The 57,671-nt window shown below is 32.0% G+C and carries 58 protein-coding genes (2 of these 58 cut by a window edge); 22 read left to right on the forward strand and 36 right to left on the reverse strand.

All coding sequences use genetic code 11. The annotated features are described in order from the left end of the window. Positions 1 to 190, reverse strand: partial view of a hypothetical protein gene (locus B3792_RS11320; protein ID WP_152606083.1) — the beginning only. It extends 368 nt beyond the left edge of the window; 190 of the gene's 558 nt are visible here — the first part of the coding sequence; the start codon lies at positions 188 to 190; the stop codon falls past the left edge of the window. Between the two features lie 39 nt (positions 191 to 229). Continuing rightward, entirely contained in the window at positions 230 to 1,903 is a 1,674-nt protein-coding gene (locus B3792_RS11325; protein ID WP_236688166.1) for an OstA-like protein, read from the reverse strand. Between the two features lie 244 nt (positions 1,904 to 2,147). On the opposite strand from B3792_RS11325, the gene B3792_RS11330 reads away from it, so the two are divergent. Next, positions 2,148 to 3,068: a Dyp-type peroxidase gene (locus B3792_RS11330; RefSeq protein ID WP_291069613.1), complete on the forward strand. Its 921-nt coding sequence runs from the start codon at positions 2,148 to 2,150 to the stop codon at positions 3,066 to 3,068. A 60-nt stretch (positions 3,069 to 3,128) separates the two neighbouring features. Here the strand turns inward: B3792_RS11330 and B3792_RS11335 are convergent, their stop codons facing one another. Continuing rightward, complete coding sequence (locus B3792_RS11335; RefSeq protein WP_038331681.1) at positions 3,129 to 3,581, reverse strand: Fur family transcriptional regulator; 453 nt, start codon at positions 3,579 to 3,581, stop codon at positions 3,129 to 3,131. A gap of 196 nt (positions 3,582 to 3,777) precedes the next feature. On the opposite strand from B3792_RS11335, the gene B3792_RS11340 reads away from it, so the two are divergent. Both B3792_RS11340 and B3792_RS11345 read left to right on the forward strand, forming a co-directional pair. Then, on the forward strand, positions 3,778 to 6,120 hold the full coding sequence (locus B3792_RS11340; protein WP_286494898.1) for an ATP-dependent helicase: 2,343 nt from the start codon (positions 3,778 to 3,780) through the stop codon (positions 6,118 to 6,120). A gap of 230 nt (positions 6,121 to 6,350) precedes the next feature. Further along, positions 6,351 to 7,814, forward strand: coding sequence for an alanine/glycine:cation symporter family protein (locus tag B3792_RS11345; RefSeq protein WP_221855076.1), 1,464 nt, complete (start codon positions 6,351 to 6,353; stop codon positions 7,812 to 7,814). Between the two features lie 53 nt (positions 7,815 to 7,867). Here the strand turns inward: B3792_RS11345 and B3792_RS11350 are convergent, their stop codons facing one another. The 11 genes from B3792_RS11350 to B3792_RS11400 all read right to left on the reverse strand — a co-directional run bounded on the left by B3792_RS11350 (position 7,868) and on the right by B3792_RS11400 (position 15,922). Further along, on the reverse strand, positions 7,868 to 8,386 hold the full coding sequence (locus B3792_RS11350) for a YceI family protein (protein ID WP_125350085.1): 519 nt from the start codon (positions 8,384 to 8,386) through the stop codon (positions 7,868 to 7,870). A gap of 38 nt (positions 8,387 to 8,424) precedes the next feature. Next, positions 8,425 to 9,243: a 4,5-DOPA dioxygenase extradiol gene (gene ygiD / locus B3792_RS11355; RefSeq protein WP_221855074.1), complete on the reverse strand. Its 819-nt coding sequence runs from the start codon at positions 9,241 to 9,243 to the stop codon at positions 8,425 to 8,427. Between the two features lie 27 nt (positions 9,244 to 9,270). After that, positions 9,271 to 9,843, reverse strand: coding sequence for a YceI family protein (locus tag B3792_RS11360; protein ID WP_221855071.1), 573 nt, complete (start codon positions 9,841 to 9,843; stop codon positions 9,271 to 9,273). A gap of 216 nt (positions 9,844 to 10,059) precedes the next feature. After that, entirely contained in the window at positions 10,060 to 10,359 is a 300-nt protein-coding gene (locus B3792_RS11365) for a hypothetical protein (RefSeq protein WP_125350083.1), read from the reverse strand. Positions 10,360 to 10,365: 6 nt separating this feature from the next. After that, the gene (gene map / locus B3792_RS11370; protein WP_291051740.1) at positions 10,366 to 11,127 is read right to left on the reverse strand and encodes a type I methionyl aminopeptidase; all 762 of its coding nucleotides are present in this window, start codon (positions 11,125 to 11,127) and stop codon (positions 10,366 to 10,368) included. Between the two features lie 136 nt (positions 11,128 to 11,263). Then, complete coding sequence (locus B3792_RS11375; RefSeq protein ID WP_221855067.1) at positions 11,264 to 11,521, reverse strand: Txe/YoeB family addiction module toxin; 258 nt, start codon at positions 11,519 to 11,521, stop codon at positions 11,264 to 11,266. Further along, positions 11,522 to 11,776 carry a type II toxin-antitoxin system Phd/YefM family antitoxin gene (locus tag B3792_RS11380; protein WP_221855065.1) on the reverse strand — a complete coding sequence of 85 codons (255 nt, stop codon included), beginning with the start codon at positions 11,774 to 11,776 and terminating at the stop codon, positions 11,522 to 11,524. 119 nt (positions 11,777 to 11,895) lie between these two features. Beyond that, complete coding sequence (locus B3792_RS11385; RefSeq protein ID WP_221855064.1) at positions 11,896 to 12,192, reverse strand: Dabb family protein; 297 nt, start codon at positions 12,190 to 12,192, stop codon at positions 11,896 to 11,898. A gap of 12 nt (positions 12,193 to 12,204) precedes the next feature. Further along, complete coding sequence (locus B3792_RS11390) at positions 12,205 to 13,512, reverse strand: DEAD/DEAH box helicase (protein ID WP_180906721.1); 1,308 nt, start codon at positions 13,510 to 13,512, stop codon at positions 12,205 to 12,207. A gap of 27 nt (positions 13,513 to 13,539) precedes the next feature. After that, complete coding sequence (locus B3792_RS11395) at positions 13,540 to 14,073, reverse strand: STM3941 family protein (RefSeq protein ID WP_221855062.1); 534 nt, start codon at positions 14,071 to 14,073, stop codon at positions 13,540 to 13,542. Positions 14,074 to 14,158: 85 nt separating this feature from the next. Continuing rightward, complete coding sequence (locus B3792_RS11400; protein WP_291069615.1) at positions 14,159 to 15,922, reverse strand: AMP-dependent synthetase/ligase; 1,764 nt, start codon at positions 15,920 to 15,922, stop codon at positions 14,159 to 14,161. Between the two features lie 121 nt (positions 15,923 to 16,043). Between B3792_RS11400 and B3792_RS11405 the strand changes: the two genes are divergently transcribed. After that, positions 16,044 to 16,430, forward strand: a complete 387-nt coding sequence (locus B3792_RS11405) for a hypothetical protein (RefSeq protein WP_038331649.1) — start codon at positions 16,044 to 16,046, stop codon at positions 16,428 to 16,430. A 36-nt stretch (positions 16,431 to 16,466) separates the two neighbouring features. Here B3792_RS11405 and B3792_RS11410 read toward each other — a convergent pair whose 3' ends face one another. From B3792_RS11410 to B3792_RS11420, 3 genes are all read right to left on the reverse strand, one after another. Beyond that, positions 16,467 to 18,242 carry an AMP-dependent synthetase/ligase gene (locus B3792_RS11410; RefSeq protein ID WP_291069618.1) on the reverse strand — a complete coding sequence of 592 codons (1,776 nt, stop codon included), beginning with the start codon at positions 18,240 to 18,242 and terminating at the stop codon, positions 16,467 to 16,469. Positions 18,243 to 18,373: 131 nt separating this feature from the next. Beyond that, positions 18,374 to 20,140 (reverse strand): AMP-dependent synthetase/ligase, encoded by a 1,767-nt coding sequence (locus B3792_RS11415; protein WP_291048521.1) that lies wholly within the window; start codon positions 20,138 to 20,140, stop codon positions 18,374 to 18,376. 105 nt (positions 20,141 to 20,245) lie between these two features. Continuing rightward, on the reverse strand, positions 20,246 to 20,899 hold the full coding sequence (locus tag B3792_RS11420; protein WP_221855054.1) for a class I SAM-dependent methyltransferase: 654 nt from the start codon (positions 20,897 to 20,899) through the stop codon (positions 20,246 to 20,248). A 107-nt stretch (positions 20,900 to 21,006) separates the two neighbouring features. Here B3792_RS11420 and B3792_RS11425 point away from each other — a divergent pair, with 107 nt between their 5' ends. Both B3792_RS11425 and B3792_RS11430 read left to right on the forward strand, forming a co-directional pair. Continuing rightward, positions 21,007 to 21,588, forward strand: a complete 582-nt coding sequence (locus tag B3792_RS11425) for a DUF6642 family protein (protein ID WP_219033962.1) — start codon at positions 21,007 to 21,009, stop codon at positions 21,586 to 21,588. A 64-nt stretch (positions 21,589 to 21,652) separates the two neighbouring features. Next, positions 21,653 to 23,053 carry an alkaline phosphatase gene (locus B3792_RS11430; RefSeq protein ID WP_219033963.1) on the forward strand — a complete coding sequence of 467 codons (1,401 nt, stop codon included), beginning with the start codon at positions 21,653 to 21,655 and terminating at the stop codon, positions 23,051 to 23,053. Positions 23,054 to 23,107: 54 nt separating this feature from the next. Here B3792_RS11430 and B3792_RS11435 read toward each other — a convergent pair whose 3' ends face one another. From B3792_RS11435 to B3792_RS11470, 8 genes are read right to left on the reverse strand one after another with little or no spacing between them, the layout of a single operon-like run. After that, positions 23,108 to 23,554: a VOC family protein gene (locus B3792_RS11435; protein ID WP_280050962.1), complete on the reverse strand. Its 447-nt coding sequence runs from the start codon at positions 23,552 to 23,554 to the stop codon at positions 23,108 to 23,110. Positions 23,555 to 23,582: 28 nt separating this feature from the next. Continuing rightward, positions 23,583 to 24,239, reverse strand: a complete 657-nt coding sequence (locus tag B3792_RS11440; protein WP_038330630.1) for a DUF2461 domain-containing protein — start codon at positions 24,237 to 24,239, stop codon at positions 23,583 to 23,585. Between the two features lie 3 nt (positions 24,240 to 24,242). After that, the gene (locus B3792_RS11445; protein ID WP_038330627.1) at positions 24,243 to 24,707 is read right to left on the reverse strand and encodes a DUF1801 domain-containing protein; all 465 of its coding nucleotides are present in this window, start codon (positions 24,705 to 24,707) and stop codon (positions 24,243 to 24,245) included. After that, the gene (locus B3792_RS11450; protein ID WP_291069620.1) at positions 24,707 to 25,687 is read right to left on the reverse strand and encodes a DUF1801 domain-containing protein; all 981 of its coding nucleotides are present in this window, start codon (positions 25,685 to 25,687) and stop codon (positions 24,707 to 24,709) included. Before B3792_RS11450 ends, B3792_RS11445 begins: the two co-directional genes overlap by 1 nt. Further along, on the reverse strand, positions 25,642 to 26,097 hold the full coding sequence (locus B3792_RS11455; protein ID WP_291069622.1) for a hypothetical protein: 456 nt from the start codon (positions 26,095 to 26,097) through the stop codon (positions 25,642 to 25,644). Before B3792_RS11455 ends, B3792_RS11450 begins: the two co-directional genes overlap by 46 nt. 3 nt (positions 26,098 to 26,100) lie before the next feature. Continuing rightward, positions 26,101 to 26,493, reverse strand: coding sequence for a VOC family protein (locus B3792_RS11460; protein WP_291069624.1), 393 nt, complete (start codon positions 26,491 to 26,493; stop codon positions 26,101 to 26,103). 12 nt (positions 26,494 to 26,505) lie between these two features. Then, a complete protein-coding gene (locus tag B3792_RS11465; protein ID WP_115000356.1) occupies positions 26,506 to 26,913 on the reverse strand; it encodes an SRPBCC family protein in 408 nt (135 codons plus the stop codon). A 22-nt stretch (positions 26,914 to 26,935) separates the two neighbouring features. Then, a complete protein-coding gene (locus B3792_RS11470) occupies positions 26,936 to 27,382 on the reverse strand; it encodes an SRPBCC domain-containing protein (protein ID WP_038330618.1) in 447 nt (148 codons plus the stop codon). Positions 27,383 to 27,555: 173 nt separating this feature from the next. On the opposite strand from B3792_RS11470, the gene B3792_RS11475 reads away from it, so the two are divergent. After that, entirely contained in the window at positions 27,556 to 29,406 is a 1,851-nt protein-coding gene (locus tag B3792_RS11475; protein ID WP_312068377.1) for a CocE/NonD family hydrolase, read from the forward strand. A gap of 56 nt (positions 29,407 to 29,462) precedes the next feature. Here the strand turns inward: B3792_RS11475 and B3792_RS11480 are convergent, their stop codons facing one another. Both B3792_RS11480 and B3792_RS11485 read right to left on the reverse strand, forming a co-directional pair. Further along, positions 29,463 to 29,876 carry an OsmC family peroxiredoxin gene (locus B3792_RS11480; protein ID WP_038330742.1) on the reverse strand — a complete coding sequence of 138 codons (414 nt, stop codon included), beginning with the start codon at positions 29,874 to 29,876 and terminating at the stop codon, positions 29,463 to 29,465. Positions 29,877 to 30,123: 247 nt separating this feature from the next. Beyond that, positions 30,124 to 31,140 (reverse strand): YCF48-related protein, encoded by a 1,017-nt coding sequence (locus B3792_RS11485; RefSeq protein ID WP_038330616.1) that lies wholly within the window; start codon positions 31,138 to 31,140, stop codon positions 30,124 to 30,126. Between the two features lie 97 nt (positions 31,141 to 31,237). Between B3792_RS11485 and glsA the strand changes: the two genes are divergently transcribed. The 5 genes from glsA (at position 31,238) to B3792_RS11510 (ending at position 36,638) form a co-directional block, all read left to right on the forward strand. After that, positions 31,238 to 32,266, forward strand: coding sequence for a glutaminase A (gene glsA, locus B3792_RS11490; protein ID WP_038330614.1), 1,029 nt, complete (start codon positions 31,238 to 31,240; stop codon positions 32,264 to 32,266). Between the two features lie 6 nt (positions 32,267 to 32,272). Beyond that, positions 32,273 to 33,166: a LysR family transcriptional regulator gene (locus tag B3792_RS11495; RefSeq protein ID WP_038330612.1), complete on the forward strand. Its 894-nt coding sequence runs from the start codon at positions 32,273 to 32,275 to the stop codon at positions 33,164 to 33,166. A 73-nt stretch (positions 33,167 to 33,239) separates the two neighbouring features. Continuing rightward, a complete protein-coding gene (locus B3792_RS11500) occupies positions 33,240 to 34,199 on the forward strand; it encodes a YeiH family protein (RefSeq protein WP_038330610.1) in 960 nt (319 codons plus the stop codon). Positions 34,200 to 34,251: 52 nt separating this feature from the next. Next, positions 34,252 to 34,959, forward strand: a complete 708-nt coding sequence (locus B3792_RS11505) for a peptidylprolyl isomerase (RefSeq protein ID WP_219033971.1) — start codon at positions 34,252 to 34,254, stop codon at positions 34,957 to 34,959. Positions 34,960 to 34,988: 29 nt separating this feature from the next. Next, on the forward strand, positions 34,989 to 36,638 hold the full coding sequence (locus tag B3792_RS11510) for a B12-binding domain-containing radical SAM protein (protein ID WP_219033972.1): 1,650 nt from the start codon (positions 34,989 to 34,991) through the stop codon (positions 36,636 to 36,638). Positions 36,639 to 36,695: 57 nt separating this feature from the next. On the opposite strand, the gene B3792_RS11515 is transcribed toward B3792_RS11510, so the two are convergent. The 5 genes from B3792_RS11515 to B3792_RS11535 form a co-directional block, all read right to left on the reverse strand. Next, entirely contained in the window at positions 36,696 to 38,102 is a 1,407-nt protein-coding gene (locus B3792_RS11515; RefSeq protein ID WP_219033973.1) for an efflux transporter outer membrane subunit, read from the reverse strand. A gap of 2 nt (positions 38,103 to 38,104) precedes the next feature. Continuing rightward, positions 38,105 to 41,260 carry an efflux RND transporter permease subunit gene (locus tag B3792_RS11520; RefSeq protein ID WP_291048550.1) on the reverse strand — a complete coding sequence of 1,052 codons (3,156 nt, stop codon included), beginning with the start codon at positions 41,258 to 41,260 and terminating at the stop codon, positions 38,105 to 38,107. A 13-nt stretch (positions 41,261 to 41,273) separates the two neighbouring features. Next, complete coding sequence (locus tag B3792_RS11525; protein WP_038330599.1) at positions 41,274 to 42,515, reverse strand: efflux RND transporter periplasmic adaptor subunit; 1,242 nt, start codon at positions 42,513 to 42,515, stop codon at positions 41,274 to 41,276. A 7-nt stretch (positions 42,516 to 42,522) separates the two neighbouring features. Continuing rightward, complete coding sequence (locus B3792_RS11530; RefSeq protein ID WP_038330593.1) at positions 42,523 to 43,017, reverse strand: GbsR/MarR family transcriptional regulator; 495 nt, start codon at positions 43,015 to 43,017, stop codon at positions 42,523 to 42,525. 229 nt (positions 43,018 to 43,246) lie between these two features. After that, the gene (locus tag B3792_RS11535) at positions 43,247 to 43,807 is read right to left on the reverse strand and encodes a hypothetical protein (RefSeq protein WP_291067680.1); all 561 of its coding nucleotides are present in this window, start codon (positions 43,805 to 43,807) and stop codon (positions 43,247 to 43,249) included. Positions 43,808 to 43,999: 192 nt separating this feature from the next. Here B3792_RS11535 and B3792_RS11540 point away from each other — a divergent pair, with 192 nt between their 5' ends. Both B3792_RS11540 and B3792_RS11545 read left to right on the forward strand, forming a co-directional pair. Then, entirely contained in the window at positions 44,000 to 44,533 is a 534-nt protein-coding gene (locus B3792_RS11540; RefSeq protein WP_115000382.1) for a hypothetical protein, read from the forward strand. Positions 44,534 to 44,589: 56 nt separating this feature from the next. Beyond that, positions 44,590 to 45,036 (forward strand): KTSC domain-containing protein, encoded by a 447-nt coding sequence (locus tag B3792_RS11545; RefSeq protein WP_038330588.1) that lies wholly within the window; start codon positions 44,590 to 44,592, stop codon positions 45,034 to 45,036. Positions 45,037 to 45,107: 71 nt separating this feature from the next. Here B3792_RS11545 and B3792_RS11550 read toward each other — a convergent pair whose 3' ends face one another. After that, entirely contained in the window at positions 45,108 to 46,082 is a 975-nt protein-coding gene (locus B3792_RS11550) for a deoxyhypusine synthase family protein (protein ID WP_038330586.1), read from the reverse strand. Between the two features lie 31 nt (positions 46,083 to 46,113). Continuing rightward, positions 46,114 to 47,496, reverse strand: a complete 1,383-nt coding sequence (locus B3792_RS11555) for an arginine decarboxylase (RefSeq protein WP_291069632.1) — start codon at positions 47,494 to 47,496, stop codon at positions 46,114 to 46,116. A 415-nt stretch (positions 47,497 to 47,911) separates the two neighbouring features. Here B3792_RS11555 and B3792_RS11560 point away from each other — a divergent pair, with 415 nt between their 5' ends. The 8 genes from B3792_RS11560 (at position 47,912) to B3792_RS11595 (ending at position 56,521) form a co-directional block, all read left to right on the forward strand. Beyond that, positions 47,912 to 48,685, forward strand: coding sequence for a ParA family protein (locus B3792_RS11560; protein ID WP_038330582.1), 774 nt, complete (start codon positions 47,912 to 47,914; stop codon positions 48,683 to 48,685). Between the two features lie 5 nt (positions 48,686 to 48,690). Next, positions 48,691 to 49,581 carry a ParB/RepB/Spo0J family partition protein gene (locus B3792_RS11565; protein WP_291069634.1) on the forward strand — a complete coding sequence of 297 codons (891 nt, stop codon included), beginning with the start codon at positions 48,691 to 48,693 and terminating at the stop codon, positions 49,579 to 49,581. Then, positions 49,571 to 50,149 (forward strand): DUF5683 domain-containing protein, encoded by a 579-nt coding sequence (locus B3792_RS11570; protein ID WP_291061701.1) that lies wholly within the window; start codon positions 49,571 to 49,573, stop codon positions 50,147 to 50,149. The genes B3792_RS11565 and B3792_RS11570 overlap by 11 nt, the downstream gene beginning before the upstream one ends. 9 nt (positions 50,150 to 50,158) lie before the next feature. Beyond that, positions 50,159 to 50,863, forward strand: coding sequence for a 4-hydroxy-tetrahydrodipicolinate reductase (gene dapB, locus B3792_RS11575; RefSeq protein ID WP_291061703.1), 705 nt, complete (start codon positions 50,159 to 50,161; stop codon positions 50,861 to 50,863). 26 nt (positions 50,864 to 50,889) lie between these two features. After that, on the forward strand, positions 50,890 to 52,452 hold the full coding sequence (gene lepB / locus B3792_RS11580; protein WP_219033981.1) for a signal peptidase I: 1,563 nt from the start codon (positions 50,890 to 50,892) through the stop codon (positions 52,450 to 52,452). A 100-nt stretch (positions 52,453 to 52,552) separates the two neighbouring features. Then, entirely contained in the window at positions 52,553 to 53,158 is a 606-nt protein-coding gene (locus tag B3792_RS11585) for a WbqC family protein (RefSeq protein WP_180904454.1), read from the forward strand. Positions 53,159 to 53,162: 4 nt separating this feature from the next. Further along, positions 53,163 to 54,764, forward strand: coding sequence for a S8 family serine peptidase (locus B3792_RS11590; protein WP_286494915.1), 1,602 nt, complete (start codon positions 53,163 to 53,165; stop codon positions 54,762 to 54,764). Between the two features lie 122 nt (positions 54,765 to 54,886). Next, complete coding sequence (locus B3792_RS11595) at positions 54,887 to 56,521, forward strand: S8 family peptidase (RefSeq protein WP_219033983.1); 1,635 nt, start codon at positions 54,887 to 54,889, stop codon at positions 56,519 to 56,521. Between the two features lie 169 nt (positions 56,522 to 56,690). On the opposite strand, the gene B3792_RS11600 is transcribed toward B3792_RS11595, so the two are convergent. Both B3792_RS11600 and B3792_RS11605 read right to left on the reverse strand, forming a co-directional pair. Next, the gene (locus B3792_RS11600; RefSeq protein WP_219033984.1) at positions 56,691 to 57,344 is read right to left on the reverse strand and encodes a dienelactone hydrolase family protein; all 654 of its coding nucleotides are present in this window, start codon (positions 57,342 to 57,344) and stop codon (positions 56,691 to 56,693) included. Between the two features lie 100 nt (positions 57,345 to 57,444). Beyond that, on the reverse strand, positions 57,445 to 57,671 hold the final stretch of the coding sequence (locus B3792_RS11605) for a beta-ketoacyl-ACP synthase III (RefSeq protein ID WP_291069636.1). 787 nt of this gene lie beyond the right edge of the window; 227 of the gene's 1,014 nt are visible here — the last part of the coding sequence; its start codon lies beyond the right edge, outside the window; the stop codon is at positions 57,445 to 57,447.

A 57,671-nucleotide genomic window follows, 5' to 3' on the forward strand; every position in this document is an offset into this window, starting at 1 on the left:
TCGGACTTTTGCGTTCTCTTCTCAATTCAGCAATATCAGCTCTAGAACGACTTCTTTCATTAGAGTTAGTCGTTTGATTTTGATTATTACCTTTAGACATTTCCAATGCATACTCCTCAGGATCAAAAGCTTTGTATGTATAACAACTAGACAATAGCAGAATAGATAATATGATAGATGTAGTTTTCATTTATAGTTTTAGAAATTAAACGATTAATTTATGAAAAGATTATTTCGAATCGATAAAAATATCTCGCCAAGTGTTTAATCGTTCAGAAATTCGCCATTTAAAATCGGGCAAATAACGCATTTCTTCTGGAAATTTTGACAATGGATACATTTTTCCGTCCGATTTTATACGACATGCAACCAATTCAACATCTTTTCCTACAACATCAACTTCTATAATTCCACAATACGAAATATTAACTCCATAACGTTCTTTCACTTTCGTTTTTTGATCCGTATCATCCATGTACGTCAACGCGACAGCATTTTCTTCTACATTTATAAAATCAATTTTATCGTCCTGAAAAAGAACAGTCAAATATTTTCCTTTAATTTGATGATATTCATTTTCCACAAGCGAATCCACTTTAGCAATCACAAAAGCATTATTGAACACTTTCATCGAGTCTAATTTTTCTGTTTTCGCATTTGTATACGCTTCGATATAATCGCCAGTCACTTGATTATCGCCAGAAAATAGAATTGGATCTTTGTAAAATTGCATCAATCCTTTAGTTTGATTGTACACCAAAGAATCTGCTTTTCCATTCGCATTCGATTTGTAAAAACGCGCTTTATGAAATGCTTTCACTAATGAAGTTGAATCTACATCGTGACGTTTTACCGCTAACAATGTATCTGCACTAATGTAAAGCGAATCTTTATCAAACGCTTTCACAGCATACGCATTCTTCGTTACAAAAGCCGAATCTAAGTATTTAAAAGCTTCTCCGTAATCTCCCTTCAAAAATCTTTTTTCTAAAGGATCATCTAAAAAAACATCACCTTCACCTTTACCAAAACCTGTTTTATCGTTGAAATAAAGTTTTTTAGCCGTCAACGTTTTGTTTTGATAATAAACTTTTGAATTTCCTCTTAACCAAGCTTCACCTGTTTTTTTATTAAAATCTCCATCAGAAGTAATAATATATTGCGATGGATCATTTCGACGTGTAATTTTAGAATAATCGCGGAAAGTTGTAATTCCCGTAATATCATTCGTCGTCATTTTTCTTGAATAAATCGTATAATCTTTATTCGTAATAAAAACTTCTGAACCAAAATTTGCCGATTTAGACTTTACATTATACACAACATTTCGTCCTTCGACTAAAGTTCCATCAGAACCAATTGTTTTGTAAGTATCATTTACAATAATATTTCCTGTCAATCGTTCGTAAATCATTTTCTCAGAACTTATTTGTTGCGTAGGTGTCTTCACTTCTACTTTCCCAATACCAGTCGCAATCTCGGTTGTACGATTATAATCCATATAATCTGCCGTAATACGAGAACTTGGATCAGTCAACACCACATCTTTGAAAGCTTTTGCAATTGTTGTGTTTCCGTCATACTCCATTTTATGCGCCGTAATTGTTTTGTCTTTACTCACCAAACGTGCATTCGACCAAACAACAGCCAAGTTTTTATCACGATATAAAACCGCACTATCAGCTGTAATTACATCACCTTTATATTCAATAACAACATTACCTGTTAAAATCTGATTCCCTTCAAAACGATCTGGATAACGCTCAACTAAATCAGCATTCTTCAACACAACTTTTTCTTTTTTAGGTTTCTGTTGCGCAAAAGCACTTATCGTCATAAAACATGAAAGTAAAAAAGCAACTTTCAAACCTGTTTTATTTTTATTTATATAATTAATTAACAATTACTTAATGTTTTTATTTAATCTCTATTTCACTTCAAAAAAGTGTTAGCCAAAATTAGTATTATTTTTTTAGTCCTAAAAATTAATTATTACGTTAAAACGTGCTTGAATACTTAAAATTTTCATAATGTTTTAATCAATATGATAGATTTTTAAGTCTTAATTTGATTAAAAAAATAACTATTATTCATAAAATTCAATTTTAAAATTCTTAACTTCATATTCAATTTTATAAATCTATTAAATGCCTCAATATCAAAATGTATTAGATAGTCCAAATACCAATACTATTTTTATGGTTTGGAATTTCAAGGAGAATACGACTTACAAAGACGCTTTCAAAAAGCTTTGCGCTTTGGTTATCAATCTTAATCATTCAGCAAATACACGTTTTCCGAAAACGCAATCGAGCGTTATTTTAGGAATTAGCTACGAAGCTTGGATAAAATTAGATTTACCTAAACCTTTACCGAAAGAATTAAAACCTTTTGTTGCTATTAAAGGAGAAAAGCATGAAGCTGTTTCTACAAAAGCTGATATTCATTTTCATATCCGTTCTACGCAACAAAGTTATTGCATTGATATTGTTTCTAATCTAACTGATTTATTAAATGATGTTGCGACTTGTCAAGAAGAAATTCATGGTTTTAGATATTGGGATGGTCGTAGTATTTTAGGTTTTGTCGACGGAACTGAAAATCCACAAGGTGACGAGAGAACAAATTTTGGTTTGATTGGCAATGAAGATTCTGCTTATACAAATGGAAGTTACTTATTTGTGCAAAAATACATTCATGATATGCAAGCTTGGAAAAATTTACCAATCTCTGAACAAGAAAAAGTAATTGGACGATCTAAAGTTGATGATATCGAAATGAATGATGATGAAAAACCTTCGAATTCACATTCTGCATTAGCAAATGTTGGAGATGACAAAAAAATTGTTCGTGATAATATGCCTTTTGGAAATATGTCGACAAATGAAATGGGAACCTATTTTATTGCTTATGCCAGAAAATTTAGCATTGTAGAAGAAATGTTAGAACGCATGTTTGTTGGTGAACCTGTCGGAAACTATGATCGAATATTAGATTTTAGTAAAGCCAAAACTGGAACTTTATTTTTTGTTCCTTCTTTTGATTTGTTAGACCAATTTTCTAATTAAAATAACAAAAAAGACCTTTTACGAAATTGTAAAAGGTCTTTTGGTTTTATAAAATCAAGGTTATTTATTCTTACGAGTTCCGTAAAAATACAATGAATGATTATCAATTTTGATATCAAAAATATCTTCTATCGTTTGTTTAATAGATTGAATTCTTGGATCACAAAACTCCAATACTTCTCCTGTATCAGACAAAATAATATGGTCATGATTTTTGTCGAAATATGATTTTTCGTAATGCGCTTGTTGATCTCCAAACTGATGTTTACGCACCAATTTAGCTTCCATCAAAAGCTCGATAGTATTGTATAAAGTAGCACGACTAACGCGGTATTTCTTATTTTTCATTTTGATATACAACATATCAATATCAAAATGATCATCTGTAAAATAAATTTCCTCTAAAATAGCATAACGTTCAGGTGTCTTACGATGTCCATTGTCTTCCAAGAAATTCGTAAACACTTGCTTTACTATTTCGTAATTACTTGATTTTACTGATTCGTCTGTCATATAAAAAATTTGTGTAAATATACAGAATATTTCCTTATCAATGTAACGAAACAGCTTTCAATTCGTACGTTTTTTTCTATCTCTTGATAATAAATCTTTATAGCAGCATATAATTAACAATACATCTATATAAGAAAATATATAATCTTTCAAAATTATTTTATCCTTTACACCACAAAGGTTAACTTTGCACACGATGGAAGAAAATTATTTAGAAAAACTGAACGAACCACAGCGTTTGGCTGTAGAAGCTACCGAAGGTCCAGTAATGGTGATTGCAGGTGCGGGTTCTGGAAAGACGAGAGTGTTAACTTATCGCATTGCTCATTTACTAAATAAAGGAGTTGATGCTTTCAATATATTGTCTTTAACATTTACCAATAAAGCTGCCCGAGAAATGAAAGAACGTATCGGACATGTAGTTGGTGAAGCGAATGCAAAAGCTCTTTGGATGGGTACCTTCCACTCTGTTTTTGCGCGCATTCTACGTGTTGAAGCTCCGCTTTTAGGTTATCCATCAGATTTTACAATTTACGATCAACAAGATGCAGTTTCGGTAATGACAAAGATTATTAACGAAATGCATTTGGATAAAGATATTTACAAAGCAAAACAAGTTTTGGGAAGAATTTCTCAATACAAAAATAACTTGATTACAGTTAGAGCTTATCATAACAATCAAGCTTTGATTGAAGCCGATAATGAAGCAATGCGACCTCGAATGGGCGATATTTACAGAGCTTATGTAGATCGTTGTTTCAAATCTGGCGCAATGGATTTTGATGATTTATTGTTACGTACCAATGAAATTTTGACGCGTTTTCCTGAGGTTTTAGCAAAATATCAAGAACGTTTCAAATACATTATGGTTGATGAGTACCAAGATACCAATCATTCGCAATATTTGATTGTAAAAGCATTGGCTTCTCGTTACGAAAACCTTTGTGTGGTTGGTGATGATGCGCAATCTATCTATGCTTTCCGTGGTGCAAATATTCGAAATATTTTATCATTCAAATCTGATTATCCTGATGCGAAATTGTATCCATTGGAACAAAATTACCGTTCGACGCAAATGATTGTGGAAGCTGCGAATCAGATTATCAAACAAAATCAAGATCAATTAGAAAAAAATGTTTGGACTGCGAATGAAACTGGTGAAAAAATAGCCGTTTATCGTGGACTTTCTGATGCTGATGAAGCGCGTTATATTGCAACGCAGATATGGGAAAGACAGATAAATGAACATCTTCAACCAAAAGATTTTGCTATTCTTTATCGTACCAATGCACAATCTCGTGCGTTAGAAGAAGCCTTGAGAAAAAGAGGAATTCAGTACCGTGTTTATGGCGGAACATCTTTCTATCAACGCAAAGAGATTAAGGATATGGTTGGTTATATGCGATTATTGATTAATCAAAATGATGAAGAAGCTTTATTGCGAACAATCAATTATCCGGCACGTGGAATTGGTCAAACGACTATTTCAAAACTTTTGGTTGCGGCAGATCAACATCAAATTAGTTTATTTTCTTTGATTGAAAATATTGCGATGTATGCTCCAACCATTGGAATAAATGCAGGAACATCAAACAAATTGAATGATTTTGTGTTGATGATTAAGCGTTTCCAAGTGATGCTAAAATCACATGATGTGTATGAAGTAACAATGGAAATGGCTAAAAGAACACAATTGTTGAATGCGTTGAAAGAAGATTCTACACCAGAAGGTGTTTCTCGCTTAGAGAACGTTCAAGAGTTGTTAAATTCGATCCAAGGTTATGTCGAAGAACAACAACAATTAGACGAAGGAGATGCTTCTTTAGGTGGTTTCTTAGAAAATATTGCTTTGGCAACTGATGCGGATAACGAAGAAGATGACGATAATAAGGTCAATTTGATGACGGTCCACTTAGCAAAAGGTTTAGAATTCCCTGTTGTATTTATTGCAGGTTTAGAAGAAAATCTTTTCCCTTCTATGATGAGTGTTAACACGCGCGCTGAATTAGAAGAAGAACGTCGCTTATTTTATGTTGCCTTAACACGCGCTGAGAAAGTGGCTTATATGACCTATTCTGTTTCACGTTTTCGTTGGGGAAAAATTATCGATTGTGAACCTTCTCGTTTCTTAGAAGAAATTGATGATAGTTTCTTAGAATGGAAAAATCTGAATATTTCTGCAAGAGCTTCTAATAATAGTGGATTATCGGCTGATTTATTTGGAGATGAACCAACACCACAAAACTATCAACAACGAGAAAAATCAGTTGCAAGACCAAATCCAAGAGCTCGTGTAGAACCAGCTCAACCAAGGTCAAATTTCAAACCAGTAAATCAAACAAAAAGTAACGCTTCATCAACAGCAAATGCACAAGGTTTGCAAGTTGGTCAAGTTGTTGTTCACGATCGTTTTGGACGAGGAATTGTGAAAGATTTGCAAGGAGAACCATCAGATATGAAAGCAATTATTCATTTTGATAATGCAGGAGAAAAAAAATTACTCTTAAATTTTGCAAAACTAAAAATCATTCGATCATAATAAAAAAACAGAAAAAGGTTACAGTAATTTGCAACCTTTTTTATTTGTATTTAACCAATTACACACCTTTTATCAAACTAAAGGTTTAAATAATATATCTTCAAAATTTAGAATAAAATTCTTGCTTGTATTTATTTTTTCGAATAAATAAACAGATTAAATCTTATAATTAAGATTTTTTTAGCATTTTAGCACCACAAATAAACACAAGAACAAAATTTTTTACTCAAATGGATGATATCATCAATCTAATAAGTAGCTACGTTTGGTCATATGCCTTGATTGGACTTTGCGCTTTAACAGGAATTTACTTCTCTATTCGCACCGGATTTTTACAAATAGTCTACATAAAAGACATGGTTCGCTTGCTATTTAGTGGCGAAAAATCGGACAAAGGAATCACTCCTTTCCAAGCTTTTTCTTTAGCAATTTCTGGTCGTGTCGGAACCGGAAACATTGTTGGTGTTGCAACCGCAATCGCAATGGGAGGCCCTGGAGCAATTTTTTGGATGTGGTTTATCGCATTTTTAGGAAGTGCATCTGCATTCATAGAATCTGCATTAGGACAGGTCTACAAGCAAGAAATCGATGGAGAATATCGTGGAGGTCCTTCATACTACATCGAAAAAGGTTTAGGAATCAAATGGTACGCGGTTTTGTTTGCAATCATTACAATTATGAGTTGTGGATTATTATTACCAGGCGTTCAGTCGAATAGTATTTCATCTGCTTTGAATAACGCGTTTGATATTCCTATTTATAATTTTGTAGGAATTCCAATCAACATTGTAGGATTCGTCATTATTGGATTATTAGCCTTGATTATTTTTGGAGGTGTAAAACGTTTGGGACAAGCTTCTGAATTTATCGTTCCTTTTATGGCAGGCGCTTACATCTTAATGGCAATCATTATTATTGGAATGAATATCCATCAAGTTCCATCAGTTTTACGATTAATTTTTTCATCAGCTTTCAATCAAGAATCACTTTATAGTGGTGTTTTTGGATCTGCAATTGCTTGGGGAATAAAACGTGGAATTTATTCTAACGAAGCTGGTCAAGGAACTGCTCCTCATGCGGCTGCGGCTGCGGAAGTAAACCATCCTGCACAACAAGGTTTGGTACAAGCTTTTTCTGTTTACATCGATACATTATTTGTGTGTACTGCAACTGCTTTTATGATTTTATTTACAGGAAAATACAATGTGAATCACCCAGAAAAAGCGGGAAGTTTCATTACTCAAAATCTTCCTGGAGTAGATTATACAGGTTTTACGCAAGCAGCTGTTTCAAGTCATTTTCCTTCATTCGGAAATAGTTTTGTTGCGATTGCTTTGTTTTTCTTTGCTTTTACAACGATTATGGCTTATTACTATTATGCTGAAACGAATATTACATACATTTTCAAGAAAGGAAATAGAAAAGTATATGTATGGATTTTACGTATTTGTTTTTTAGGTGCTACGTATTACGGAACAATCAAAACTGCTGAAACTGCTTGGGCAATTGGAGATATTGGTGTTGGTCTGATGGCTTGGGTAAATATTATTGCTATTTTATTATTAAGCGGAGTTGGGCTTAAGGTCTGGAAAGATTATAAAGACAAACGTAAAAAAGGAATTAAAAATCCTGATTTTAATCCTACAGAAATCGGAATTAAAAATGCTACTTTTTGGGAGAACAAAAATAAATAACACAAAAAAAACCACTTCGTTTGAAGTGGTTTTTTTGCTATTAAAAATTATGATTATTGGGCTTGAGTAAACTCTAAATTCACCAATAATTTTACTTTATCAGAAACCACTAATCCTCCAGCTTCTGTTACTTGGCTCCATCCTAATCCGTAATCTTTACGGTTGATTTCTCCTGAAAATTCGAATCCAGCTCTTTGTAATCCCCATGGATCAGTGATAACTCCACCAAAATCTGCATTTAATGTAATTGGCTGTTTTTCACCACGAATTTCTAAAGTTCCATTAATTTTTCCGTTTTGAATACCTGAAGTACTTTCAAATTTCATTTCTGGAAATTGCTCAGCAGCAAAGAAATCAGCTGATTTTAAATGTCCATCACGATCTGCATTTTTTGTATTGATTGAATCTACTTTTGCATCAAATTCAAATTTTGCATCAGAAAAATCATCTGAATTAGCTTCTACATCAGCATTGAAATGATCAAAATTTCCTGTTACTGTAGAAATTACCATGTGTTTTACTTTAAATTGGACTTCTGAATGAGAAGGGTCTAAATTCCATTTTGTTGCCATAATGTTTTGTTTTTATTTGTTATTTAAATTGATTTTATTTATCCTATTTTGAATGATAACATTCCTAATGATCCATAAATTAGTTTATCATTAAAAAGTGTTAGCTCCTCTTCTTTTCCTTGTAATGCTAATGCGTAAATAGCTGGCAAATAATGTTCCATAGATGGGACAGCAAGATTAAATGCGCTACCTTTTTGTACAAAATTGAACAATTCGTCGTGATTACCTGTTTGAACAATATTCTTGAATGTATCATTCACTTCATAAGCCCAATCATAACCAGCATTTGGCTCGCTCCAATTTAATGCTCTCAAATTGTGTACAACATTCCCACTTCCTACTATTAATATCCCTTTACTACGCAAAGCGTCTAATTCCTTCGCTAATTCGTAATGCTCTTTTGGCGTTTTATAAACATCCAAACTCAGTTCTATCATCGGAACATCTGCTTCTGGATACAAAAATTTAATCACACTCCAAGAGCCGTGGTCAAATCCCCACATTTTGTCTAAATCAACCTCTGTTGTTTTAATTAAATTTTTGACCTCTGTTGCTAATTCTGGACTTCCTGGCGCTGGATATTCAACATCGAATAAAGCTTGCGGAAAACCATAAAAATCGTGAATCGTTTTGGGTTGTTCTAAAGCCGTAACTTTAGTTCCTTTCGTTTCCCAATGTGCCGAAATACAAATAATCGCATTTGGTTTTGGGATTGTTTTTCCAATCTTCTTCCATCCTTCTACAAAAATATTTTCTTCGATTGCGTTCATCGGAGAGCCATGTCCTAAAAATAAAACTGGCATTTTATCAGTTGTAGAAAAACTTGAAGTAATTGATTTTAACGTATTGAAATCCACGATTTTTATAATATATTTTATTTATTATTATTTAGCTTTTGAAGCTGAAAATTCTAAGTTTGATGTTAATGTAACAACATCACCTACAACAGCTTCTGGGAAATTACCACCGATGTTAAAATCACTTCTTTTTACATTTCCTTTTACTGTAAATCCGTACGTTTTAACTCCGTTATTGTTGATGCTTCCGTTGTAAACTAATTTTAATGCAACTGGTTTAGTTACTCCGTTTAATGTTAAATCACCAACCATTTTAAATTGATTTCCTTTAACACGTGTAATTCCTTTTGAAGAGAATTCTAGTTTTGAATTTTTTGCTGCATTGAAAAAATCTGCTGATTTTAAATGATTATCACGTGCCTCAACTCCTGTATTGATTGAATTGATATCTGCAACTACATGAAATTTTGCATCGCTTAAATCTTCTTTTGTAAAGTTTAAATGAACATCAAAATTTTGGAATTGTCCTTCAACATCAGAAATTGTCATGTGAGAAACAGAAAAGCCTAATTTTGAGTGCGCTTTATCATTTGTATAATTTTGAGCAAATGCAGACATTGAAGCTGCTGATAACATTAACGTGAATAATAATTTTTTCATAACGAATGATTATTTGATTGTTTTTAATTAATTATTTATTTTGATAGGACAAATTTAGCTCAGTCATCAGCGAGATTTCATTGACATAAGATAAGAAATTAAAAAGCTTGATTTTTCATCTAATAAACGATCAAATTGTATCAATTAATATTCCAAAAAGTAAAGATTTTGAATTTGTTAGCAATAAAAAAAACACTTCAATAGAAGTGTTTAATATTATTTTACTGGACTAAAATACCAGTAGGTAGATGTTTTTTTATTCTCGATTTCCAAATATTCTGGAAATGCTTGCGGTAATAAATGTAATTCTTCCGATTTTTTCAAATCTGTTAGAATCTGACGCAAAGGATATCCTTTTTTACGGTCGTGAGGAAAATATCCTTTTTCAATTAAGAAAGGCATCATATCCTTAGTTTTTACACGTTCCAACTTATTTTCTGTTAAATAAGCCTGAATATCTTCGCTCATTTTTTTGACCACTTCGCGGTCTACTTTAATATATTCGTTTCTCTTCATATAATTTTACCAATTACCATTCATGTGCGTTAAAATCATAGGACCTTCAGAAGTAACCAAAACAGTATGTTCGTGTTGTGCAAAAACGCCAGGTGCATTTCCTATCATTGTCCAACCATCCGCTTGCTCAATTGCTTCGTAAGAATTTTCTGAAATAAAAGTTTCCAATGCAATAACTGAATTTTTACGGAATCGACGTTTATCATCAGGGTCTCTGAAATTCATCAAATCCAATGGTTCTTCGTGCAATGAACGCCCTACTCCATGACCAGTTAAATTCTCAATCACATGATAATGATGTTTTTTTGCTTCTTTCTCAATAATTCCACCAATATCAGCGATTTTAACTCCAGATTTTACAGCCGCAATTGCTTTTTGAAGCGCAGAAATAGATGCATCAACAATTTTTTGATAACCATTCACATCTTCTCCAACAACAATAGAACCTCCATTATCAGCCCAAAAACCACCTAATTCTCCAGAAACATCAATATTAACCACATCTCCGTCTTTCAAAATTTTATCGGCTCTTGGAATTCCGTGACAAATTTCTTCATTCACGCTTAAGCAAGTATAACCAGGAAATTGATACGTCTCGAAAGGAGCTGATTTGCAACCAAATTTGTGCATAATCTTCGCACCAAAATCGTCCAATTCTTTTGTTGACATTCCAGGTTTTACATAATCTTTCATCTCTTTAAGAGTAACGGCTACAGCTTCGCTGACTTTTTTCATTCCGATTAACTCTTCTTCTGTCTCTATAATCATTGCTTAAATTCTATTGATTTCCTTTTCAGAAATCATTTGCAAATTTACGGGTATTTGTAACGATTATTTGCTTATTTTGATAGAAATTCGTGATTATTGTATGATAGATTATATTGTTGATTGATAAAGAAGTATATCAATCATAATGAAAACGACATTTCGCAATTTGAATTTCATCTTCTACAACACGATATATTAACCGATGTTCATGATCTATTCTTCTCGACCAAAATCCTGCATATTTATGTTTCAAAGCTTCTGGTTTCCCCAGACCATCAAAAGGATTTCGAGCAATACCTTTAATCAATTCATTGATCTTTTTCAATTTAGATTTATCTGTTTTTTGCCAATACAAATAATCTTCCCATGATTCATCAACAAAAACGATTTTCATCTATTCTTCAATTAACTCCTTTGTAAACGTTTTCTGAGTTTTTAATTTCTCAATTGCAGCATCCAAACGCTCTTCATTTTTGCGAGAAGAAAGCTCATGATTCGTAGCCATTAGCGAATTATACTCTTCTAATGACATAATAACAACACCAGAATTTTTTCCACGATTAATAATCAATGTTTCAAAATTATTCGTCACACGATCAAAATATTCTTTAATATCTTTTCTAAATTCAGAAATATTTGTTATCAACATATGTACAATATTTTGTACAAAAATAAGTATAATTAATTATAAATAAACTTGATTTATAAAGTTTTAGAAAATAAAAAAATCCGTCAAATGACGGATTTAAGGTTATATTTTTCTAACGATTAATCTGCATCATAGATTAATACTCGTTTTGCTAATTTATTTGGACCATTCAAAAACTCGATATGTTGTGGATGTTTTTGATACGTCTCAAATTGTTCCATCGTTTCGAAAGCTGCAAACAAAGAAAACGAATACGAAGCGTCGATAACATCTCTTTCGATATTTGCTGGTGTTCCAACATGAAAAAATACTGAAGGAGCAATTGGTTCTAAATCTTTCAAAGCTTGATGAAATGTATTCACTTCAGCTTCTGTAGCGTCATCTTTTAACCAAAATAGTACGTGGTGTGCTAACATAAAATTCTATTTTTAATATGCAATTTGCATTTTTACTTTCTTATTTTTTACTTTTTGACCGTTCAATTTTTTCAATAAGTCCGGAACTTTTTTACGGTTAATCGCAACATACGAAGTGGTATCTTTTACCTCAATAATTCCGACATCGTTTTTTTCTAAACCTCCTTTTTTGAACAAAAATCCAACAATATCAACTTTGTTTACTTTGTCTTTTTTTCCTGCAGAAATATAAATCGTTTGGTAAGGTGTACGTTCTGGAATCTTATATGTTCCACCTAAATTTTCGACAGGTAAATTTTCATTTACAAACGGAAAATGTTCTTCATTGCTAATAATTAAATACACAAAACCTTTCGCATTCATACGTGCTGTACGTCCATTTCTGTGAATAAAAGCGGCTTCTTTTGCAGGTAATTGATAATGAATAATCGAATCTACTTCTGGAATATCCAAACCACGCGCAGCCAAATCTGTTGTAATTAAAACTCGAACCGAATCATTTCTGAATTTCAGTAACGCACGTTCGCGTTCGTCTTGTTCCATTCCACCATGAAAACTTTCACGCGCAATTCCTTTTTCATGCAACAAATTACTAATACGGTCGACAGCATCACGGTGATTACAGAAAATCAACATGCGTTTGCTTCCAATTTTGCAAATCAAATTAAATAAAGTATCCAATTTTTCTTCTGAAATGGTGTTAACCACTTTCATATGTAAATCAGGCTTTACCTCGATTTGTTTTAGATAGCTCACAATTTTTTCGTCATTCAATCCAACAAATTCTGGAATATTTTCCATTTCTGTAGCAGAAGTCAAAATACGTTGTTTCAAACCAGAAAGTTGCTCTACAATAAAGCTCATATCTTCTTGAAAACCTAATTCTAACGCTTTATCAAACTCGTCTAAAATTAAAGTTTGAACAGTCGAAGGATCAAAATTTTCGTTACGCAAATGATACGCAATACGTCCTGGAGTCCCAATTAATACAGCTGGAGCTTCTAACAAAGTATTTTGCTCAACTTTTGTATTGTGACCTCCATAACAACACGTTACTTTATAATCAGACTTCATCGATTTGAAAACTGTTTCGATTTGTAAAGCTAACTCACGCGCAGGAACTAAAATTAAGGTTTGAACACCTTTTACATCTGGATTTAAATCTCTTAAAGTCGGAAATAAAAACGCCAATGTTTTACCAGATCCTGTTGGTGATAATAAAATTAAATCTCGTTGATTTTCGGACATTTTGAATGCTGAACGTTGCATTGCATTCATATCTTTGATGCCCAAATTTTTATAAAGTAAATCGATTTGCATGCTGCAAAAATAGTCTATTCTTTCGAATTAATCATTTTTTGAAGCTGTAGAAATCTTATAATCTTCCATAAATTCATCAAAAAGATTCATGATTTCGAAGTGATTTTTATCTAAAGTATTTGCGTCAAACGAAACAACAGCGCCATACATTTTATTCCAAAATCTCATACGTGCTTGTAAGAATTTCTGCGTTTCGTTATGGATAAAATCGTCTGCATCAATAATTTTTATATTAATGACACGTTGGCGAGGCAATTTCAGTTCTTCAATTTCTAAAATTTTTCCCCATTCAATATAATTCAAATGATCCGTAGGTTTGTAAACAATTCCTTTTTTATCAATCAATAAAATCAATTGTTTTTTCATCAATTTTTTGATTGAAACGATGATGAATAGTAAACTTGGAACAAATAAAACTCCGCTTAAAATTTTTGCAGTTTGCGGAGAATTAACTTGATTGGCGTTTAGAAATAAATAAATTGAACAAGCAAAAAATAAAAGACTACCGAATAATAATCCCCAATTGCTTGTTTGTTTTGCGTAAACTTTAACTGAATTCAATTGATTTTGTTTTTACAAAAATATAGATTTTAATCTTAATTAAAGGTTATAAAAAAGAGTCTCAAAAAACTGAGACTCTTATTAATTATCCAAAAATTTCTTGGTATTGTTTCTTGTATTTTTCTAAAATAATTTTACGTTTAAATTTTAACGTTGGCGTTAATTCTCCACCTTCTACGGTCATTTCATTTGGAATAATTGCAATCTTTTTGATTTGTTCCCAATGTCCAAAATGATTATTCAGTTGATTGATTTCTTCTTCTAATTTCTTTTTGACAACATCGCTTTTCTGAAATTCATCATGAGGAAGATTTACAATTTCAAGAGCATTTGACTGCGACCATTTTTTTAGATTTGTATAACTCGGAACCACAAAAGCTCCAGGAAACTTCTCACCTTCTCCAACAACCATCAATTGCTCGATGAATGGCGATTCTACCATTTTCATTTCGATTTGTTGTGGAACAATATATTTCCCTCCCGAAGTTTTGTACATTTCTTTTTTACGGTCAACAATTTTCAAGAATTTATTGTCTATCCATTCTCCAATATCACCCGTGTATAGCCAACCATCTTTGATTTCTTCGGCAGTTTTTTCTGGTAAATTATGATAACCCATCATCACAATATCACCTTTTACTAAAATTTCGCCATCATCAGCCAATTTTACTTCAACACCTTTCAACGGAGGTCCAACAGTTCCTATCTTTTTACCTCGACGAAAACAATTCACCGCAATTACTGGCGAAGCTTCTGTCAATCCATAACCTTCATAAATTGGAATTTCGGCAGCTAAAAATACGCGAACAATTCGTTGTTGAATCGCTGCACTTCCCGTTACAATGGCTTTTAATTCGCCACCAAGTCCTTCGTACCATTTGTGTAAAACTAATTTTCGGGCAATTGCTAATTTCAAATTATAAATTGTAGAACGCTGATCATCTTCTAACACAAACTCATCGCCAACTTTTACAGCCCAATCAAAAATAGATTTCTTAAAACCTGATAATTGAGCTCCCGTTTGCATGATTTTTTCATAAACTTTTTCAATCACACGAGGAACAGCCGTAATCATATGCGGTTTAATTTCTTTTAAATTATCGCCAATCTTCTCCATCGATTCTGCAAAATATATCGAAATCCCCATGTACACATACAAATACTGAATTGTTCGCTCATACGCATGACAAGCAGGAAGAAAGGTCAAAGCACGATCGTAAGGATCAAGTGGTGTTGAATATTCGCAAGCCATAACATCTGCAATAATGTTTTTGTGCGACAACATTACGCCTTTCGGATTTCCTGTCGTTCCTGATGTATAGATTAAAAAAGCTAAATCTTCGTGCTTTACATTTGCGGCACGTTTGTCTATTTCTTCTTGTTGAATTGTTTTTCCTTTTTCGATTAAAACATTCCAACTTTCTGTATTTTCAAATTCATCAATTGAGTACAATTGCTCTAATGAAGGCAATTTTGTTTTGAGTTGATTGATTCGCGTGTACAAATCGAGATTACTTGTAAAACACAATTTTATAGCAGAATCGCTAAAAATATATTCGTAATCGTTGTCAGAAATATTCGGATAAATCGCTACCACAACAGCTCCGATTTGTTGTATCGCATAATCTATCATATTCCATTCGACACGATTTTCTGAGATTAATCCCACTTTTTCACCTGGCTGAACTCCACAAGCGATTAATCCTTTTGAGATTGCATCAACATGTTCTAAAAAAGTTGCGGTTTTCATTGGTTTCCATTCTCCATTTTGTTTGGATACAAACATGGATAAATCAGGAAACTTTTCCTGCTGACGTTTTGATAAATCAAAAATTCTGGTTGCTTCCATAGCGCACTTATAGTTTTGTAATTTTGAAAAGAATTCGTCGAAAATAGCGTAAAATGATGAGTTTTTCAAAAATTTTATCTTCAACTTAAAAAGAATTATTTTCGTCATAAATATTACAATTATGAAATATCTAATTTTATTTCTCTTATTATTTTACTCTTGCAGCTCTGATTTTAAAAAGTCTTATAAAATTGGAGATATTAAATTATATGAATTACAATGTTCTGGACTCTATTATTTGAGCACTGATAATTGTAATTGTAAACATTTACCAACTAATTATTTTATTCCAAAAGGAGAAAAAGATTCATTTTTTGAATTATTCTTAAAGAAGAACAAAGGAAAACTTCAAGTTAATTCACTTTATAATGAATTTGAAACTCATGGAAATATCAAAGAAAAAGTAGATTTTATTATATATACCGATAACGCCTCTTTTAGTGATAGTATAAGAAAAGTAAATTATACTGTGATTCGAGGATATTCTAATGGAAGAATGAATCCATAAAAAATCCCTCAATTCATGATGAGTTGAGGGATTTTTTTATTTATAAATTTCTTCGAATTCTTTCTGATATTTCTTTAGAATAACTTTACGTTTTAATTTCAAAGTTGGAGTTAATTCTTCACCTTCAATCGTAAATTCATGCGTTAGAATTGCTGGTTTCTTAATCTGTTCCCAATTTCCAAATAACTGATTTGCTTTACGAACTTCTTGGTTTATTACTTTATGAACTTCTGTAGATGCTATAAATTCATCACGAGAAAGATTACTAATTTCAGGTGCATTTTCTTTTGCCCATTCTTTCAGATTTGCATAATTCGGAACAATAAAAGCTGACGCAAATTTTTGCGCATCACCAACAACCATTACTTGCTCAATAAAATTTGATTCGACAAGTTTTGTTTCGATTAGTTGAGGAACAACATATTTTCCTCCAGAAATTTTGAACATTTCTTTTTTACGATCAATAATTTTCAAGAAATGACCTTCTCCTTCTTCCCAAACTCCAATATCACCTGTGTGCAACCATCCATCAATAATGACCTCATCGGTCACTTTCTGATTTTTATAATAACCCATCATCACATTAGGACCTTGAACCAAAATTTCGCCATCTTCGGCTAATTTTACTTTGACATCTTTTATCGGCGAACCCACAGTTCCGATGCGAACACCTAATTTATGCGGATTATTTACAGTAATTAAAGGCGAAGTTTCCGTCATTCCATATCCTTCAAAAAATGGTAATCCAGCTGCCATAAAAACACGCGCAATTTTACCTTGCAACGAAGCACTTCCCGAAATAATATATTTGAAATTACCTCCTAACGCTTCATAAAATTTATTCAAAACTAATTTTCGAGCTAACGCTAATTTCACATTATACACCAAAGATCGTTTCTTCTCATCAGGCTCATATTGAGAAGCAATCTCAATCGCCCAATCAAAAACTTTTCGTTTTTTTCCTGTTAAAGCGCTACCTGTTTTCAGAATTTTCTCATAAACTTTTTCCATCACACGAGGAACAGCAGTCATGATATGAGGTTTTACTTCATTGATATTATCACCAATTTTCTCAAAACCTTCGGCGAAATAAACCGTTACACCAATATATAAATAGGTATAAATTACAGTTCTTTCGTATGTATGACAAGGCGGTAAAAAAGTCAAACCTCTTGTTCCTTCTTCTAACACAACAATTTCTTTTGCCGCAATAAAATTCGAAACCAAATTATTATGAGACAACATTACACCTTTCGGTTTTCCTGTTGTTCCAGACGTATAAATTAAAGTTGCTAAATCTGAATTTCGAACAATTGAACTAAGATTATTTACATATTCGTCTGTTATATCTTTTCCAATTTCTTTTAATTCTGACCAATTTCTAGAATCTGGGAACTCATTAATTGCAAAAACATATTCTAAACTATAAATTGTCCCAAACATATTATTGATACGTTCATACAAATTTTTTGTACTTACAATACACAATTGTATTTCGGCATCATTGAAGATAAATTGATATTCAAAATCTGTAATATTTGGATAAATCGCTACCACAACCGCACCAATTTGCTGAATTGCAAAATCAATCACATGCCATTCATAGCGGCTTTCGCACACAAGTCCTACTCGATCGCCAGGTTTAACTCCCAGAGCTAATAAACCTTTCGAAATTTCTCTTGTTTGCGCAATAAATTCGGCTGGTTTTGTAAACTTCCATTCGCCATCAATTTTACTTGCAAACATATTATGATTGGGGTAAAGTTCTTGTTGACGATAAGCTAAGTCAAAAATTCGTGTAGGATTATTCATTTTTTAAATACTAAACTTTATAAAAAAGAGTGCAAATTTGGTGCAAAATTTTCATAAATCAGTTTTATTTCACGAAAAAAGCAAGATTAATAAAAATCTTGCTTCGTTATTTTTCTAAAAAATTGATGTTTTTATTGATAAATTCCGTCAATTTCTTTTTTATATTTTTCTGAAATGATTTTACGTTTCATCTTCAAAGTTGGCGTTAATTCTCCAGCTTCAATTGTAAATTCATAAGGCAGTAAATGAAATTTTTTAATTTTTTCCCAATTTCCAAAATTGACATTTAATTTATTGATTTCATTTCCTATCAATTCATAAATTTTTGGATGCGTTAAAAACTCTTCACGAGGTAAATTAATCAATGAAGATTCATTTGCTTTTGCCCAATCAATACAGTTTTCATAAGAAGGAATAACCAAAGCAGCAGGGAATTTTCGTCCTTCTCCAACTACCATAATTTGTTCGATATAATTAGATTCTGAAAGAATTTTCTCAATTTGTTGTGGCACAACATATTTTCCTCCAGAAGTTTTGAACATTTCTTTTTTACGATCGATAATTTTTAAGAATTTATCATCAACCCATTCTCCAATATCGCCCGTATACAACCAACCATCTTTCAAAACCTCAGCCGTCGCCTCAGAATTTTTATAATATCCTTGCATGATATTTTTACCTTTTGCTAAGATTTCTCCATCTTCAGCTAATTTAATCTCAATATCAATCAAAGGAATACCAACGGTTCCGATTTTCATTCCACGTTTGATACAATTTACAGATAAACAAGGTCCAGCTTCTGTTAAACCATAACCTTCGTAAATTGGAATTCCGGCTGCTAAATACAATTTTAATAAACGAGTTTGTAAAGTTGCACTTCCCGATGCAATTCCTTTGACATTACCGCCAAGCGCCGCTTTCCATTTCGAAAAAATTAATTTTCGAGCAATGTTTAATTGAAATTTATACCAAGCAGAAAGTTTTGATTCGTCTAAATCATACTGTTCTCCTAACGAAATTGCCCAAAAGAATAAAGCTCTTTTTACTCCTGTCAATTGTTCTCCAGTCGCCATTATTTTATCGTAAACTTTCTCTAAAACACGTGGAACAGCCGAAAAAATATGTGGTTGAACTTCTTTCATATCTTGCCCAATCGTATCCATTGATTGTGCAAAATAGATTGGTAATCCCATTTTGATGTACACGTATTGAAAGACGCGTTCATACGCATGACAAGCAGGTAAAAAAGACAACGCTTTATCATACGCTTTTACAGGAAAAGAATATTCGGAACTATTGACATCAGCCAATAAATTTTCGTGAGAAAGCATAACGCCTTTCGGGTTTCCTGTTGTTCCAGAAGTATAAATAAGAGTTGCTAAATCAGTTGGTTTTACATTGTCCATCTTCGTTTGTAAAACCTCATCAGAAATAGAAATTCCTTTCGAAATTAGCTCAATCCAATTTGGTGTATGCGGATAAGTATTAAATGTATAAACTTGTTCAAGATTTGGAATACGATCTTTGATTCCTAATAATCGTTGATACAACGCATCATTGCTCACAAAACAAAGTTTGATTTCGGCATCATTTAGAATAAATTCGTAATCATTATCCGAAATATTGGGATAAATTGCCACAACAACAGCTCCAATTTGCTGAATTGCAAAATCTACTAAATTCCATTCTAAACGATTTTCGCTGATTAACGCAACTTTATCATTTTGTTGAACACCATTTGCAATCAAACCTTTCGAAATATTATTTACTCGATTGATAAAATCTGTTGTAGAAATTCCCTTCCATTCTCCTTTTTCTTTGTAATTAAAAATCGAAATGTTAGGTGTATTTTTTTCTTGAAATCGAGATAAATCGAATACTCTTTGTGGTTGTTTCATATTCTTGAAATAAGGATACAAATTTCTGCTAATTCTTTCTACTTTAGAAATTATTTACTCATTCTTTTCTCAAAAAAATTAAGTTTATTATCAATAAAAATCATTTTATTTTTTTGCAATAATTATACTATACTCTCTTTCAACTTTTTCGCCAGCTTTGCTAATTACACTTTCTGAAAATGTTTTTCTATTTTCAATAGAAAATTTAGCTGATTTCAATAGTTTTATCACTTCGTCTTCTGTGTATAAATTGAAGCCAAATTGAGTAAAAGGTAAAGTTTCCATAAATTCCTTTTTAGCAAAAGTAAGAGCAAATTCCCCATTGAATTTCAAGACTCTATAAATTTCACTCAAGAAAAATTTAGGATTTTTCCAAAAATAGATTGTATTCACTGTGAAAATTTTATCAAAACGTTTTTCATAAAAATGAATTCTTTCATCCATAATTATTTCAAATCTAATATTTGCATTCAAATAATCAGAATTGTTCGTGATAGCACTATTTTTCATGACCTGTGAAAGTTCTAAACCAATATATTCTAAATCCTTTGCTTGATTTAATACATAAGGTAAATGCTTACAATTTCCATGACCTAACTCTAATATTTGTTCTTTATTTTGTAATTGTAAATGATCTATTGTCGTTTTTATCATACCAAAATTACTTTCATTCATTTGCTCACCAACTTCAATTCCTTCGTCTCCATTTGGACAACTCAATTGTTCCGCAAGATTTTGTAAATCAATATTATTTTTCATTAAATTTATTTATATAGAATAATTCTAAATTAATAAATATTAATCATTGTTCGCGTGATTTTAATCATTTAAAAATTACATCTTACCTTTGAAAAATAGTAAAATAGATGAAGGATATTATACGAACTGAAGACGAAGATGATTTCAAATTGTTTTGTTTGGAATCTGTAGCAGATATTGAAGAGCAAAATGATTCGCAATTATTGGAATTTTTGGAACATTTGGCTCGAGAATTTCAGATTACAAATGTTTATAAAACGACTGATAGCTTTGAAGGTTTCGAAGAAAGTTTGACCAATCTTCTTTATCATGATAAATATTTTAGAGATTATAAAATCATTTATTTAGTTTTTGAAGGCGAAGGAAATCAAATTCAAATTGATGATTATTACTATAGTTTGGAAGAAGTAGCAGAAATTTTTCAAGGAAAACTAACCGATAAAATTGTTCATTTTGCAAATACAATGAGTTTAAATTTGGAAGACGAAAGTTTTCAATATTTTATTGATGTTACAGGAGCAAAAGCCTTATCTGGATATGTAAACCCTTCTCCAATTTTGAGTACAATTTTAGATCAATATTATTTTTGTTTAGCAAAAGAAATTGATGACGAAGAAGAGCTTGTACATGCATTGTTTGATAAACACGCCAATATATGCCTGAAATTAGGATTTAGATTGTATCATTAATAAGATTTAACAATAAGCTAAAACACTTCTCAGAAATAATCTATTCATTTACAAAAATAATAAAATGGATAGACGTAAATTTCTTAGAGGATCGGCATTAATTTCTACAGGCTTAATTCTAAATCCTTTCGATTTATTTGCTCAAAATAAAATCAAACCTAATCTTTCTACAAATTCTGCAAAGAATATTATTTTTATGATAAGTGATGGAATGAGTTCCGGAACTCTTGCTATGGCTAATTTGTACAACATACAATTGCATGGAAAAAATGGTAATTGGATAAATCTTTATGAAGAAAATAAAGTAAAAAGAGCTTTAATGGACACCGCTTCTGCAAGTTCTATTGTTACCGATTCAGCTGCTGCAAGTTCAGCTTTTGGAGGTGGAATTCGTGTGAAAAATGGCGTATTAAATATTAGCACGAATGGAGAACATCATGTTCCGATTTGGCAAAAGTTCAAAAAAGCGGGTAAAAGAACAGGGTGTGTGACTACAGTTACTATTACTCATGCCACTCCAGCTGGTTTTTGTATAAATTCTGCAAGTAGAAATGCAGAACCAGAGATAGCTGAAAAATATGCCGAAATTGGCATTGATGTTTTATTAGGTGGTGGTGATGAGTTTTTTAATTCATCCAAAAGAGAAGACAAGAAAGATTTGTATGCTATTTATAAAAATAAAGGCTATCAAATTGCGAAAACAAAGGAGGAATTAGGAAAATCTCAAAACAATAAATCTCTATTAGGTATTTTCAATACTGGAGCAATTCCTTACGCAATCGATCATAAAAATCTCTCAAAAAATAAATCTATTCCTACACTTGCCGAAATGACTAAGGTTGCGATTGATAATTTGAAAGATCATCAAAATGGTTTTGTATTGCAAGTAGAAGCTGGAAAAGTGGATTGGGCGGCACATGCAAATGATGTTGCAGGATTAATAAATGATCAAATTGCATTTGATGAAACAATCAAAACTGTAATGGATTTTGCTGAAAAGGATGGAAATACGTTAGTTATCATCACAACTGATCACGGAAATGCAAATCCAGGAACTATTTATGGAGCTGATGTAAACAAAAAATTTGAAAGTATTGTTAATTATAAATATACCAACGAACATATTTTGAATGAAATTCACGAAGATTTTAATATACAAGAAATCAAAGATTGGATTGTCGAAACAAATGGTTTTAGTTTAACTGATGATGAAGCAAAACATATGTTAGATTTTTACAAAGGTTTGGATAAAGAAGAAGGATTATATAATTTCAAAAAGCTTCCGTTCAAATTTTTCTCTGAAATTCAGAAAAAACACAACAATGTAGGTTGGATAAGTATGGATCACTCGGGCGATTATGTAGAATTAGCTATGTATGGACCAGGAAGTGATTTGTTGAAGCCATTTGTAAAAAATACAGATCTTCATCAACTTATGTTACAAGCAACGAACGTAAATGTATAGTAAACAAAAACCTCTCAAGTTGAGAGGTTTTATGTTTTATTCTTAAACTATATTTTACATCGAATGCGCTTTATTTCCTTCGAAATGAATCATCCAAGGTGTTCCAAATTGATCAATAAAAGACGCATAAAGCTCAGCAAAAAACTGCTCAGCCAAAGGCATTTCTAACGATTTTGCATTTACCGAAAGACGATCATATAATTGATGCGCTTCTGCGGGATTATCAACATCAAGCATAATGTAATTATTATTTCCAGCTTTGTATTGATGTCCAAATTCTTCAATAATATCAGAACCCATTAACATTGTTGTTTCATTAATAAACAATGCCACATGCGAAACTTTATCCTTTGCACTTTCTGGAATCTGAAATTCTGGATTTGGCGGCATATCTACCATTTTATACATCCCAATATTTTGCGTTTCAAAAACAGTTTCATAAAACTGAAATGCCTTTTCGCAATCTCCGTTAAAATTTAAGTAAGCGTGTACTTTAGCCATAATATAGTGTTTTTTTGTGATTATTTTTTTAATATAATGGTTGACCATTTTCATCGGTTGTTAAAACCTCTGTCATATAATTCAAAAATGGTTGAAGAACCTGAATTGATTTCGCCACTTTCTGCGGAAAATCTTTTGCTAAAACTTCTTCATCCGTGAAATTCTTGATAAATAAATATTGCTTTTTACGCAACAATTCAATTCGCTCATGATCTTTCGAAAAACCTTTTGGAGCAGATTTCACTTCTTCTCCTTGCATTTCTCCAAACTCATTCATAATTGTTTTGGATTGAAGAATCTTCGCTAATTCATCCGAAACTTCAATATCTTTTCTAATACGAAGCAAATCATCGCGCTCTGGTCCCCAAAAACCAACACCTATAAAATTATGATTCGGTTGAATATGGAAATAATACCCACCTCTATTAAGTGGCTTTTTGCGACCTGTTTGCGCAGAAAAATGAGTTTTATAAGGAGTTTTATCATGAGAAAAACGAACATCTCTATAAATTCTATAAATTTTAAGCGGTTCTAATTCTTCCTTTTTACTTAATTCTTGGTAAATCACATTGAAAATTGAATCTGCTTCAGCTTTCGCTGTATCAAATTCAACTTTATGTTCTGTAAACCATTCGCGGTTATTATTTTTTTCTAATTTTTTTAAAAATTTATCGATTTGTGACATGATTTATTTTTTTCGATTAAGTAGTACTTTTTCATAATTTTCTATCCATTGTTGTGGCGTAATTTTTTGCGCTAATTCTCCGATTAATTCAAACGGAATATCCTCTACTTTTTTGAAACGAATACAACTTTTTCCCATATCTAATTTACGTTTTGAGTATTTTGGATATTCATCAACAAACCAATTCAGCAATTTATTGTCCATATAAATTCCCATGTGATATAACGCAATGAAATTCTTTTGAGAAGCAATATTGATAAACGGCAACGGTGATTTCGGATCGCAATGATAACCATTCGGATAAAGTGAAAACGGTACAACAAACCCAAGATGACCATAGCTCAACTGCAACTCGAAACCAGTGGGTAATTTATCTGCCAAAATTTTAATTAATTTCTCAACAGCTTCTTTTCTTTCTACTGGAATTGACGTTAAATATTCTTCTAAATTTGCGACTTCATATTGCATTATTTTCGATATTTATCATTCAAACCTTTTCCTTCTAAAATCATAGGTTTTATTTTTTCGATGCGAGAAATTTTCGTTTTCTCTTGTTTTGCTTCATCAATATATTCGATGTATTCTTTTTGTCTTCCTGAAGTTAAAGCTTTAAATGAAGTAAATAATTTATTGTTTTGATTTAGAGTTTCTTTCAAAATTCCATTAACTTCTTTTGGCGTAGATTTTTGAGGTTTTATTTCCTTTCCATCTTTCACCAATTGAATCGCTTCTAAGACATATTCTCTTACTTTTTCGACATCAATTTCATCAGCAGAATTAAATCTCCATTGACGCAAAGCTTTCGTTTTTTCTTCATTTGCATTTACCAAAACTTTGTATGAATCTTTCAAGAAAACGCCATTATGAAACCACAACGCAAAATGATTTTTGAAGCCACTAAATGCCAACACATTTTTCTTGTTGAACGTGTAAATATCTCCACCCCATTTAAACTCTTTTACCAGTTCTGTTTCATTGACAACTTGTTGAATTTTCTCATTCGCTTCAACCCAATTACTATTGTATTTTGTCCATTCTCCAGCTTTTTGATCTTTCATCAAACTAACTTTATACAACACAATTTCTTTCAATAATTTCTTTGGTAAAGCTTTATCCAAAGGAAGTTGTATTGCACCTTTTGATGTTTTATAATCGGTCAAATCATTTTGAAAATGTTCGATTGTTTCTGCTCCAGGATAAATCCCTACATGATTTTTGAACATCGCAAAATGAATCACATTTCCATTTAATCGGAAAGTGGGCATTTTATAATTAATCGTTTCTGTTGCTTGTGGTACAACTTCGTAAATAATTTTTCTTATGTTTTCTAAAATATCTTGTTTGGCTTGATCAAACCCAAGAATATATTCATCAATAGTTGTAAAATTATCTGTCATCATCATTATTCCTCGCAAATCTCTTTCAGCTTGCGTAGTGCATTTATCCACATTTCTCTGACTTGAGTTTCTGGAAAAACCTGATCATCTATTTCTACCGAACAGGTTAATCGTGTATGACCTTCAACATCTTCCATTTTATACGTTTCTTCTGTATTTTTCCATGCATCAATTTCTGGTCCATCAAAAATCTCTTGACCTTCTTCGTTCAACTTTCCGATATGACGCATTTTGATTGATTTTCCTACAATATTTTCATCTATTGTGGCAATCATCGCAGCCGAACCTTTTTCAGTTTCATAAGTGAAATAAACGTGAGAACCTTCGGACCAATCTCCTTTAAAATCTGAAGTTTCACTAAACGGCTTTGTCCAAATTTTATACGAATCTGGTGCAATCATTACTTTATGCACATGCTTAGGCTGCGCATAAATAACTTCTGTAAACGATACTTTTTTCATATTTTAAGCATTTGCTAATCCAAAAACAGCTCCAGCAGGATCTTCTACAATTGCAAATTGAAGATTTCCTTCTTTATTTTTAATCTCATGAATAGATTTTCCTCCCATTTCCAACGCTTTTTGCAAACTTTCCGCAACATTATCTACACTAATGTACATAATCCATTGTGATGGAATTCCTTTATTCATGCCACGTTTCGTACAAACTCCACCAGCCGCATTTTCTGGAGAAGACATCATTACATAATCATTGTACTCCTCTTCGTCATCTTTCATCGCAACATTTTTGACTTCCCAACCAATCACTTCTTTGTAAAAATCTTTTAATTCAGTCGAATTTTCAACAGTTAAATCAGCCCAAACCATTTGACCAATTTTCGATTTATTTTCATCCATCTTCTACTATTTTTAGCGTTTTGATTCAACATAATTCTTGAAACTATTCAAAATAGCTTGCCAACCTTGTTGTTGCATTTCAGTAGGATTTTGACTTTCTGGTTCAAATTTTTCTGTGATTTTGGTTAAATTATTCTCTTCATGAAAATTGATTTCAACCTTGCGACCATCTGCAATGTAATAACGAATAAACTTATTTGGAATGATTTCGTCATATTTAGCTTCAAATTCGAATTGAAAACTGCCATCTTTCGCAGCCATCGTACTGTTTAATTTTCCTCCAACTTGCAAATCATTTTCTGCTTTTGGACAATGCCAATCATCAGAAGCTTGATTCCATTTTACAATATCTTCAGGAGAATTAAAAGCTTTCCAAACTTGATCTAATGGAGCATTTATTATTGTTTCGATTGTGATCATACGTATAGTTTTTTGTTGATTTTTAAGGTTTCATAAAATCAAAAGCACCTTTGCGCAAATTAATTCCGTATTCGAGATAAGCTTTCAGACACGCCAAGAAATTCGCCCAACCTTCTGTTTGTCCCATCAATTGCTTAATTCCAGCTTCATCATCATTCATTTCATGTTCAATGACTTTAACAATTGTCGAATCATTTTCTCCTTTTTCGAGAAAAATCTCCACCAACATATCATCAACTCCACCGCTCCAATCAAAAGAAATATATTCATCTTGTTTTAAATCGCCTCCCATTACAGGAAAAATATCATCAAACTCGGGAAATTTCCATTCAACAATTTTTCCAGTTTCGATAGCACCCGTCGAAGAAGCAATAAAATATTGATTCATTTTATTTGGATTAACAATCGCATCAAAAACTTCATTTTTAGATTTCTGAATTTGAATTGTTGCTTTTACAGTTAACTTCATTTCAATTGATTTTGGCTAACTAATTTAGTCAAAAAAAGTGTTCGAATTTTCGAATTCATAAAAAATAATTAAAACTTTATCGATATTGAAATCATTTGTAGAAAATAATTCGATTTATAAGTGTAAAATTTAAAAGTTTTTTACATTTATAGTATTGTAAAATTGATAAACACGTGAAAAAATTTACTCAAAAAGCCACTCTACTTAGTCTTATTTTGATGAGTGGGATTAGCTATGCGCAAGATGCAAAAGCAGATTCTGCCTATGTTAGAGAGTATTATGAAAAGACTGAACAATTAATTCCGATGCGAGATGGAAAGAAATTGTTTACAGCTATTTATACGCCAAAAGATCAAACCAAAAAATATCCTGTTTTACTTAATCGAACGCCTTATACAGTTGCGCCTTATGGAGCAAATGAGTATAAAAAATCGCTTGGAAATTTCCCTGCAGAAATGCGCGAAGGATTTATATTCGTGTACCAAGATGTGAGAGGAAAATGGATGAGCGAGGGTGAATTTGAAGATGTACGACCTGTTAATAAAACGAAAAATAAAAAAGCGATTGACGAAAGTACAGATACGTACGACACATTGGAATGGTTGGCAAAAAACATGAAAAATTACAACCAAAAAGCTGGAATCTATGGAATTTCTTATCCAGGATTTTATTCGACAATGAGTTTGGTTAATTCACATCCAACGCTAAAAGCTGTTTCGCCACAAGCACCAGTTACGAATTGGTTTTTAGGTGATGATTTTCATCACAATGGTGTTTTATTTCTGAATGATTCTTTCAAATTTATGTCGTCATTTGGTGTGAAACGTCCGCAACCAATTACGCCAGATAAAGGTCCAAAATCATTAGAATATCCAATCAAAGATAATTACCGTTTTTATTTAGAAGGCGGATCTGTAAAGGAATTGAAGGATAAATATTTCCAAGATAATATCAAATTCTACAATGATTTGTTTGCGCATCCTGATTATGATCAATTTTGGCAAGATCGAAACCCTTTGCCGCATCTTACCAATGTGAAACCTGCTGTGATGACGGTTGGTGGTTTCTTTGACGCAGAGGATGTTTATGGTGCTTTTGAAACCTATAAAGCGATTGAAAAACAAAATCCGAATGCAACAAATATTTTGGTAGCTGGACCTTTATTTCATGGTGGTTGGGTTCGCTCTAAAGCCGATACATTTGGTGATATGCAGTTTGGAACGCCAACAGGAGAATATTATCAGCAACAAATTGAGTTGCCTTTTTTCAATTATTATTTAAAAGACAAAGGAAATTTCAAACCAACAGAAGCGCAAATTTTTATCACAGGTTCTAACGAGTGGAAACATTTTGATACTTGGCCTCCAAAGAATGTGTCAACGCAGAAAATGTATTTGCAAGCTAACGGAAAAATATCTTTTCAACAGACTAATAATGCAAGTTTTGATGAATATGTAGCAGATCCAAATAATCCTGTTCCGTATCAAGGTGGTGTTTTGGAAAGTCGTCCTCGAGAATATATGGTCGACGATCAACGATTTGCGTCAACTCGACCTGATGTTATGATTTATCAAACTGATATTTTAACTGAAGATATGACGATTACAGGTCCAATTATCAATCATTTATTTGTTTCGTCAACGGGAACAGATGCTGATTACGTGGTAAAATTGATTGATGTTTTCCCTGAAGATATACCAAAATATAATGGAAAATTGATGGCTGGATATCAAAATTTGATTCGTGCCGAAATTATGCGAGGAAAATACCGCAATAGTTTTGAAAAGCCCGAAGCAATGGTTCCTAATCAGAAAACAAATGTGACGTATGCTATGCCAGATGTTGGACATACTTTCAAAAAAGGACATCGTATCATGATTCAAGTTCAGAATACATGGTTTCCTTTAGCCGACCGTAATCCGCAACAATTTATGAATGTTTACGAAGCAACTGCGAAAGATTTCTTGAAACAAACACAACGAATTTATCACGATTCTTATATCGAAATTCCAGTTTTGAAATAACAAAAAAAATCCAACAAGTAACTTTGTTGGATTTTCTATTTTGATTGAAACAATTCTTAAACTAAAACTGCAGAAACCAATACTTTTTCGAAGCTAAATGCAACACTTATCGGGCAAGTTTCTTCTGCTTCTTTTGCTATTTTCTGAAATTCTTCATCTGTAATCGAAGGAATTTTTGCTGTTAAACTTAATTCTGAGCGAACAACTTTTCCTCCTTCAAAAACAATTTTACAATCGGTTTCTAATTTTTCTGCTGTATATCCTGCTTCTCCTAATAAACCTGATGTTTTCATTGTAAAACAACCTGCATGAGCCGCTGCCAAAAGTTCTTCTGGGTTTGTTCCTACTCCTTCTTCAAATCGACTTTTGAACGAATATTGTGTATTATCTAATACTGTACTTTGTGTGGTTAGTGTTCCTGATCCTTCTGTAACCGAACCATTCCAAACTGCTTTTGCACTTCTTTTCATTTTTGAATATTTTTTAGATTGAATTTTATTAAAGTTAAAGATTATGAAATCATTAGAAGAATAAATTCTCAACTTTAAGAATAATTTTAACGAAAAAAGTTCAGATAAAATTATCTGAACTTTTGCTAAAAAAACTACTAACCACCCTTTACTATGAATTGTATTAGGTTATTCGAATATACTAAGAAAATGATTATTTATAAAATTGAAAATCAATTTCTAATCTAATTTTAATGTTAGAAATCTTTTACAACGTAACTTTTCCAATCTTACCTTTATTTCCTACCAAAATCACATATTTTTTATCTGGCGAAACTGTACACGTATTGTAACTATCTTGTGTAATAGTTGTCCAATTGTGCCCTCCATCTGCTGAATAATCTACTCCAGAATAGCCACAAACCAAGACTTTATCTTTTGAAATAATTGTTACGCCAGATTTATATCCTGTTGGATATTTCCATGAATCTTGAAAATCAATTTTACCATTTGTCAACTTAAATTTATAGAAATTATAACTCGAATCTTCTGGTTTTGTAAAATCACCACCAACTAAATAACCTACATTATTCGTTGCGTCATAAGCCATTCCATTAATTCCAGAAGTAGAACTTTTCGTTTTCTCTAACACGTACATTTGACCACCTTTTGGGGTATAATAGTATAAATTAGACAACTCACCTCCTGTCACAATCAAGGTTTGCTTCGCATCTACATACAAATTACTTCCACTTGACGCAAAAAAAGCTTCTTTCGGATTTTTCAATCGCAAAGGTTGACCGTGAAGCGATTTCGCAACTTCCCATTTAGTCGGATCAGTAATCGAAGATGTTAATACAAAAGGTTTATCTGGCGACATTGGATCGCCTAAAACAGTAATTTTCTTCGAAGTTTTATCCACATAAATTGCATTTAAAAAAATACCTTTTTCATTATTTTCATAAACTTTATTCCACGATTTCCCTCCATCTTTCGTTTGCAAAATATATGCAGGATAATCAATTCCTAAAGCCAAATAATTATCTTTTCCTAAAACCTCTACATCTCTAAAATCTCTGTTCTCAACAACCTTCGGATTAATCCAATTAAATGTTTTTCCTCCATCTGTCGTTTTTCCAATTGTATTTTTTGAGCCAGAAACAATAAACGTTTTTGCATCCTGAAACGCCAAACCTCGGTAACTAACAGACGAATTTTCCTCATTAATCACTTGATAGGTTTGCGCAAAAGACAAACTCGATAACAATAGGACGAAATATTTCATTTTTTTATAAATTTTAGATTCTACATTTTATATAAAACTATTTTATCTCGGCGAATCAACCAAATATTTTTTAAGTTTGTGTTTTACATCAAATAAAATGAAACGATATACATTCTCAACATTAATTTTAAGTCTTACCTTAACGTGTTTTAATCCAATCAATCATACGGTTTATGGACAGAATACATCAAAAAATAGTTCAAAAAGCTTACAGATTAATGAAAAAACATTAAGCGATATTCTCGAGAAAAATAAAGCTTTTTACAAAGAAGGAAAAGTTGCCGATTATATCCCAGAATTAGGAAAAATGCAAGCGGATAAAATCGCTTTTTCTGTGGTTAATGAGAATGGCAAAGTGATAAATGTTGGCGATGTCAACCAAAAATTTACAATTCAAAGTATTTCTAAAATCATTGCGTTAATGATTGCTGTTACGGAAAAAGGAGAAAAAAATGTATTTTCTAAAATAGGTTATTTCGGAACGGATAAACCATTTAATCACTACGCAAACCTCGAAACGACAGGGAAACCTCTTAATCCGATGATGAATGCTGGTGCAATTTTAACGACATCAATGATTGAGGGTGAAGGTGAAATTCCTTTCAAAAAAATCCTTGAAATGGTTCGTTACATCACCAAAAACAATTCGATAGATTATAGTAAATCGGTTTATAATTCTGAAAAAGAAACGGGAAACAAAAATCGTGGAATGTTTTATTTGATGAAAAATAATAGTTTGATTGAAGGTGATGAAGAAAAGTTGAACAACTATTTTAAACAATGTTCTATCGAAGTAACTGCCGAAGATTTAGCTAAAATTGGGTATTTCTTTGCGCATCAATGCACACGTTTTGATGGGGATACAACGTATAAAAATGCGGAAGTTTCACAATTAATTCAATCGCAAATGTTGACTGCCGGAATGTATGAATTTAGTGGCGAATATTCTCGCACCGTTGGATTACCAAGTAAATCTGGCGTTGGTGGAGGAATTACCGTTACCGTTCCAAATAAAATGGGTATTGGCGTTTTCAGTCCTGCACTCGACGAACACGGAAATTCTGCGGCTGGTTATCATATGATTTTGGATTTGGTAAAGCAATACAATTTAAGTTTATTTCAATAATTTCTTATGTTCGATTTTAGATTAAAAGTTTTTGATACGGTTGCTAAACGCTTGAATTTCACGAAAGCAGCAAACGAATTAAATATAACACAACCAGCTGTTACAAAACACATTAAAGAAATCGAATTAAATCTTAACATTAAGTTATTCGAGCGAAATGGGACGAAAATAAAATTGACCAAAGCTGGTGAAATCCTATTAAAATATACAGAGGAAATCTTTTCTGTTTATCAAAAAATGGAATTTGAAATTGGACAATTGCAAGAAAAACAAAAAGGATCTTTGCGTTTGGGTGCAAGCACGACGATTGCTCAATATGTGTTACCACCTATTTTGGCAGAATTTCGAAAAAGATTTCCTGAAATTCAGTTGAGTTTAGTTATTCAAAATTCTGAAAAAATTGAAGATTTATTAGCGAATCATAAAATTGATGTTGGATTAATTGAAGCTCAAATCAAAAATAGAACGTTTCATTATTTTCCTTTTATGAAAGATGAAATTGTGTTAGTTTCTCGCCAAAATCATTCTATTTCTATTAAAAACAACATCAAATTAGATGATTTAAAGAATATTCCATTAGTTTTTCGCGAACCTGGTTCTGGAACTTTAGAAACCATAGATTTAGCTTTAAAATCAAAAAATATAAAGCTAAACGAACTAAATATCGAAATTCAATTGGGAAGTACAGAAAGTATAAAATCGTATGTGTTACATTCAGATGCTTTAGCGTTTTTATCGATTCAATCCATTTTACAAGAACTTAAAAATCAAACTTTAACTATTATTGACATTAAAAACCTTGTGATAGAGCGTAATTTCAATTTTATCATTCCAGAAGGTGAACAATCAAAATTGGCGAATTTATTTATTGATTTCTGTAATCGTTATAACTTAAAGTAATAATAGATTACTTTTTATCATTTCTTTTTGAATAATAAGTACAAGAAATTTGTACCATAAAATTATTCAAATCATGAAAAATATACATTCAGAAAAAGGCTTATTTCAACAATTCACAACACAAAAAATTATCTTTTTAATTTGTGCATTTCTATGTTTAATGCCTTTTATAAGCTCTCCTATCGCATTAGTTTTAGGATTTGCTGTTGCGCAAATATTTGGAAATCCATACGAAGTACAATCACGAAAAGTATCAAGCACTTTACTGAAAGTTGCTGTGGTAGGTTTAGGATTCGGAATGAATATCTTTTCGGCTATACAAGCTGGGAAAGAAGGAATTGTATTCACCGTTGTAAGTATTTCTACGTTGATGATTTTAGGATTTTTATTTACCAAACTCTTCAAAATTGAAAAAGCTACAGGATACTTAATATCAGCAGGAACAGCAATTTGCGGAGGAAGTGCAATCGCAGCAATCGCGCCAATTATAAAAGCAAAACCCAATCAAATTTCGGTTGCATTAGCTGTGGTTTTTACCTTAAATTCAATTGCCTTATTGATTTTTCCACCACTTGGACATTTATTCAATTTATCTCAACACGAATTCGGTTTATGGTGCGCCATCGCCATTCACGACACAAGTTCAGTCGTTGGAGCAGCAAGTAAATACGGCGAAGAAGCCTTACAAGTCGCTACAACAGTGAAATTAGCACGTGCACTTTGGATTATTCCATTATCGTTTTTAACCTTATTGTTTTTCAAAAACACCACATCAAAAATTAATATTCCGTGGTTTATTGGTCTATTTTTAATCGCTATTTGTGTAAACACCTATGTACCTTTTGTTCATCAATTTAGCCCAATTATTATCGATTTATCAAAAGCAGCACTTACACTTACATTATTCTTAATCGGAACAAGTTTATCATTCAAAATGATGAAAAACATCGGTTACAAACCGCTATTAATGGCTATTATTTTGTGGGTAATTATTGGAGTTGGAAGTTTAATTATGATTATGAATTTAGCTTAAAATCATTCAGATTTCTATATTTGTTGCTATCTTTAGAACAAGAAAATTTACAATGAATCATCGATTATTAAAAAATATTGCACTCGGAATTGGATTTTCAATTTCGAGTTTTGTTTCTGCACAAACTTATACTTTAAAATTCAAAACTAATTACGGAAAATTTGATGTAATGTTATATGATTTCACTCCCAAACATCGCGATTTGATTTTGAGTGAGATTAATAAAGGAACTTATACAAATGCACAATTTAACAGAGTTGTGAAAGATTTCGTCATTCAAGGAGGCGAATTAGATGATCCTATTTTGGCGCGAGAAGCCGAACATCCAGAGCAAAAACCGATTCGTTTAGCGCCAGAATTTAATCCGAAAGCTTTTCATAAAATGGGAGCTTTAGGTGCTGGTCGAGATGGAAATAAAGAAAAAGCTTCTTATTACAATCAAATTTATTTTGTTGTAGGAAAAAAAATTACAGCGAAAGAATTAGATGATTTGGAAACTAAAAAAGGAATCAAATTTACAGCAGAACAACGCGCTGAATATTTAAAAAATGGCGGACAGCCTCGTTTAGATCATGATTTTACAGTTTTTGGAGAAATTACAAAAGGTTTAGACAAAGTCATGAAAATTAGTGAATTTGAAACAAAGAACGAATTACCATTAGAACCTGTTATTTTTTCAATCAAAGTGAAAAAGAAAAAAACGCCTACAAAATATAACAAAACAAGTGTTTCTTTGGGCGGTACAGCGATAGGTTTTTAATTATTATTTTTGCAAATCAATTACAAATTATGCAATCATCAATTTTATTAACGACTTTAAACGCAAAATATATTCACCTCAATTTGGCAATTCGTATTTTGTACGATTTAAATCATCATCATGGAAATATTTTTTGGAAAGAATTTACGATTAAATCTGACTTTGATGAAGTTGCAGAAAAATGCGTTAAATACAATATTATCTGTTTTAGTTGCTACATTTGGAATATTACGCAGACGTTAGAAGTTTGTAAACGAATCAAACAAATTTCTCCTGAAACTAAAATTTTGTTGGGTGGACCAGAAGTTAGTTACGAATATGATGATGTGATTGCAAATGATTATATCGACTATATCATTGTAGGTGAAGGAGAAATTCCGTTCGAGGAATTTGCAGCAAATTATCCCGCAATAGAAAATGTACCGAATTTAGTTTACAAAAAAGAGAACAAAGTTGTTTTCAATGCACAAAATATTCAATTTGATATTAATCGATTAAAAGGTCGAAATCCTTATCAATACGATAATCCAGCGGATTTGGAAAAGAAGGTTTGTTACATCGAAACTTCTCGTGGATGTCCTTATAAATGTGAGTTTTGTTTAGCAAGTTTAGACAATAAAATGCGCTATTTGCCGATGGAAACCATTAAAGAAAATTTGTTGTATTTGATGAAGCATGGAAAAACAATTAAGTTTTTGGATCGAACATTTAATATAAAACGTGATTTTACGATCGAATTGTTTCAATTTATTTTGGATCATTATCGTGAAGGAAATGTTTTTCAGTTCGAGATTACAGCAGATATTGTTCATCCTGATATTATAAAATTCATCAACGAAAATGTTCCAAAAAATCTTTTCCGTTTCGAAATCGGAATTCAAACCGTTAATCAACAAAGTAATCGAGAAGTTTCGCGCAAGCAAAATTTTGAAAAAACGTCAAATGTTATCAATCAATTGAAAGATCGTATTGAGATGCATTTAGATTTAATTGTTGGTTTACCTTTGGAATATATTGATGATTTGAAATTTAGTTTCGAAGAAACCTTTAAACTATATCCACCAGAATTGCAATTAGGTTTTCTGAAATTTCTGAAAGGGACTCCAGTTCGTCAAAAATATGAAAACTATGGTTACCATTTTGATCCAATGCCGCCTTATCAAATTATAAAAAGTGATTTTTTAAGTGAAAATGATTTAGAAAATATTACTGCTTTAGAAAATGCTCTGGAGATTTATTGGAACAAACCAAGAACGCCAGAAACGCTGAAATATATTAGTCAAAAGTATTCTATTTTCGATTATTTGATGGGATTAGGACAATATTTTGAGCAGCATCATTTGTTTCACAAACATACCTTGAACGATGTTTTTCAAACGATTTACGATTTTGCGCAAACATTTACAAACGACAAAATTATATTAGAATTAATCGCGATTGATTATTATAGTTTTCATAAATCAAAACCAAAAGATTTATTTGAAATGGAACAAAAAATTGAAGAAGATTTGAGTGAACTTGCTTCTCATCCAAAAAGTAAATTTGTTTCGATTCCAATTTCATTTGATTATCTAATTTGGAAAGATGAAAATCGAATTGAAGAAACTACTGAAAATTGGTTAATAGAATTTGTAGGAACTTCTCACAATATTATTCATTGCGAAGTTTTAGAGAAATAGAAGTATAAAAAAACCTCTCAAATATTTGAGAGGTTTTTTTCTTAAGATTAGAATTGCTTATTGCCATCCACCTCCAACAGCGCGATATAATTCGACCATTGATGATAAAGATGATAATTTCGCATCAACAACATTCAATTCAGCATTCAACCCATTGTCTCTTGCTGTAATTACTTCTAAATAGTTTGCCATACCGTAGTTTAACAATTCTTCAGAATAGGTAATTGCTTGATTGTATAATTGATATTCTTTTTGTTTATATTCAGCTTTCTTCGTTGCTGCATCGTATGTGTATAACGCATCAGAAACCTCTTTACTTGCATTTAAGATTTTGCTTTTATAATTAATCAAAGCATTTTCTTGATTTGCTAAAGCAACTTCTTTTTGCGTACGCAATTTACGTTGTTGTAACAAAGGTTGAGTTAAGCTACCGATCACCGTTGCAAATAAAGATTGCGCACTAAATAATTTATCAATATCAATTCCTTGTACACCACCTGTTGCAGTAATAGAAAGAGAAGGATAAAAACTTGCATTCGCAACGTTAACATTCTCAAAAGCGTTCATCAATCCAAACTCTGCAGCTTTGATATCAGGACGATTTTCTAATAATTGAGCTGGAACACCAACAGATAATTTTTCGTCAATTTTTTGAGAAGCTAAGTTTGTACGATTAATAGATTGAGGATTTGTTCCTAACAAAATACTCATCACATTTTCATTCATCTTAATTCCATTTTCAACGTCAACCAATAATGATTTCACATTGAACAATTGCGCTTCTGTTTGGTTAACTGCAACTTCTGTTACATTCCCAGCTTCTTTCAAAGCTTTCGTTGTTTCTAAACTTTGCTCGCGGTTGATTAAAGTTTTATCTAAAATTCTTTTTTGCTCATCTAAAGCCAATAAGTTGTAATATGCATTTGCAATAGATGCAACAATTTGCGTTTTTACCGCTTTGTGTGCTTCTACAGTTTGCAAATAAGTTGCTGCAGATGCACGTTGATTACTTCTAATTTTACCCCAAATATCTGCTTCCCAACTTAAGTTCCCTGAAACTTCGTATTGACTTTGTGCACGTTTTGACATCAATGCACCAAATTGAGTATTACGAGAGTTTTCTGTAAACGTATATTTCGGACCTACAGATAAAGTTGGTAAATAACCTGCTTTACCTTGTTTAGCATACGCCTCAGCAACTGCAATATTTTGCAGTGCTGAACGTATATCTAAATTATTTTGTAAACCTTGATTAATCAAAGCTTGTAATTGAGTGTCTGTAAAAATTTGTTTCCAAGAAACAGTTGCAACACTTGCACTGTCTTTTGCAATAACATCTGTTCTGAAATTTGCTTCATTTACAACAGCTTCAGGACGATGATAATCTTTTGCTACGAAACAAGACTGAACAGCAAACAATCCAGCTGCGATTAAAGTAATATTAAATATTCTGTACTTTTTCATTTTTAGATTGAATTATTATGTTCAATTTCTTCTTGTGGACGATCAAATTTAACTGGTTTAACTTTTTCTTGTAATGTTTGGAAAACAACAAACAATACTGGAATAACAAATAAACCTAAAATTGTACCTACCAATAAACCAAATGCTGCTCCAGTAGCTACAGAACGGTTACCAGCAGATGATACACCTGTTGCAAATACTAATGGCATTAATCCTAAAATAAAGGCAAAAGATGTCATCAAAATTGGACGTAAACGAGCTTTAGCTCCATCTATAGCTGCCTGAACAATTGACATTCCGTGTACACGTCTTTGTAAAGCGAACTCTACAATCAAAATGGCATTTTTAGCGAGTAACCCAACCAACATGATTAAGGCAATTTGGAAATAGATATTATTTTCTAATCCAGCTAACCATTGAGATAAATACGCCCCCATCATACCACAAGGAACAGATAATAATACTGCGAATGGTAAAACATAAGATTCATATTGTGCAGATAAGATAAAGTACACGAATACGATACATAAAGCAAAAATCATTGCTGTTTGAGAACCTGAATTAATCTCCTCACGAGTAAGACCTGTAAAGTCAGTACTATAAGAAGTAGATAATGTTTGTTCAGAAACTTGATTAATTGCTGTAATCGCATCACCTGTAGAGAATCCTGGTTTTACTGCTCCTGTAATATTAGCTGATGTAAATAAGTTGAAACGGTTAACAGAGTTAGGACCATACACACGTTTTAAAGTCACAAATTGTGAAACTGGTGTCATTGAACCTGCATCCGTTTTCACGAACATTTTATTTAAGCTTGTTTCATTGATACGATCATCTGGTGAAGCTTGAATGTACACACGGTATTGTTTACCAAAACGTGTAAAGTCAGCTGCATATAATCCTCCAATATATCCTTGTAAAGTTGAGAAAATAGAACTTACTGAAACACCAGATTGTTTTGCTCTTTCAATATTAACATCGATTTCGTATTGAGGAAAACCTGTGTTTAAAGATGTTTGAGCATACATAATTTCTGGACGTTGCATTAAAGCACCAATATATTCCTTTGCAACTTTATCAAAATCAGCAATATCTCCACCTGTTTTATCTAATAATTTCAACTCGAAACCAGAAGACATACCAAAACCTGGAATTGATGGTGGTTGGAAGAAAATCATTTGAGCATCAGGAATTTGAGCTGCAGCACCAAATAATTGTCCAATGATTGATTGTACTGATAAAGCATCTGTTGTACGTTCTTCGAATGGCTTCAATTTAATGAACATCATACCATAGTTAGAACCAGCTCCAGAAATAATAGAGTTACCCGAGATAATTGTTGCTTTATCTAATCCAGGAATTTTTTCAATTTTTTTCTGGAATTCTTTTTCAACTTCATATACACGGTCCATAGAAGCACCCGCTGGTAACTCGATATTACCAATAATAAACCCATTATCTTCAGTTGGTACGAAACCTGTTGGCATCATCTTTCCAACACCCCAAATTCCTAAACCACTTACAATAATCAATAAGAATGAAATCCATTTGTGTTTAATTAAAAATTTGAATGAATTACCATATTTATGTGTCATACGATCAAATGAAGCATTGAAAGCATCAAAGAATCGCTGAATAAAGTTACGTTTTTGCTCTCCTTCTTGATGTGGTTTTAAGAATAAAGCACACAATGCTGGAGATAATGTCAAGGCATTTAATGCCGAAATTAAAATGGCAACAATTAAAGTAATACCAAATTGTTTGTAGAATACTCCGGTTGGTCCTGAGATAAATGTTACTGGTACGAACACCGCACACATTACTAATGTAATCGAAACGATTGCTCCAGAAATTTCATCCATCGCATTTTTTGTTGCATCCATAGGAGCTTCGTGATGAGACTCCATTCGAGCATGCACGGCTTCCACCACAACAATGGCATCATCTACCACAATACCAATGGCGAGTACTAAGGCAAATAACGTTAATAAGTTTAACGAGAATCCTGCCAAATTAAGGAAAAAGAATGTACCAATAATAGACACTGGTACCGCAATCAATGGTACTAATGTAGAACGGAAATCTTGTAAGAAAATATATACAACAATAAATACTAAGATAAACGCCTCTATCATTGTGTGAACAACTTTAGAAATAGACGCATCTAAGAATGTATTTGTATCCATTAAGATAGTGTAAGAAACTCCTTCTGGTAATAATTTAGAAGCTTTTTCTAACTCAGCTCTTAAGTTTACAATAATTTCTTGTGCATTAGATCCTGGCGTTTGATAAACAGCAAATACAGCAGAAGGATCTCCATCCATTGCAGAACGTCCTGCATAAGATTGAGCACCAAATTCTACATTCGCTACATCTTTTAATCTAAGAACCTGTCCGTTTGGTAAAGATTTAATAACAATATTACGATATTGATCTTCTGTCTTGTATCGCCCAGAATATGTGATTGTATATTGGAATGATTGTCCAGAGTTTTCCCCTAACGAACCAGCAGCAGCTTCAAGAGATTCTTGAGATAAAGCTGCAGAAACTTCAGAAGGAACTAAACCATAACTTGCCATACGAGAAGGATCTAACCAAATACGCATAGAATAAGTCATCGCACCAAATACAGTTGCATCCCCTACACCGTTTACACGTTTTAAGGCTGGAATAATGTTGATGTTCAAATAATTCTGAAGATAAATCTCATCATATTTAGGGTTTGTTGAACTAAACGAAGCAAACATCAATGCTGATGTCTGTTGTTTTTGTGTCACAACCCCAGAACGAGTTACCTCCGAAGGTAATAATGGTGTAGCACGTGCCACACGGTTTTGTACGTTTACCTGTGCGATATCTCCATCTACACCTGGTTTAAATACAACATCGATAGAAGCAGAACCGTTATTAGAGGCAGTAGAAGAAATATAATCCATTCCTTCAACCCCGTTCACCTGTTCCTCTATCGGAATAATTACAGACTCCATTACTGTCTTTGCATTCGCTCCGGGATACGAAGCTGAAATTTTTACAGTAGAGGGTGCAATATCTGGATATTGTGTTACCGGAAGCGATATAAGCCCCAGTATACCCAATATCAATATAAGGATAGAAATTACCGTAGATAGTACGGGTCTTTCAATAAACTTTTTTAACATATCTATTTACAATTTAGAATACCGTTTTTGTCGATTCTACGATTTGATCAAAGTTTGCTGGAGTTGGTTTAACAGCTGTTTTATCACGTAATTTACCTACACCTTGTGCTACAACTTTATCACCTTTTTTCACTCCGTCTTTTACAACTGCCATATTGTTAGCTCTTTCTACAACAGTAATTGGAGTTGCGTAAGCTGTATCTTTTGTTACTTTGTAAACATAAGTCATACCTTGTTGTTCAAATGTTGCAGCCTCTGGCACAACCAATACATCAACATAAGTTTTTGGAACACGAATACGTCCTGAGTTACCATTTGCCAAAAGCTTAGCTTCATTATTGAACGTTACACGGAAATCAATTGTACCTGTTGTTGGATTAATTTGACCAGTTACAGTTTGTATTTTACCTTTTTCAGGATAAACATCTCCATTAGCTAATACTAATTCTACTGCTGGAATTTTGTTTAATTTATCTTTTAAACTAGCTCCTTCTGATTTAGAAATAAAGTTTAAATATTCTTTCTCATTCATAGAGAAATAGGCATATACTCTACTTGTATTTGAAACTGTAGTAATTGGAGTTTGATCCGTAGGACCAACTAATGTCCCTTGACGAGAATTAATAGAACCAACTACTCCACTAATAGGTGCTCTTACAACAGAATAGTCAACATTTGCTTGCGCTCCTTTATAACTTGCTTGCGCTTGAGTAACACCAGCCTGCGCTTGAGACTTAGCAGCTACAGCTTGATTATAACTCGCTTGTGCTTTTGCTAGATTAGCTTTTGCAGTTTCTAATTGTACATTACTAATAATGTTTTTCTGTACCAAAGGAGTTAATTTGTTTACCTCTACCTGAGCTGCTTGCACTGCCGCTTGCGCTGCACTTACATTAGCCTGAGCCGCTTTTACATTAGCTTGCGCAGCACCAACACCAGATTTTAAAGCATCCGCATTTTGAGTTAAAACATTTGTTTCTAATTTGAACAAAGGCTGACCAGCTTGTACATATTGGCCTTCATCAACATAAACTTCTGTAATGTATCCTTGGATTTTTGCACGAACATCATTATTTACGATACCTTGAATATTTGCAGGGTATTCATCATAACTCGTCACCACTTTCGTAGGCACATCAACTACCGGATAAGGTGTTGGACCTTGTGCTTGTTGAGCAGCAGCATTGTCTTTCTTTCCACAAGAACTCAAAGCTATTGCCAAAGCACCAACCATTATAACGTTAACGTTTTTCATATTACTTTTACTTATTTTCTAGTTGAATTTTATTTATTTTTTGTATTGTTTCGTCTAATATCACTTTTGTTTGATTAAGATGTTCCAAATAGATATCAACTACTCTATTTTCAACATTTTTAGAAAGCGTATTATTCGCTAGTTTATGTTCTTTTATTCGATTTGTATAACCTATATCTTGAGAAATCATTTCAAATAAAAAATCTAATTTCTCTGTCAAATAATTAAAATTTAATCTAAAATATCTTTTTCTAGAGTTAATTTTATTTATGTACTCGATGTGTTTCATCGATAGTAAGTAGTTAATAGAGTTTGATAAGGAACTTTTACTAACATTAAAAATCTCAAGAAGCTCTTCAAACGTGAATCCTTCCTCATCAGACTCTAAAATCATGTATGCTTGCAACTTAGCTGTCAATGGAGGAAAACTGTAAGTTCTCTCCAAAAAAGCACTAAAGCTGCAAAAAAGATCCGAATTACATGCTTGATTTTTTATATTCATAATGTGTATAATCTACAAAACCATGCAAATATAAAATAGTTAGTTCGGTTTACACAGAACTAACTATACTTTTTTCGTTATTTAACAATAAATTAAATTAATAATTTGTTAATCCACTATTTTTAAGACTAACAAAAAATAGACCAAACCAATTAATAATAAGTCAATTATAGTAAATTTAATTATTATTTTATACAATATTAGATAAGCAACCTTTTGTTTAAAAGAACTATTGAAGTTTAAAATTTATAGGAGTTTTTCTTAAAAAAGTATTAATTTCATCAATATCGTTCTGGTAATCAAATTTTAAATCTTCATGAAATTTTTCAAAAATAGAAAAAATCAATTTCAATCTGCCATGTTGATAATTGTATAATTTTTCTGCATTATCTCCTGTTGTATAAGTTTCAAAAAGATAAGGATAACGACTAAAAGATTCTTGAATGATATATTTTCTCAATTCAAATTCTGACACTTTATCTTTCGTAATTTGAACATGATAGTTCACAATTCCACTCAATGTTTTTAACGTCAACAACAATTGACGATGACTTCTATTTATGTTAATCTGATTAATTAAGTGATGAGACTTTTCAAACTGAAAATCAATCTTTTCATAAATATTTTTTACACGATCTTGCAAATCATTTTCATTCTCTAATAATTGAAAATGCAAATGTTCTACTAAAGTTTCATCTTTATTGATAAGACGCAAAAGAAGTTTATCTTTTTCTTTTGAAGGAAGATCTAAAATAGAATTTTTCAATTCAGGAACGTCTTTCAATTTCATACTTATTTTGTTTGTTGTTAGCTTGTTTAAAATTACAAAAATATTCGAGATAATTCATTTAACACAAAACGATTAAATCATATAAATAATGTATATTCGAAAAAATAAATCATAACCTAAATGCCAAAATCACTCAAAATCTACATCATTTCTTCAGTTGTTCTCATTTTATTTTTATTGAGTTTAAACCTTATGGGTTTGAATTTAAAAGGAGAATATACCTATCATATTCTTGCTTGGACTTCGATTATCTTCACCTTTTACATCGTTATTAAATTTTGGAAAATTATCTATATCAAAATTTATGGTTTTTTACTTTTTGCTTTAGTTGGATTGAGCATTTTACCAATGGCAATTCTGTTTCTATCTATCGTTAGTTTTTTATTCAATATGAATACAATTCAAACCATTAAAGTAAACGATGAATATAAAATAGTAGTTACGAAAAAAGTTATGGCAATGAAACGTGCTTATATCTATAATTCTGAATCTAAATTTCCTATTTTAGAAAAATCAAACAATATCGCGAGACCAGATTATAGTGATATTGTTTCTGAAACATTAAATATTAATTCTGATGATCCAAAGCTATATGAATACGAAAACGAACCTATTCAGCAAGCTAAACTGATTTCTATAAACAAGGATAGTATTGGAATTGAATATCAAATTCTCAACAAAAAGAAAATTATTTATCATAACCTTAACGAAACTTATGGATATTAAGCGCATTTCGTGATTTATAATCCGTACTTTTGCACTCCGAAAAAAGGATTATAATTATGAAAAGCGTTGTAGAACACAGAAAATTACTTGGAGTTGATAAAAATGTAACTCTAAAAGAGTTGAAAACAATTTACAGAAATACGATGAAAGATGCGCATCCTGATAAATTTATCAACGACGAAGCAGGTAAAATAGAAGCTGAAGAAAAAAGTAAAGTTGTGATCGAAGCATACCACTTTTTAGTAAGTATTAATCCTGAAACGCACGAAAAAAACAAAGAAGAATATACGATTACAACTGCAAAATCTAACATTCATGATTTTTATATGGATGAACAAATTTTGAAAGTAGAACATTTAGATGGAAATCATTACGAGTATTTTGGTGTTCCTAAAAACACGTACATCAAAATGGTAAATTCTGACTCTCCAAGCCGTTTTGCTAGAAGACATATCTATGGAAAATTTACACATAGAAAAGCTGGTGAAGCAATGAAAGATTAATTATCTGAACAATATAAAACCAAAAACCACTTCAATTGAAGTGGTTTTTTTTATGCTTAATATTCTATTGATTAGTTTCCTAAAATATAGTTGAAAATCAATGGCGCTACGATTGTCGCATCAGATTCTATCATATATTTTGGCGTATCAACATCTAATTTACCCCATGTAATTTTCTCATTTGGAACTGCTCCAGAATAAGATCCGTAAGATGTTGTAGAATCAGAAATTTGACAGAAATATGCCCAGAAAGGAACATCTGTCCACTCTAAATCTTGGTACATCATTGGAACAACACAAATTGGGAAATCTCCAGAGATACCACCAGCAATTTGGAAGAAACCTACACCTTTACCATCAGAATTAGCACGATACCACTCTGTTAAGTAAATCATGTATTCAATTCCAGATTTTACTGTAGACGCTTTTAAATTACCTTTGATTACGTTAGACGCAAAAATGTTTCCTGTTGTAGAGTCTTCCCAACCTGGACAAACGATAGGTAAATTTTTCTCAGCTGCAGCAACAATCCAAGAATCTTTCGGATCAATTTCGTAGTATTGCTCTAAAACTCCAGAATTTACAACTTGATATAAAAATTCGTGTGGTAAATAACGCTCACCTTTTTCTTCAGCAGCATGCCAAACATTCTCTAAATGCTCTTGTAAACGACGAAAAGCCTCCTCTTCTGGAATACAAGTATCTGTAACACGATTGAAGTGCGTATCTAACAATTCGCGCTCTTCCTCTGGCGTTAAATCACGGTAATTTGGAATTCTTTTATAGTGTGAATGCGCAACTAAATTCATTACGTCTTCTTCTAAATTTGCTCCTGTACAAGAAATGATGTGCACTTTATCTTGGCGAATCATTTCAGCTAATGAAATTCCTAATTCAGCAGTAGACATTGCTCCACCCAAAGAAATTAACATTTTACCACCTTCTAACAAGTGTTGCTCATATCCTTTTGCAGCGTCAACTAAAGCAGCTGCATTAAAGTGTCTATAGTTATGTTCTATAAACTGACTGATTGGTCCTTTACTCATTTTATTTGTATTTTATTTATTTAAAATTCAATTATTTGTATCCCAAAGTATTCAACACATCTTGATGCGTTTGTTCTTCTGAATATACTTTTGCTTCATAATTTTCGTCAATCAAAATATATTTGGGCTGAGGAATTAAACAGTGATTAATTCCACCAAAACCACTAATATTATCTTGGTAAGCTCCTGTATTAAAGAAACCGATATACAATGGTTTTGCTTGATCATATTTCGGAAGATAAATGGCATTTACATGCTGTTCTGAGTTATAATAATCATCAGAATCACATGTTAAACCTCCTAATAATACACGTTCATACTTATCGTACCAACGGTTAATTGGCAACATTACAAATCGTTTCGAAATTGCCCAAGCATCTGGCAAAGTTGTCATAAAAGAAGAATCGATCATATCCCAATACTCTTTATCATTTTGTTTCTTTTGATAAAGAATTTTGTAGACTACTCCTCCACTTTCTCCAACTGTAAACGAACCAAATTCTGTAAAAATATTTGGAACAGCAATTCCTTCTTCATCACAAATCATTTTAATTTGCAACAAGATTTCTTTCGCCATGTATTCGTAATCATATTCGAAATTCAACGAATTTTTGATTGGGAATCCACCACCAATATTCAAACTATCTAATTCTGGACAAACTTTTTTAAGGTTTACATAAACTCTCAAACATTTTGTCAACTCATTCCAATAATATGAATTGTCTTTAATTCCTGTATTGATAAAGAAATGAAGCATTTTCATTTTAATGCGTTCATTTGGTTTTACCATTGTTTGATAAAACGGTACAATATCCTTGTACCCAATTCCTAAACGAGAGGTATAAAACTCAAATTTTGGCTCTTCTTCAGATGCAATACGAATTCCGATTTCAAAATCACCTTCAATTGCTTCTGAAAACAAATCAACTTCTTCGTAATTATCAATCACTGTGATTGTTTTACGATGTCCGCTATTTACCAAACGAGCAATATTTTCTACATATTCCTCACGCTTGAAACCGTTACAAACAACATACTGATCGTCTGTAATCAAACCTTCTCCAATCAAATTTTCGACAATATTAATGTCAAATGCAGAAGATGTCTCAATGTGAATATCGTTTTTTAATGCTTCACCTAAAATGTGACGAAAGTGAGAACTTTTTGTACAATAACAATAATTGTAAGTTCCCTCATAGTTTAACTCTTCACGCGCTTTTTCGAACCAACCTTTCGCTTTCTGAATGTTTTGCGAAATTTTAGGCAAATATGTGAATTTTAATGGTGTTCCATGTTCTTCGACCAAAGCTTTTAGGTCAATTCCATTAAATTTTAAGTACTCTCCATCTAATTCAAATTCATCTTGTGGAAAGTCAAATGATTGCGTGATTAAATCTATGTATTTAGTTTTCATTATGCTTTATAAATGTTACGTGTGTTTAATAATTCTAAAAATTTTGCAAAAAAATTAGGGTATTACAGACGTATCGCATAATATACATTGCGAAGCAATAAGGGGAAAGAATAATTCTTAAATTCGTTTCTATTCATTAAAACTACTGCGTTAAAGCTCTTTCTATTCTCAACGCTTTCGAATAAAAGGTTAAAACTCATCAACTTTTTTTATTAAAAAAATTATAAAAATACTTGTCGCAAATATAAGTTTTTTAATTCTGTTAAAAAGATAAAATAATATTAAAATTTAGCTTTACAGAACTGATGTTTTATGATGTAAAACAAATATTCAACAATTATTCAAAAATTTATTTTTTCTTTAAGGTTTAGCAAGGTTAAATATTGTATTTTTGAAATCGTTTTGAACGTAAATTATGGGTAAAATTATTGCTATTGCTAACCAAAAAGGTGGTGTTGGTAAAACGACAACTTCGTTAAACCTTGCCGCTTCATTAGGTGTTTTAGAGAAAAAAGTTTTATTAATTGACGCAGATCCGCAAGCAAATGCAACATCTGGTTTGGGTTTTGATTTGGATGAAATCGAAGCAGGAACCTATGAAGTATTGGAAAATGAAGTACTTGCAAGCAAAGCTATTTTACAATCAGAATCGCCAAACCTAGACTTGATGCCTGCTCATTTAGATTTAGTTGCTGCCGAGATTGAGATTGTAGATTACGAGAACCGCGAATACATGTTAAAAAACGCGTTGTCAGAAATCAAAGATCAATATGATTATATTATTATAGATTGCGCGCCTTCACTTGGCTTGATTACTTTGAACGCGCTTACAGCTGCTGATTCTGTGATTATTCCTATTCAGTGCGAATATTTTGCGTTAGAAGGTTTAGGTAAATTATTAAATACGATAAAAGGAATTCAACAACATCACAACAAGGAACTGGATATCGAAGGTTTATTGTTAACGATGTATGATTCTCGCTTACGCCTTTCTAATCAGGTTTTAGACGAAGTGAACAATCATTTTCCGCAAATGGTTTTCAAAACAATTATTACTCGAAATGTACGTTTGTCAGAAGCACCAAGTTTTGGCGAAACAATTATTCAGTACGACGCAGCAAGTAAAGGTGCAGAAAATTACTTAAATTTAGCGCGTGAATTTTTAATTAACAACAACGATACAGTTTAAATAAAATGGCAAAGCCAAATAAAAATAATCGCTTGGGACGTGGATTATCTGCTCTATTAAAGGATGAACCAACTGTAAAAACTGCACAAGATGAAGGTGCTAAAAAATTGGTTGGAAATATTTTGGAAATAGATTTAGAAAAAATCACCGCGAATCCTTGGCAACCACGAACGAATTTCGATAAAAAAGCTTTAGAGGAATTGGTTTCGTCTATTCAAACATTAGGCGTTATTCAACCAATTACGATTCGTAAAAAACCAACAGGTGAATATGAATTGATTTCTGGTGAAAGACGTTTTCGCGCTTCGCAATTAGCTGGTAAAAAAACAATTCCGGCTTATGTGCGTTTAGCAAATGACCAAGAAATGCTGGAAATGGCATTGGTCGAAAATATTCAGCGTCAAGATTTAGATGCGATCGAAATTGCGCTTTCTTACCAACAATTGATTGATGAAATCAAGTTAACACAAGAAGAATTAAGTAAACGTGTTGGGAAAGACAGAACGTCTATTACCAATTATTTGCGTTTATTAAAATTAGACCCAATTATCCAAACAGGAATTCGTGACGGAATGATTTCAATGGGACACGGTCGCGCTTTGATGGCTATTGATGATACTGATTTACAATTTGATATTTACGAAAAAATTGTCAAAAACAATTTATCTGTACGTGATACAGAACGTTTAATCAAATCGATAAAAGAAGGCAAACCTGAAAAAAAAGCAACAAATGAATTGCCTTATCAGTACAAAGAAGCATTAAGTTCTATTTCAAATTTATTGAATACGAAAGTTGAAATAAAACGTGCAAATAATGGAAAAGGTAAAATCATTCTGAATTTTACTTCAGATGATGAGTTTGAACGATTAAGAAAATTTTTAAATGAAAATTAAATCATTCTTACTTGGATTAACGATCTCTTCGACGTTTGCTTTTGGTCAGGTTAAAACGGATTCTTTAGTCGTTGTCGAAAATAATATTATTGTAAACGATACAATGAGCGTAACTAAAGAAGTTTTGATGGAAAAAAGTCCAATTAGAGCATCTTTGTATTCGGCTATTTTACCTGGTGCTGGACAATTGTACAACAAAAAATGGTTAAAAGCACCTATTGCGCTTGGTTTAGTAGGTACAGGAACAGGTTTCACGATTTATTACAATAATTTGTACAAAAAATACCGAAAAGCTTATATTGCGGTAAGAGAAGGAACACCAAACGAATTCACAGGAATTTTATCTGCAGAACAATTGGCAGTTATTCAAGATGATTACAAACGAAAACGTGATTATAGTGTCGCTTTAACTGCATTAGCTTATTTATTAAATATTGTAGATGCTACTGTTGATGCGCATTTATTCACAGTTCGTAATGACACAGAAATGTCATTCAAACCAACAGTCATTCAAGATGAAATGACATTAGAGCCAGTTTTAGGATTGGCATTTAACTTAAAATTTTAGAAATTACAGATGAAAATTGCATTAATAGGATACGGAAAAATGGGAAAAGCCATTGAAGAAATTTTAATTCAACGCGGACACGAAGTTGTACTTAAAATATCTCGTACTCCACTTGCGGAAGAATTAAATGATGTTGAAGTTGCAATAGAATTTTCTAGACCAGAATTTGCTTACGACAACCTTAAAGTATTACTTGAAAATAAAGTCGCAACAATTTGTGGAACAACAGGATGGTTAAATAAACAAGAAGAAATTAATCATTTAGCAATTTCAAATAACACCGCTTTTTTATATGCTTCTAACTTTAGTTTGGGCGTTAATTTATTCTTCGAATTAAATTCTATTTTAGCTCGAATGATGAATAAATATCGTAACGAATACCAAATTAATCTAGAAGAAATTCATCATACACAAAAGCTTGATGCACCTTCTGGAACAGCGATTACAATTGCAGAAGGAATTATTGACAATTCAACATATAATTCTTGGTCGATGGACGAAAAAGCAAAAGACATTATTCCAGTTGAAGCAAAAAGAATCGAGGATGTTCCCGGAACACATATCGTACAATATAACTCTGATGTAGATACTATTGAGATTTCTCATACGGCGCATTCTCGCAAAGGTTTTGCCTTAGGTGCCGTGATTGCTACGGAATGGATTTGGAATAAACAAGGTGTTTTCACAATGAAAGATGTACTTGAACTGAACTAAATTAAAATACTAAATATCAAAAACTTATGCATGTACTAATTTACTGGTTAATTGGTTTTATTATTGCCAATATAATCTTTGGAGCTGCAACTTGGAAATTATATAAAAATGCTGGAAAGCAAGCAATTCAAGCTTATATTCCTTTTCTAAATATCTGGAAAGGTTTAGAAATTATCCATCGTCCAAAATGGTGGATTATTCTATTTTATTTGCCAATTGTTGGTCCTATTTTTTGGTTAGTATTCTTTGTTGATTTAGGAGATTCTTACGGAAAAATTGAAACAAAAGACAAAGTCATTATGGTTTTGACTTTAGGTTTATACATTTTTGCGGTTAATTATTCTGATAATCCAAAATATTTAGGTCCAGAAAAACGCAAACCAACATTTGTTTCTTCCTTAATTTTTGCCCTTGTTTTAGCAACTTTGGTTCATAACTGGTTTATTCAACCAATGATTGTTCCAACAGGATCAATGGAAAATACAATCAAAATTGGTGATGCTTTATTTGTAGAAAAAGTAAGTCACGGAGCGCGTGTTCCTATGACACCAATCGGAATTCCATTCTCAGAATTTATTTACCGAGATGGTTTTATCGACAAAGCTCGCCTACCTTATATGCGTATTCCAGGTTGGAGAGATTTAAAATCGAACGACATTGTTGTCTTCAACTATCCTACAGATTCTATTTACAATGCGATTGATCGTAAAGATGCTTATGTAAAACGTTTAGTTGGTTTACCAGGAGAAACTGTACAGATTCGTAATGGAGTTTTATATGTAAACGATAAAAAATTCATTCCGAAAAAAGATGCACAAGTTCAGCATGCTTATACAGTTGTTGTAAAAACTCCTTTCAGTGATAAATTATTATACGATAATTTTGGAATCATAAGTACAGATTATAATGCTGCAAAACAAAGCGACGGAACATTTATTTATCAATTTGCAGCTTTGACTGATGCTCATGTTACAGCAATGAAATCTAATGCAAATGTAGTTTCTGTTGAACCTATTTTACAACCTGTAGGTGAAAAAACGGAACATATTGTAAATGGAAAAATTGATAGTACAAACACTATTTTTCCAGTAAACAAAAACTGGAATCCTGATCAATACGGACCTTTATACATTCCGAAAAAAGGTGATGTAGTTGATGTTAACAAAGAGACTTTAGCGCAATATATTAACATTATTCGTCGCTATGAAAACAATACATTAAGAGTTGATTCTACAAACGGTAAGTTTGATGTATTTATCAATGATCAAAAAACAGATAAATACGAAATCAAACAAAATTACTATTTTATGGTTGGTGATAACAGAAATCAATCATTAGATGCACGTTTCTTTGGTTATGTTGGAGAAGATCATATTATTGGTCGTCCTATTATGATTTGGGCAAATATGAACGGAATGTTCGAGCCTGCTGCTCCTAAGAAATTTATTTGGAATCGTTTCTTTACATCAATTAATAATGATAATCCTGACAAAACTTCTTACGGAATTTATGTTCTAATTGCCTTAATTGGTTGGATTGGATATGATATTGTAAAAGCTCGTAAAGAGAAAAAGAAGAACAAATATTAATAAAAAGAGCGATTAAAATCCTCTAAATTATAAAATTAACAACACTATAAATGTGCATTATAAGCTACTTGTAATGCACATTTCCATATAAAATAATAGAATGAAAAATACGTTTGCAGCTTTTTATTTTGGACCGATTGATTACTATGCAGAAATGGTAAAAAGCCAAACTTTGGATATCGAAGTTCAAGAAAATTTTCAAAAGCAAACTTACCGTAACCGCATGTATATTTTGGGTGCAAATGGTAAATTAATGTTGAATATTCCAATTTTACACAACGGAACACGTTTGTTCAAAGATTTGCAACCTTCTTATGAATATGATTGGCAAAAAGAACACATCAAATCTTTAAAGTCAGCTTATCAAAGTTCTCCATATTTTGAATATTATGAAGATGAAATTATTCCAATTTTAGAACAAAAAGAGAAATTTCTTTTAGATTTTAATCTAAAAACAATTGATTTCATCAACAAGAAATTAAGCTTAGATTTGGAGATTTCTAAAACTGAAACCTATCAAGATCTGAATCCTGAAAATGATTTCAGAAATCAATTTTCTGCTAAAAAAGCACCTCAGTATAACCTACCAGAATATGCACAAGTTTTTGATGATAAATTTGAGTTTATAGAAGGTTTGAGTATCTTAGATTTACTTTTTAGCGAAGGACCAAGTGCCGCAGTATATTTAAAAAACTTAATAAAATAACAACATGAGAAAATTATTTATTGCTTTAGGATTTGCCTTTACATTAGGGTTTGTTCAAGCACAAACAACAGAAGTACCAAAAGAAAAATGGTATCATGCAGGTGTAGAACAAACAGGTGTTTATGGTGTAAATACTGATCAAGCTTTACAATTCTTAAAAGACAACAAAAGAAAAGCAAATACAATTATTGTAGGAGTTTTGGACAGCGGTGTTGAAAATTTTCACGAAGATTTGAAAGCAAATATGTGGTCAAATCCAAAAGAAATTCCAGGAAACGGAATCGATGATGACAAAAATGGTTACATTGATGACGTACATGGATGGTCTTTTTTAGGAACAGCAAAAGGAATCAATTACAATGATGATACCACTGAATTAACACGTGTTTACAAAGCTTTATCATCTAAATACGCAACTTTCGATCAAAAGAAAAATCATGAAGCTATTGTAAAAAATCCTACTGAATATGCTGAATTTCAAAAAATTGAAAAAGAATATTTAAGCGCTGTAGGAAAAGCAAAATATAACCAACAAGTTGCTCAATCTAAATTGAATGCTGTTGAAGGTGGTGTAAATAAAATGGTTCTTGAATTTGGAGATACTAAATTAACTAAAGATATTTTAAAAAATTACCAACCAACAGATTCTCAAATCTTAGAAGCTTTATGGATTTTTGGTGAATTGAAAGAAGAGCAATGGGTTGGGAAAACGATGAAAGAAGTTTCGAATACCTATTTAGGAGCTGCTCGTCGTGCTGCGAAGGGAGATGCTTTATCTTCTCACTTAAATTTAGATTTGGTTGATCGTAAAGATGTTGACAATCCAAATGATAAAAAAGAGCGTTTTTATGGAAACAGTGATTCTAACGGACCTGAATCTTCTCACGGAACTCACGTTGCTGGAATTATCGGTGCTGTAAGAGGAAATAATATCGGTTCTGAAGGAACGACTGGAGGAAATAATGTAAAAATTATGTCGGTTCGTACAGTTCCAAATGGAGACGAACGCGATAAAGATGTTGCAAATGCAATTTACTACGCAGTTGACAATGGAGCAAAAATCTTGAATATGTCTTTCGGAAAACCTTATTCTCCTGATGCAGATTTAGTTTGGGATGCGTTCAAATATGCTTCTGATAAAGGTGTTTTAATCGTTAAAGCGGCTGGAAATAGCAACGAAGATATTGATGTTCATGTACATTATCCAACTAATTTTAGAAATGGAAATGTTGTTTCTAAATCTGTTCTTACGGTTGGTGCTTCTACTAAAGATCCAAATGCTTTAAAAGCTCGTTTCTCTAACTATGGTAAAAAATCGGTAGATGTTTTTGGACCAGGACAAGAGATTTATGCAACATATCCAGGGGTTGATCAATATCGTTTCTTAAACGGAACTTCTATGGCTTCACCTGCTGTTGCTGGTGTTGCAGCGTTGGTTTGGTCACATTATCCAAAATTAACTGCAGAAGATATTCGTAATATCTTAATGGAAACAGTTAATAAAAATGAGCAATTAAAAGAGATTTCTGTTGCTGGAGGTGTTGTAGATTCTTACAAAGCTGTACAAAAAGCTGAAGAAATTTACAAACAACGTAAATTGAAATAATTTTAAATTTAACACAACATTATAAAAAGGCTTCAAATTTTGGAGCCTTTTTTGCGTTTAAACTCGAGATAATTTTAGATGTAACAATTTCGGTTGTTTCTCGACATATAGATAAATCAATTATGAAAAAATTCTTATTAAGTATATCAGTTGCCATGTTTGTTGGTGTGGCATCGTTCGCACAAGAAACGACAACTGCTCTACCATTGCCTAAAGTTGATCAAAAATATTGGCAACACGAATCTTTAGAAGAAAGTGGTGTTTATGGTGTAAATACTCAAAAAGCTTTACAATTTTTAGAATCAAAAAAACGTAAACCTTCACAGTTAATTGTTGGTGTTTTAGATTCTGGAGTTGAGATTACTCACCCAGATTTAAAAGATAATATTTGGACAAACACCAAAGAAATTGCTGGAAATGGAATTGATGATGACAAGAATGGTTATGTTGATGATATTCATGGTTGGAATTTTATTGGAGGAAAAGATGGTAAAAATGTTGATGGAGATACATTAGAGTTAACACGTCTTTTTGTAAAATACCGCGATTTATTCGAAAAAAGTAAAGATGCAGCTTCTAACAAAACAAAATTCCCAAAAGAATTGGAAGAATATCAAAAAATAAAACCTGAGTTCGAAAATAAATTAGCCGAAGCAAAACAAAATGCAGCGCAATATGTGCAGATGAATGATATTTTCTCAGTTGCATTTCCTGCTTTGATTAAAGAATGGGGCGAAAAAGAGTTGAATGAAAAAAATATGATGTCTTTTAAACCTGTTTCTAAAGAAGCACAACAAGGGATGATTATTTTTGGTATGGTTCCGAAAGAAGCTTGGGAAGGAAAATCAATGAAAGATTTCTTAACAGAAGTTGGAAATGAAATTTCAGAAGGAACAAAATACTACAAAGAACAAGTTGAAATTAACTTGAATACAGAATTAGATCCTCGTCCAATTGTTGGTGATAATTATGCTGATAAATCAGAACGTTTTTACGGAAATAATGATGTAGATGGCCCTGATTCTATGCACGGAACACACGTTTCTGGAATTATTGCAGCAAAATCTGGTAACGGAATTGGAATGGATGGAATCGCTGGAAATGGTTATGTAAAAATCATGTCAGTTCGTACAGTTCCAAATGGAGACGAACGTGATAAAGATGTTGCGAATGCCATTCGTTATGCAGCAGATAATGGAGCAAAAATCTTAAATATGTCTTTTGGAAAAGCTTATTCTCCTGATAAACAAATTGTTTGGGATGCATTTAAATATGCTGAGAAAAAAGGTCTTTTATTGATTAAAGCTGCAGGAAATGAAAACGTAAATATTGATGACGAAATTCACTTCCCTACCGTTTATGACGACAAAGGTGTAGAAGTTTCTAAAAACGTAATTACAGTTGGAGCAAATACAATGGATAATGACAATTTAAGAGCAAGTTTTTCTAATTTTGGTAAAAAGTCTGTAGATGTTTTTGCGCCAGGAAATGAAATATATTCTACTGTTCCTAATAAAGATGGGGAATACAAAAATGAAAGCGGAACTTCTATGGCTTCTCCAGTTGTAGCAGGAGTTGCGGCTTTGGTTTGGGCACATTATCCTAAATTAACTGCAACAGATATCAAACAAATATTGTTAGAATCTGTCAACAAAAATCCTGCTTTAACAGATATTTCTGTAACAGGCGGTGTTGTTGATGCGTACAAAGCTGTTCAATTAGCAGAAAAAATGTATGTTGCTAAAAAATTGAAGTAAGGAAATCTTAATATCACCATTTCTTATAGTATTTAAGTAACAAAATAAACTTGGGTTAGATTCTATTTTTTTTAGAGTCTAACCTTTTTTTGTATAAGATATTTCTTGTACAGATTGAATAAAAATTGTCAGTTCGAGTGATTTTTAGGAAAAATTATAAATGAATCATTTATTTAAAATCATAATTTCTCCTCGCCCATTTTTTACTTGGTTCAATCCATTCATCAAGAGCTTTATAAAGAAAACCATGCTTTAAGCCATTATTTAATTCAATTTCTTTGAAATGATTGATTTTATTGGTTGAATTTTCTTTACGTTTTATAGCTGAAACGCCAAATGCATCAGACTTCTCGTAAATGGTTAAAACATTTCCAGAAAATTTTATATCAGGCATTTCTTCTAAATCACTTTCTTGAAACGAACCAATAAATACATAGTTGATTTGAGGATTATTTTTAAAAGTTGATACATATTGCGCAATGTAACCACCTTTCGAAGTTCCTACAACCGTAATATGATTAGGTTTAACACCTGTATTAATCAAACTATCAATTTGCTTAACAACCTTTTTTGCATATTTTATTCCGTCTGTTTTCGGCTTTCTTTTCTCACTAATCACAATAAAACCGTCTTTCTTGAATGAATTCAAAACTTTAGAATACTCAATTTTAGTTTTATAGACTGTATCATAATCTCCATCGTTATGCGTTTCTAAATATTTATTATGGAGAAAAAAGATATAATCTTGATCCTTTACATTTTTTGATATTTTATGTTGCGAACAACTCATTAAACCAATTATGAGAATCAATAAATATTTCATTAATAATTTTTTAAATCAATCAAATATAACCAAAAAACCCTCACTAAAAAGTGAAGGTTTTTTTTATATTCTAAATTTGTAAATCTAAATTCAAACTTACTTACCAGTTCATCAAAACAGAGCCCCATGTAAATCCTGCTCCAAAAGCAGTCATCATTACTAAGTCACCTTTTTTGATTTTACCTTCTTGTTTTGCTTCACTCAATGCAATAGGAATAGATGCTGCCGTAGTATTTCCGTAACGCATAATATTGTTATAAACTTTCTCATCTGGTAATCCCAATTGTTTTTGTACAAATTGAGAAATACGCAAATTCGCCTGATGTG

It is taken from the genome of Empedobacter sp. UBA5924 (assembly GCF_002431085.1).
In the GTDB taxonomy this organism is placed as follows: Bacteria; Bacteroidota; Bacteroidia; order Flavobacteriales; family Weeksellaceae; genus Empedobacter; species Empedobacter falsenii_B.

Excerpts from the sequence above, each read along its gene's own strand:
- B3792_RS11330 (WP_291069613.1), top strand. The coding sequence starts at position 2,148 with ATGCCTCAATATCAAAATGTATTAGATAGTCCAAATACCAATACTATT.
- B3792_RS11335 (WP_038331681.1), bottom strand. The coding sequence starts at position 3,581 with ATGACAGACGAATCAGTAAAATCAAGTAATTACGAAATAGTAAAGCAA.
- B3792_RS11340 (WP_286494898.1), top strand. The coding sequence starts at position 3,778 with ATGGAAGAAAATTATTTAGAAAAACTGAACGAACCACAGCGTTTGGCT.
- B3792_RS11345 (WP_221855076.1), top strand. The coding sequence starts at position 6,351 with ATGGATGATATCATCAATCTAATAAGTAGCTACGTTTGGTCATATGCC.
- B3792_RS11350 (WP_125350085.1), bottom strand. The coding sequence starts at position 8,386 with ATGGCAACAAAATGGAATTTAGACCCTTCTCATTCAGAAGTCCAATTT.
- B3792_RS11360 (WP_221855071.1), bottom strand. The coding sequence starts at position 9,843 with ATGAAAAAATTATTATTCACGTTAATGTTATCAGCAGCTTCAATGTCT.
- B3792_RS11365 (WP_125350083.1), bottom strand. The coding sequence starts at position 10,359 with ATGAAGAGAAACGAATATATTAAAGTAGACCGCGAAGTGGTCAAAAAA.
- map (WP_291051740.1), bottom strand. The coding sequence starts at position 11,127 with ATGATTATAGAGACAGAAGAAGAGTTAATCGGAATGAAAAAAGTCAGC.
- B3792_RS11375 (WP_221855067.1), bottom strand. The coding sequence starts at position 11,521 with ATGAAAATCGTTTTTGTTGATGAATCATGGGAAGATTATTTGTATTGG.
- B3792_RS11380 (WP_221855065.1), bottom strand. The coding sequence starts at position 11,776 with ATGTTGATAACAAATATTTCTGAATTTAGAAAAGATATTAAAGAATAT.
- B3792_RS11385 (WP_221855064.1), bottom strand. The coding sequence starts at position 12,192 with ATGTTAGCACACCACGTACTATTTTGGTTAAAAGATGACGCTACAGAA.
- B3792_RS11390 (WP_180906721.1), bottom strand. The coding sequence starts at position 13,512 with ATGCAAATCGATTTACTTTATAAAAATTTGGGCATCAAAGATATGAAT.
- B3792_RS11400 (WP_291069615.1), bottom strand. The coding sequence starts at position 15,922 with ATGGAAGCAACCAGAATTTTTGATTTATCAAAACGTCAGCAGGAAAAG.
- B3792_RS11405 (WP_038331649.1), top strand. The coding sequence starts at position 16,044 with ATGAAATATCTAATTTTATTTCTCTTATTATTTTACTCTTGCAGCTCT.
- B3792_RS11410 (WP_291069618.1), bottom strand. The coding sequence starts at position 18,242 with ATGAATAATCCTACACGAATTTTTGACTTAGCTTATCGTCAACAAGAA.
- B3792_RS11415 (WP_291048521.1), bottom strand. The coding sequence starts at position 20,140 with ATGAAACAACCACAAAGAGTATTCGATTTATCTCGATTTCAAGAAAAA.
- B3792_RS11420 (WP_221855054.1), bottom strand. The coding sequence starts at position 20,899 with ATGAAAAATAATATTGATTTACAAAATCTTGCGGAACAATTGAGTTGT.
- B3792_RS11425 (WP_219033962.1), top strand. The coding sequence starts at position 21,007 with ATGAAGGATATTATACGAACTGAAGACGAAGATGATTTCAAATTGTTT.
- B3792_RS11430 (WP_219033963.1), top strand. The coding sequence starts at position 21,653 with ATGGATAGACGTAAATTTCTTAGAGGATCGGCATTAATTTCTACAGGC.
- B3792_RS11435 (WP_280050962.1), bottom strand. The coding sequence starts at position 23,554 with ATGGCTAAAGTACACGCTTACTTAAATTTTAACGGAGATTGCGAAAAG.
- B3792_RS11440 (WP_038330630.1), bottom strand. The coding sequence starts at position 24,239 with ATGTCACAAATCGATAAATTTTTAAAAAAATTAGAAAAAAATAATAAC.
- B3792_RS11445 (WP_038330627.1), bottom strand. The coding sequence starts at position 24,707 with ATGCAATATGAAGTCGCAAATTTAGAAGAATATTTAACGTCAATTCCA.
- B3792_RS11455 (WP_291069622.1), bottom strand. The coding sequence starts at position 26,097 with ATGAAAAAAGTATCGTTTACAGAAGTTATTTATGCGCAGCCTAAGCAT.
- B3792_RS11460 (WP_291069624.1), bottom strand. The coding sequence starts at position 26,493 with ATGGATGAAAATAAATCGAAAATTGGTCAAATGGTTTGGGCTGATTTA.
- B3792_RS11465 (WP_115000356.1), bottom strand. The coding sequence starts at position 26,913 with ATGATCACAATCGAAACAATAATAAATGCTCCATTAGATCAAGTTTGG.
- B3792_RS11470 (WP_038330618.1), bottom strand. The coding sequence starts at position 27,382 with ATGAAGTTAACTGTAAAAGCAACAATTCAAATTCAGAAATCTAAAAAT.
- B3792_RS11480 (WP_038330742.1), bottom strand. The coding sequence starts at position 29,876 with ATGAAAAGAAGTGCAAAAGCAGTTTGGAATGGTTCGGTTACAGAAGGA.
- B3792_RS11485 (WP_038330616.1), bottom strand. The coding sequence starts at position 31,140 with ATGAAATATTTCGTCCTATTGTTATCGAGTTTGTCTTTTGCGCAAACC.
- glsA (WP_038330614.1), top strand. The coding sequence starts at position 31,238 with ATGAAACGATATACATTCTCAACATTAATTTTAAGTCTTACCTTAACG.
- B3792_RS11495 (WP_038330612.1), top strand. The coding sequence starts at position 32,273 with ATGTTCGATTTTAGATTAAAAGTTTTTGATACGGTTGCTAAACGCTTG.
- B3792_RS11500 (WP_038330610.1), top strand. The coding sequence starts at position 33,240 with ATGAAAAATATACATTCAGAAAAAGGCTTATTTCAACAATTCACAACA.
- B3792_RS11505 (WP_219033971.1), top strand. The coding sequence starts at position 34,252 with ATGAATCATCGATTATTAAAAAATATTGCACTCGGAATTGGATTTTCA.
- B3792_RS11510 (WP_219033972.1), top strand. The coding sequence starts at position 34,989 with ATGCAATCATCAATTTTATTAACGACTTTAAACGCAAAATATATTCAC.
- B3792_RS11515 (WP_219033973.1), bottom strand. The coding sequence starts at position 38,102 with ATGAAAAAGTACAGAATATTTAATATTACTTTAATCGCAGCTGGATTG.
- B3792_RS11520 (WP_291048550.1), bottom strand. The coding sequence starts at position 41,260 with ATGTTAAAAAAGTTTATTGAAAGACCCGTACTATCTACGGTAATTTCT.
- B3792_RS11525 (WP_038330599.1), bottom strand. The coding sequence starts at position 42,515 with ATGAAAAACGTTAACGTTATAATGGTTGGTGCTTTGGCAATAGCTTTG.
- B3792_RS11530 (WP_038330593.1), bottom strand. The coding sequence starts at position 43,017 with ATGAATATAAAAAATCAAGCATGTAATTCGGATCTTTTTTGCAGCTTT.
- B3792_RS11535 (WP_291067680.1), bottom strand. The coding sequence starts at position 43,807 with ATGAAATTGAAAGACGTTCCTGAATTGAAAAATTCTATTTTAGATCTT.
- B3792_RS11540 (WP_115000382.1), top strand. The coding sequence starts at position 44,000 with ATGGGTTTGAATTTAAAAGGAGAATATACCTATCATATTCTTGCTTGG.
- B3792_RS11545 (WP_038330588.1), top strand. The coding sequence starts at position 44,590 with ATGAAAAGCGTTGTAGAACACAGAAAATTACTTGGAGTTGATAAAAAT.
- B3792_RS11550 (WP_038330586.1), bottom strand. The coding sequence starts at position 46,082 with ATGAGTAAAGGACCAATCAGTCAGTTTATAGAACATAACTATAGACAC.
- B3792_RS11555 (WP_291069632.1), bottom strand. The coding sequence starts at position 47,496 with ATGAAAACTAAATACATAGATTTAATCACGCAATCATTTGACTTTCCA.
- B3792_RS11560 (WP_038330582.1), top strand. The coding sequence starts at position 47,912 with ATGGGTAAAATTATTGCTATTGCTAACCAAAAAGGTGGTGTTGGTAAA.
- B3792_RS11565 (WP_291069634.1), top strand. The coding sequence starts at position 48,691 with ATGGCAAAGCCAAATAAAAATAATCGCTTGGGACGTGGATTATCTGCT.
- B3792_RS11570 (WP_291061701.1), top strand. The coding sequence starts at position 49,571 with ATGAAAATTAAATCATTCTTACTTGGATTAACGATCTCTTCGACGTTT.
- dapB (WP_291061703.1), top strand. The coding sequence starts at position 50,159 with ATGAAAATTGCATTAATAGGATACGGAAAAATGGGAAAAGCCATTGAA.
- lepB (WP_219033981.1), top strand. The coding sequence starts at position 50,890 with ATGCATGTACTAATTTACTGGTTAATTGGTTTTATTATTGCCAATATA.
- B3792_RS11585 (WP_180904454.1), top strand. The coding sequence starts at position 52,553 with ATGAAAAATACGTTTGCAGCTTTTTATTTTGGACCGATTGATTACTAT.
- B3792_RS11590 (WP_286494915.1), top strand. The coding sequence starts at position 53,163 with ATGAGAAAATTATTTATTGCTTTAGGATTTGCCTTTACATTAGGGTTT.
- B3792_RS11595 (WP_219033983.1), top strand. The coding sequence starts at position 54,887 with ATGAAAAAATTCTTATTAAGTATATCAGTTGCCATGTTTGTTGGTGTG.
- B3792_RS11600 (WP_219033984.1), bottom strand. The coding sequence starts at position 57,344 with ATGAAATATTTATTGATTCTCATAATTGGTTTAATGAGTTGTTCGCAA.